Genomic DNA, 55,765 nt, shown 5'->3' with positions numbered 1-55,765 from the left:
CGGGGCCGATCCCGAGGCCGATGCCCAGCGCAGGGTGGCGTTGCGCCGGATGAAGATGGTGGCGCTGAGTTTTCTGATCGGTGCCACCGGCGTGTTCCTCGCCTGCCGGTGGGCCCAGGCGCACGCCAGCCTGGGTGCCTGGGTGGGATATGTCGGCGCGGCCGCCGAGGCCGGGATGGTGGGCGCCCTGGCGGACTGGTTCGCGGTGACCGCGCTCTTCCGCCACCCGCTGGGCATTCCCATCCCACACACCGCGATCATCAAGCGGAAGAAAGACCAGCTGGGCGAGGGTCTGGGCACGTTCGTCCGGGAGAACTTCCTGTCGCCAGAGGTCGTCGAAACCAAACTGCGCGACGCCCAGGTGTCCGGTCGGCTCGGCAAGTGGCTGTCGGAGGCCGTCCACGCCGAGCGGGTGGCGAGCGAGACGGCCACGGTGCTGCGGGTGCTGGTCGAACTCCTGCGCGACGAGGACGTCCAGCAGGTCATCGACCGGATGATCGTGCGCCGGATCGCCGAACCGCAGTGGGGACCGCCGGTCGGGCGGGTGCTGGCCACCCTGCTGGCCGAGCACCGGCAGGAGGCGCTGATCCAATTGCTGGCCGACCGGGCCTTTCAGTGGTCGCTGAAGGCCGGCGAGGTCATTCAGCGGGTGGTCGAGCGTGACTCACCGACCTGGTCCCCGCGCTTCGTCGACCATCTGGTCGGCGACCGTATCCACCGCGAGCTGATGGACTTCACCGACAAGGTCCGCCGCAATCCGGACCACGAACTGCGCCGCTCCGCCACCCGCTTCCTGTTCGACTTCGCCGACGACCTGCAGCACGACCCGGACACCATCGCGCGCGCCGACGCGATCAAGGAGCAGCTGATGGCGCGCGACGAGATCGCCAACGCCGCGGCCACGGCGTGGAAGACGCTGAAACGGCTGGTGCTCGAGGGCGTGGACGACCCGTCCAGCACCCTGCGCACCCGGATCGCCGACACCGTCGTCCGGATCGGGGAATCGCTGCGCGACGACGCCGACCTGCGGGACAAGGTGGACAACTGGCTGGTCCGGGCGGCCCAGCACCTGGTCTCGCAATATGGGGTGGAGATCACAGCGATCATCACCGACACGATCGAGCGCTGGGACGCCGAGGAGGCCAGCCGGCGCATCGAGCTGCACGTGGGCCGTGACCTGCAATTTATCCGGATCAACGGGACCGTGGTCGGTTCGCTGGCGGGTCTGGTGATCTACGCCGTCGCGCAGTTGCTGGTCTAGCGCATTTCTAGCAGTGCTAACAAGTGCTTGCAATAGCAAGCACTTGTAGTAGTCTGGGCGCGTCCAGATCTGCCGCCCGACCAGGAGCACGCCATGACGCCCGAGGAGAAGCTCTCCGCCAAGGTGTCCAACGCTGCCTCCGAAGTGGCCTCTGACATCGGCAGTTTCATCCGTAGCCAGCGTGAACTCGCGCAGGTGTCGGTGCGCCAGCTCGCCGAGAAGTCCGGGGTCAGCAATCCATATTTGAGCCAGGTGGAGCGTGGATTGCGTAAGCCCTCCGCCGATGTCTTGAACCAGATCGCGAAGGCCCTCCGGGTCTCCGCCGAGGTTCTCTATGTGCGCGCCGGAATTCTCGAACCCAGTGACAAGAGTCAGGTCCGGGACGCCATCGTCACCGACACTGCGATCACCGAGCGCCAAAAGCAAATCCTGCTCGACGTCTACTCATCGTTCACCCAGCAAAACGAATCGATCCAAGAGGAGTGTCCGACCGAATCCGACAGCGAGTGATCGGCCCGTTTTCGCCCGGCACCTAACCGTCTGTGCTGGGGGTTTGCACCACAAAGCGGGCTTCCCACCTCGCCGTAGCGAGTTGGTGATGTATAGACGACCGGCCGTCGCGGTTACCCAACGGGGAGGACCTACCGGTTCCAGCTGAAATTGCTGACCGAACCACCCCGGCATTGGCGGCCCCAGTTGCGAAGGAGACGTTTGCACCTAACTTCTCGACCAGACAGCTAATAACACCGAATAACACCGATAGCGAAAGCAATGAAAGGAAAGACCATGGCGGAAAACACGAACATCGAAGACTTGCGGGCCCCGCTGCTCGCGGCGCTCGGCGCGGCCGACCTGGCCCTGGCCACCGTCAACGACCTGATCGCCGGCCTGCGGGAGCGCGCCGAGGAGACCCGCGTCGAGACCCGCACCCGGGTCGAGGAGCGCCGCGCTCGCCTGACCAAGTTGCAGGAGGACCTGCCCGAGCAGTTCACCGAGCTGCGCGACAAGTTCACCACCGAGGAGCTGCGCAGGGCGGCCGAGGGCTACCTGGAGGCGGCGACCAGCCGGTACAACGAGCTCGTCGAGCGCGGCGAGGCGGCGCTGCAGCGGCTGCGTAACCAGACCGCGTTCGAGGACGCGTCCGCGCGTGCCGAGGGCTACGTCGACCAGGCCGTCGAGCTGACTCAGGAAGCTCTGGGCACCGTCGCGTCGCAGACCCGCGCGGTCGGTGAGCGCGCCGCCAAGCTGGTCGGCATCGAGCTGCCCGGCAAGACCGAAGCGACCACGAAGAAGGCCCAGAAGGCCGTCGCGAAGAAGGCCCCGGCCAAGAAGGCTCCGGCCAAGAAGGCTCCGGCCAAGAAGGCTCCGGCCAAGAAGGTCACCCAGAAGTAAGCACCACCCAGCACGACGTTCGGCTCCGAGTCGCCTTCGGGTGACTCGGAGTCGACGTTTTGGAGGGTGCCCGCATACCCTTAAGGCGTGTTCCATGCCGTGAATGTCGTGATGTGGGTCTTGCGGATCGCCGTTTTAGTGACGGCGATCTATGCCTTCGTGCATGCCGCGTTGCAACGACCCGACGCCTATACCGCCGCCGAGAAGCTGACCAAACCGGTGTGGTTGCTGATCCTGGGAGGCGCCGTCGCGCTGACGTCCATCTTGGCTTTCGTTTTCGGCGTGCTCGGAATGGCGATCGCGGCCTGTGCCGCCGGCGTGTATCTGGTCGACGTTCGGCCCAAACTGCTTGAGATTCAAGGTAAGTCGCGCTAGCGGAATGAAGGCACTGCTGACGGCGCCGGTCGCGGCGCTCGTCGCCTTGTCCTGCCCGGTACCGCACGCCGTCGCCGCCCCCGATCCGGGCAGCGGCGCCGCCGATCCGCCCGCCCCGGCCCCGCCGTACATCGACCACACCCGGTGGGCGCAGTGGCAGGGCCGGAGCAGCCTGCGGGTGTACCCGTCGCCGGCCGGCCGGGCCGCCTCGAGAATCCCCGCAACCACGGCCCTGTCCGACGAGGCCTGGGCCGAGGTGCTCGCCTTGTCCCCGGACGCCGACACGCCCGGCATGCGCGCGCAGTTCGTCTGCCACTGGCAGTTCGCCGAACTCGCCCAGCCCGGCAAGGTCAGCTGGAACCTGGAGCCCTGGCGGCCCGTCGTCGACGACGCCGACATGGTGGCCTCCGGCTGTAATCCCGGCGGTCCGGAAGAATCCTTCTGATGGCAACCCAACCCAGCCGAGCGCAGTTGGCGGCGTTCGTCGACCACACCCTGCTCAAACCCGAAGCGACCGATGCCGACGTGGCCGCCCTGGTCGCCGAAGCGGCCGAACTGGGCGTCTACGCGGTGTGCGTCTCGCCCTCGATGGTTCCCGTCGCCGTGCGGGCAGACGCCGGCGTGCGGGTGGCCGGCGTCGCGGGCTTCCCGTCCGGCAAGCACCTCCCGGCGGTGAAGGCACACGAGGCGGCCCTGGCCGTCGCGTCCGGTGCCGCCGAGATCGACATGGTCATCGATGTCGGGGCGGCGCTGGCCGGCGACCTCGACGCGGTGCGCGCCGACGTCCACGCCGTGCGCGACGCGATCGGCGGCGCCGTGCTCAAGGTGATCGTGGAGTCGGCCGCGCTGCTCGCGCTGGCCGGCGAGCCCACGCTGGCGCAGGTGTGCCGCGCCGCCGAGGACGCCGGCGCCGACTTCGTCAAGACGTCAACCGGTTTTCATCCGGCCGGCGGCGCATCCGTGCGTGCGGTCGCGCTGATGGCCGAGACCGTCGATGGGCGCCTCGGGGTGAAGGCCAGCGGCGGCATCCGCAGCGCCGAGGACGCGCTCGCGATGCTGGATGCCGGCGCCACCCGGCTGGGGTTGTCGGGCACCCGGGGAGTGCTCGACGGCCTCGGTTGACGGGCTGGGTGCTCGACGTCAGAGGTTGGCGAAGCAGGGGTCGTTGTCGTTGCCGTTCGGAATGGTGGCGTTCCGCGTCGAGAAGTGGCTTGTCACACCCTTATCCGTGACCTGCACGCTGTCGGCGTGGATACCCAGCGGGTAGTTCTTGGTCAGGTTCGAGGTGAAGTCGTCAAGTGTCGACTGCACGGACTCCTTGGGCATGGTGAAGCCGAGCGCGTTGAAGCTGACGATCTGCAGCTGCAAGCCGGTGCCCGACACCACCGGCTTGGCCGTGATGTTGTCCAACATGCCCTTCAACTCGATGGTGCCGTCGGCGGGATGCGTGGTCACTGTGTTGGTGACGAACGGTCCCAGCACCGGGATCGCGTTCTGCACCGACTGCTTGATGCCGTCACTGGTCCAGTCGATCGTGGCGTCCAGCGAGCCGAGGGTGCCCTTCGAGTTGCCCGTGTCCTTGAGCCGGACGTCGTTGATGTTGATCGAGAGCTTCATGCCCTTGGCGTCGCGGATGTTGTTGCCGGCCGTCTGTACGGAGATGTTGGTGTAGTGCTTGGTCGCCTGCTGCCACAGCATCAGGGGCGTCACCCCGAAGGATGCGGTGGCCTGGTCCTTGACCTCACACGCCACCGCCTGCGCGACCTTGCTGTCCGCGACGTGGCGCACGTACAGCTCGGCCCCGATGAGCCCGGCGATGATCAGCGCGATCACGATGATGAAGATCAGCAGGACGGACACCGGGTCGCGGCCGAAGCGGCGCTTCTTCTTCCCCGGCGTCGCGTCGTCGCCGGGGGGAGTGGCCAGGCGCTCGGTCGGACCCGCGGGCGGGGTCGGCGGCGGGGGGTAGCCGGGCTGCTGCATGTTCGGCTGGGGCGTCCCGAAGCGCTCGGTCTGCCCCGGTGGGGGACCCTGAGCGGGAGGCGGTGGCGGGGGGACGTGACCCGGGCCGCCGGTGCTTATCCGCTCGGTCGGCCGCTCGGTAGGCGGCTGGCCGAAGGGACCCTGGTTGGAGGGACGGCCCCACTGCGACGGGTCCGGGTTGGGTGGTCCTTGTGGGTTCGTCACCCGACCGATTCTGCCCTATCAACCTGAGCAAAGTCCGAGTGGTTGCTAAGGACCGCGATGCTCTTGCGGGCCTCCGCCACCCGGTCGACGTCGATATCGGCCACCACGAGCTGCGGTTGCGAGCCGGCCGACGCGACGACCTCGCCCAGCGGCGAGACCACCAGGCTGCCCCCGACCCCGGTCGGTGCCCCCGACGCGGATCCGTGCGCGTCACCGGGATCGGCCTGGCCGGCCGCAGCGACGTAGCTCATCGAATCGAGCGCGCGGGCGCGGGCCAGCAGCGTCCACTGATCGAGTTTGCCGGGACCCGAACCCCAGGATGCGCACACCGCGATCACCTGGGCGCCGCGACGGGCCAGCTCGGTGTAGAGGGCCGGAAAACGAATGTCATAGCAAACCGTCAGCCCCACCCGGACGCCGTCGACCGTGATCACCACCGGGTCGTGTCCCGGCGCGACGGTGCGCGATTCGGTGAAGCCGAATGCGTCGTAGAGGTGGATCTTGTCGTAGTGGGCGCGCGACTCGGCGGAGTCGGCCGGACCGGCTGCGATCAGCGTGTTCTTCACCCGCCCGTCACCCGAGGGGGTGAACATGCCGGCGACGACGGTGATGTTGGAATCGGCCGCGACGCGGCGCACCCCGTCGGCCCATGGCCCGTCGACCGGCTCGGCCACCGGACCCAGCGGCACACCGAACCGGCACATCGTCGCCTCGGGAAACACGACCAGCGTCGCGCCAGTCTCGGCGGCCTGGCGGCTGTAATCGCGCACCAGCTGCAGGTTTGCTGCCGGGTCGGTGCCGCTGAGGATCTGCGCCAAGGCGATTCGCATGAGCGCCAGCTTAGGCCCGAGCGAGACCTAGCCCCTTTTTGCGAGCCACTCCGTGGTGAAGCGCTGTTCGGCGGCGACCAATTCGGCCAGCCGGGTGCCGATGATGTTCTCCAACTTGCCGCCGATGATCGGGACCCGCACCTGGACGGTGGCGCGAAACGTCAACCGGGTACCGCCTTCGAACGGCTCCAGGACCGCGGTGCCGGCGAGGTTCACCGGAGCATCCACGATCGAGCCCGCGACCGACCCCGTCGCGGCCCCGTCGGTAACCGGGCCCCACGTCTCCTCACGCCGGATACACAGATCGCCGCTGTGCAACTGGGTGACCATGCCCGGAAGCTTGTCGCTGCGGATGACCTGCAGCGTGACCACCTCGACGGTGTCCTCGTCACCGGTCTCGCCGCCCACCCGCATCGACTCCAGCGTGGCGACATCGACACCGGACTCGTCCAGCCTGGCCCGCCAGTAATCCGCATCGGTGAAGGCCCGGTGCACGTCGTCAACACTGCCGTCGTAATCGGCCGACAAGTCGAATGAACGCGGCATAGCAGGTCAGGCTACCGTTACGGGCCATGAATTCCAGCGGAGCCGGTTCGGAATTCGCCGGCGCGCCGGTGGCCGACGCGGCGCCACTGGCGCCACTGACCACGCTGCGGGTCGGACCGACCGCGCGCCGCCTGATCACCTGCACCACCTCCGAGCAAGTGGTCGCCACGCTGCGCCAGCTGGACGCGGAAGAAAGCGGCCCGATCCTGATCTTCGCCGGTGGCTCCAACCTGGTGATCTCCGACGCCCTGACCGGCCTGACCGCGGTGCGGCTGGCCAATGCCGGCATCGCCGTCGACGGCAACCTGGTCCGCGCCCAGGCCGGCGCGGTGTGGGACGACGTCGTGGTGACCGCCATCGAGCGCGGCCTCGGCGGACTGGAATGCCTGTCCGGCATCCCCGGCTCGGCCGGGGCCACCCCGGTGCAGAACGTCGGGGCCTACGGCGCCGAAGTCTCCGACACCATCACCCGGGTGCGGGTGCTCGAGCGCGGCAGCGGCGAGGTGCGCTGGGTGCCAGGCAGCGAGCTGGGCTTCGGCTACCGCACCAGCGCGTTCAAACGCGGCGGCGACGGTGGACTCGAAATCCCTTCTGTCGTCCTGGAAGTGGAGTTCGCGCTGGACGCGTCCGGGCGAAGCGCGCCGTTGCGCTACGGCGAGCTGGCGGCCGCGCTGAACGTGGCCGTCGGCGAGCGCGCCGACCCGCAGGCCGTCCGCGACGCCGTGCTTGCCCTGCGGGCGCGCAAGGGCATGGTGCTCGACCCGGCCGACCACGACACCTGGAGCGTGGGCTCGTTCTTCACCAACCCGGTGGTCCCCCCGGACGTCTACGAGCGGCTGGCCGCATCCGTTGACGGGCCGGTCCCGAACTACCCGGCGCCGGACGGGGTCAAGCTGGCCGCCGGCTGGCTGGTGGAGCGGGCCGGCTTCGGCAAGGGGTATCCGGACGAGCCGACCGCCCGGTGCCGGTTGTCCACCAAGCACGCGCTGGCGCTGACCAACCGCGGCGGCGCCGGCTCCGACGACGTGATTGCGCTGGCCCGCGCCGTCCGCGACGGGGTGCGGGCTGTGTTTGGCATCACACTGGTCCCCGAGCCCGTTCTGCTCGGCTGCAGGCTGTAGCCGCAAAATTCGCCGACGCGCCCCCGACGCCGATTTGTGGTGGCCGGACTGCCCGATTTTCCCCGGTATCTTTGATTTTCGTGACCCCGTCCACCGCCCCGCGGCCGTTCAACCGGCGTGCGGCTTTGGCGACCCTCGGACTGGGTGTGTTCGCCCCCAACGTGCTGGCCGCCTGCGGCGGCACGACCGCGAAGCAGGCCGAGAAGAAAGAGCAGCCCGCACCGCAGCTCAAGTACCAGCCCGCCAATGCGACCGAGAACGTGGTGCCGATCGCCCCGGTCAGCGTTGAGGTGAACGACGGCTGGTTCCAGCACGTCGCGCTGTCGAACTCGTCGGGCAAGGCCGTCGCGGGCGCCTTCAACTCCGACCGCACCGTCTACACGACCTCCGAGCCGCTGGGCTACGACCAGACCTACACCTGGAACGGCTCGGCCGTCGGGCACGACGGCAAGGCGGTCCCGGTGAGCGGCAAGTTCACCACGGTGTCGCCCACCAAGAAGATCGGCGGGTCGTTCCAGCTCGGCGACGGCCAGACCGTCGGGGTCGCGGCGCCGATCATCATCCAGTTCGATGCGCCGATCAGCGACAAAGCCGCCGTCGAAAAGGCGCTCACCGTGACCACCAACCCGCCCGTCGAGGGCAGCTGGGCCTGGCTGCCCGACGAGGCGGCCGGCGCCCGCGCGCACTGGCGCACCCGCGAGTACTACCCGGCGGGCACCACGGTCAACGTCGACGCCAAGCTCTACGGCCTGCCGTTCGGCGACAGCGCCTACGGCGCCGACGACATTTCGCTCAACATCCAGATCGGCCGCAGGCAGGTGGTCAAGGCCGAGGTCTCGTCGCACCGCATCCAGGTGATCCGCGACGAGGGCGTCATCATGGACTTCCCGTGCAGCTACGGCGAGGCGGACAAGGCGCGCAACGTCACCCGCAACGGCATCCACGTGGTCAGCGAGAAGTACGCCGACTTCTACATGTCCAACCCGGCCGCCGGTTACAGCCACATCCACGAGCGCTGGGCGGTGCGGATCTCCAACAACGGCGAGTTCATCCACGCCAATCCGGCGAGCTCCGGCGCGCAGGGCAACACCAACGTGACCAACGGCTGCATCAACCTGTCCACGGCAGACGCCGAGCAGTACTACCAGTCGGCGATGTACGGCGACCCGGTCGAGGTGACCGGCAGCTCGATCCAGCTGTCCTACTCCGACGGCGACCTCTGGGACTGGGCCGTGGACTGGGACACGTGGGTGGCCATGTCGGCGCTGCCGCCGCCGACCGCACACCCGCCGGCCAGCCAGATTCCCGTCACCGCGCCGGTCACGCCGTCCAACGCGCCGACCCTGTCGGGCACCCCGACCACGACGACGTCGCCGGCCGGCACCGGCCCCGCTACCCCTGGCGGTTAAACCGGGAAGTCGTGGCCTGGTCGCGCGGCTTCATCACGATCAAGTCCAGATCGACGTGCGACGGCCGCGAGGCGACGAACCCGATCACCTCGGCCACGTCCTCGGCCACCAGCGGCGTGATGCCGGTGTAGACGGCGTCCGCGCGCTCTTGGTCGCCGTCGAAGCGCACCAACGAGAATTCCGTTTCGACCGCGCCCGGGGCGATCTCGGTCAGCCGGACCGGCTTGCCCAGTAGCTCGCCGCGCAGCGTGCGGTGCATCGCCCCCTGGGCGTGTTTGGCCGCCGTGTATCCGGCGCCGCCGTCGTAAACCTCAAGTGCCGCAACGGAAGTGACGGTGACGATCAGCCCGTCGCCGGAGTCGATCAGCTTCGGCAGCAACGCGCGGGTGACCCGCAGCGTGCCGATCACGTTGGTCTCCCACATCCACTGCCAATGCTCGAGCTCGGCCTCGGCGACCGGCGCCAGCCCCCGGGCTCCGCCGGCATTGTTGACCAGCACATCGACACGGTCCAATTTGCTCGCCAATGTTTCGACTGACGCACCATCTGTGACATCGGCCACAATGGCGGTACCCCCGATTTCACTGGCCAGGGCCTCAATCCGGTCCGCCCGGCGCGCCACCGCGACGACGTGAAAGCCCTGCGCAGCCAGGTTTCGGGCCGTTGCTGCGCCGATGCCCGAGCTGGCCCCGGTGATTACCGCGACTCGTTTATTCCTGCCAGTTTTAACCATCGAAACAACCTTAATGAACGTGCTAGATTTTGCGTGTGCTCCTTAGCGCCCTGTCCAACACCACCTCCACCGCGTGTCTGTGCGCGGCGGGTGCGTGTTGTTGCTGCGCACTTTGCCGCTCCTGACCCCAGCCAGGTGTGGCCAAGACGGCCAGCAAAAATCGGACAGAAGGACGCTCGTGCGCACGAATACCCTCACCCATACCCATCATTCGCCCAGCCGTGCCGTCGGGCACCTGCCTGGTCAAAAGGGCCACCGCTCGGTGCGCCGGCAGATCGTGCCGCCGGCGCTGAACATCCCCGACTCGGCGGCCGCCTCCGTCTTCCGGGCCGTGCGGTTGCGCGGCCCCGTCGGCCGTGACGTCATCGCCGGCGTCACCTCGCTGAGCATCGCCACGGTCAACCGCCAGGTCATCGCGCTGCTGGAAGCAGGCCTGCTGCGCGAGCGCGCCGACCTGGCCGTCTCCGGCGCCATCGGCCGCCCGCGCGTGCCGGTGGAGGTCAACCACGAGCCGTTCGTGACGCTCGGCATCCACATCGGTGCGCGAACCACCAGCATCGTGGCCACCGACCTGTTCGGCCGCACCCTCGACACGGTCGAAACCCCGACGCCGCGCAACCCGGCCGGCCCCGCGCTGGCGACGCTGGCCGACAGTGCCCGCCGCTACCTGCGGCGTTGGCACCGGCGGCGGCCGCTGTGGGTCGGGGTCGCCATCGGTGGCACCGTCGATGGCGCCACCGGCCAGGTGGACCACCCGCGGCTAGGCTGGCGGCAGGCGCCGGTCGGGCAGGTGCTGGCCGACGCGCTGGGCCTGCCGGTCTCGGTGGCCTCGCACGTCGACGCCATGGCCGGCGCCGAGCTGCTGCTGGGCATGCGGCGTTTTCTGCCCAGCTCGCCGACCAGTTTGTACGTCTACGCCCGCGAGACCGTGGGCTACGCGCTGGTGATCGGCGGGCGGGTGCACGTCCCGGCGAGCGGTCCGGGCACCATCGCGACCCTGCCGGCCCACTCCGAGCTGCTCGGCGGCACCGGTCAGCTGGAGTCGACCGTGAGTGACGAGGCCGTCGTGGCCGTAGCCCGCCAGCAACGCATCCTGCCGTTCGCCCCGGCGAACCGGGCCAACGGCTCGGCCACCGGCTTCTCCGAGCTGCTGCGGGTGGCGCGGGCCGGCAACCAGCAGGCCAAGGACCTGCTCGCGGAGCGGGGCCGCGTGCTCGGCGAGGCGGTCGCGTTGCTGCGCGACATGCTCAACCCCGACGAGCTCGTGGTCGGCGGCCAGGCTTTCACCGAGTACCCCGAGGCGATGGAGCAGGTGGAGGCGGCCTTCGCAGAACGCTCCGTGCTGGGGCCCCGCGACATCCGCCTGACCGCCTTCGGCAACCGGGTGCAGGAGGCCGGCGCGGGAACCGTCTCGCTGTCCGGGCTGTACGCCGATCCGCTGGGTGCGATGCGGCGCGCCGGGGCGCTGGACGCCCGGCTGCACGACGTGGCTCGCGACGAGTCGTCCGCCTGACGCGACTTCGTGTCCAGCGCGCTTGGGCTGGCCGGCGAACCATCCTGTAAAGATGACAGGGTGCGGCACGATGAGGTTTTCCGGCTGAATGAACCGCGCCGGGTCGCCGTGTTGGCGGTCCACACCTCACCACTGGCCCAGCCCGGCACCGGCGACGCGGGCGGCATGAACGTCTATGTGCTGCAGACCGCGCTGCACCTGGCGCGGCGGGGCATCGAAGTGGAGATCTTCACGCGCGCGACGGCCTCGGCCGACCCGCCGGTCGAGCGGGTGGCGCCCGGGGTGCTGGTCCGCAACGTCGTGGCAGGCCCGTTCGAAGGCCTGGACAAATACGACCTGCCCACCCAGCTGTGCGCGTTCGCCGCCGGGGTGCTGCGCGCCGAGGCATCGCACGAGCCCGGCTACTACGACATCGTGCACTCGCACTACTGGCTGTCCGGACAGGTCGGTTGGCTGGCGCGGGACCGCTGGGCGGTGCCGTTGGTGCACACCGCGCACACGCTGGCCGCGGTCAAGAACGCCGCGCTGGCCGCGGGGGATTCGCCCGAGCCGCCGCTGCGCACAGTCGGCGAGCAGCAGGTCGTCGACGAGGCGGACCGGCTGATCGTCAACACCGACGACGAAGCCGGGCAACTGATCTCGATTCACCATGCCGACCCGGCACGGATCGACGTCGTCCATCCCGGAGTGGATCTCGACGTGTTCGGCCCCGGCGACCGCGGGGCCGCGCGGGCCGCACTGGGGCTGCCGCCCGACGAAGACATCGTGGCGTTCGTCGGCCGGATCCAGCCGCTCAAGGCGCCCGACATCGTGCTGCGCGCCGCCGCGCAACTGCCCGGCGTGCGCATCGTGGTGGCCGGCGGGCCCTCGGGCAGCGGACTGGCCTCCCCGGACGGATTGGTGCGGCTGGCCGACGAACTCGGTATCGCCGAGCGCGTGACGTTCCTGCCCCCTCAGTCGCGCCCGAACCTGGCCACGCTGTTCCAGGCGGCCAATCTGGTTGCGGTGCCCAGCTATTCGGAGTCCTTCGGTCTGGTCGCCCTCGAGGCGCAGGCGTGCGGGACGCCGGTGGCCGCGGCCGCGGTCGGCGGGTTGCCGGTGGCCGTGCGGGACGGGGTGACCGGCACGCTGGTGACCGGCCACGACGTCGCGCAATGGGCGGATGCGCTGGGCCGGCTGCTGCGGTTGCCCGCGCCGCAAGCCGAGGAGATGGGCCGCGCGGCCGCCGCGCACGCCGCCACGTTCTCCTGGGACCACACCACCGACGCGCTGCTGGCCAGCTACCGGCGCGCGATTCGCGAATACACCGCCGACCGCCGGGGGGTGGGCGCATGACCGCCACGCTGGAACGCGTGATCGAGGATGCCCTGCAGGCCAGCGGGCTGAGCTACTCGAAACACGCTGGCGCACATGGTGGTCTGTCGGGACTGGTGGTGGAACTGCCCGGCGAGCGCAAGCTCAAGACCAACACCATCCTGAGCATCGGCGAGCATTCGGTGCGGGTCGAGGCGTTCGTATGCCGCAAGCCCGACGAGAACCATGAAGGTGTCTACCGCTTCCTGCTGAAGCGCAACCGCCGCCTCTACGGCGTGGCCTACACGCTGGACAACGTCGGGGACATCTACCTGGTGGGCCGGATGTCGCTTGCCTCGGTGGACGCCGACGAACTCGACCGGGTGCTCGGGCAGGTGCTCGAAGCGGTGGATTCGGACTTCAATACGTTGCTGGAGTTGGGTTTTCGTTCGTCGATCCAGAAAGAGTGGGAGTGGCGGGTGTCTCGCGGTGAGTCGCTGAAGAACCTGGAGGCCTTCGCCCACCTGATCGACGACGATGGCGACGATGACGCTGACAACCGCTGAATGAGTGCGTGAGAGACTAACCGGCATGGGTGACACCGCCACGCTGGTACTGCTTCGCCACGGCGAAAGCGAATGGAACTCGCTGAACCTCTTCACCGGTTGGGTCGACGTCGGCCTCACCGAGAAGGGCCGGACCGAGGCCGTGCGCAGCGGTGAGTTGCTGACGGAGAACAACCTACTGCCCGACATCCTCTACACCTCGCTGCTGCGCCGCGCCATCTCCACCGCGCACCTGGCGCTGGACGCCGCCGACCGGCTGTGGATTCCGGTGCGGCGCACCTGGCGGCTCAACGAGCGGCATTACGGGGCGCTGCAGGGGCTGGACAAGGCCGAGACGAAGGCCCGCTACGGCGAGGACCAGTTCATGGCCTGGCGGCGCAGCTACGACACGCCGCCCCCGCCCATCGAGAAGGGCAGCACCTACAGCCAGGACACCGATCCCCGGTACGCCGACATCGGCGGCGGCCCGCTGACCGAGTGCCTGGCCGACGTGGTCGTGCGCTTCCTGCCGTATTTCACCGACGTGATCGTTCCGGACCTGCGCAGCGGCAAGACGGTGCTGATCGTGGCGCACGGCAACTCGCTGCGGGCCCTGGTCAAGCACCTCGACCAGGTGTCCGACGACGAGATCGCCGGATTGAACATCCCGACCGGCATCCCGCTGCGCTACGACCTGGACGCTGACCTGCGGCCCGTGGTGGCCGGCGGCACCTATCTGGACCCGGAGGCGGCCGCCGCCGGCGCCGCCGCGGTTGCCAGCCAGGGACGCGGCTGACGCCGGCGCGCCCGCCCCGTTCGGCGAGATAAAGGCCATTTAGCCAAACATCGCGTGAACGGGAGCGGAATACCTGTGGCGCAAGGTGTGACTTGTCCGATTTTGGCCTCGTTCCGCTAGGGCAGCGTTCAGGAAGATTTGTAGGATTTGCTATGTGACTGTGTTCTCGGCGCTGTTGCTGGCCGGGGTTTTGTCCGCGTTGGCACTGGCCGCAGGTGTACTGGTCGGAATTCGGCTGTCACCGCGGGCGGTGCAGCGCCGCCAGCGTGTCGAGTGGACCGGGATCACCGTCGCGCAGATGCTGCAACGCATCGTGGCGCTGATGCCGCTGGGAGCGGCGGTGGTGGACGCCCATCGTGACGTCGTCTACCTCAATGACCGGGCCAAGGAGCTGGGCCTGGTGCGCGACCGCCAGCTCGACGACCAGGCCTGGCAGGCGGCGCAGCAGGCCCTGACCGGCGTGGACGTCGAATTCGACCTGCAGCCGACGAAACGGTCGGGCGGCCGGTCCGGGCTCTCGGTGCACGGGCAAGCCCGGTTGCTCAGCGAAGAAGACCGCCGGTTCGCCGTGGTCTTCGCCCACGATCAGTCGGACTACGCGCGGATGGAAGCGACCCGGCGCGATTTCGTGGCCAACGTCAGCCACGAACTCAAGACGCCGGTCGGCGCCATGGCGCTGCTCGCCGAGGCCCTGCTGGCCTCGTCCGACGACTCCGAAACCGTGCGGCGGTTCGCCGAGAAGGTGCTCGTCGAAGCCAACCGGCTGGGCGACATGGTCGCCGAGCTGATCGAGCTGTCCCGGCTGCAGGGCGCCGAACGCCTGCCCACCGTTATCGAGGTCGACGTCGATCAGGTTGTGGGCGAAGCGATTTCGCGTCACAAGGTGGCAGCCGACAACGCCGATATCGAGGTCCGGACGGACGCGCCCAGCGGTCTGCGGGTGCTGGGCGACGAGACGCTGCTGGTCACCGCCCTGGCCAACCTGGTGTCCAACGCCATCGCCTATTCGCCACCGGGTTCGCCGGTGTCGATCAGCCGTCGCCGCCGCGGCGAGAACATCGAGATCGCGGTGACCGACCGCGGCATCGGAATCGCCCTGGAAGACCAGGAGCGGGTTTTCGAGCGGTTCTTCCGGGGGGACAAGGCGCGCTCGCGCGCCACCGGAGGCAGTGGGCTGGGCCTGGCCATCGTCAAGCACGTCGCAGCCAACCACAACGGCAGCATCGGCGTGTGGAGCAAACCCGGAACCGGATCGACATTCACCCTTTCCATTCCGGCTGCCATGGCGTCTGATCAAGACCATGGCGAATCCGAGCAAGCGCCGGGTCGCGACGTGCGGCCCAACCGCTCACAACGAGAGGAAGAACTAAGTCGATGACCCGCGCGTATGACGATGCAGAGCGCAGCGATGAGGAGGAATCGCGCCGATGACCAGTGTGCTGATCGTGGAGGACGAGGAGTCGCTGGCCGACCCGCTGGCCTTCCTGCTCCGCAAGGAGGGTTTCGAGGCCACCGTGGTGACCGACGGTTCGGCCGCGCTGGCCGAGTTTGACCGGGGCGGGGCCGACATCGTGCTGCTCGACCTGATGCTGCCGGGAATGTCGGGCACCGACGTCTGCAAGCAGCTGCGTGCGCGTTCCAGCGTGCCGGTGATCATGGTCACCGCCCGGGACAGCGAGATCGACAAGGTCGTGGGCCTCGAACTCGGTGCCGACGACTATGTGACCAAGCCGTATTCGGCGCGCGAGTTGATCGCGCGGATCCGGGCGGTGTTGCGCCGCGGCGGTGACGACGATTCCGAGATCAGCGATGGCGTGCTCGAATCCGGTCCCGTGCGGATGGACGTGGAACGCCACGTCGTCTCGGTCAATGGCGACGCGATCACCTTGCCGCTCAAGGAGTTTGACCTTCTCGAGTATCTGATGCGCAACAGCGGCCGGGTGCTGACCCGCGGACAGTTGATCGACCGGGTGTGGGGTGCCGACTACGTCGGCGACACCAAGACACTCGACGTGCACGTCAAGCGGCTGCGGTCCAAGATCGAATCCGACCCGGCCAACCCGGTGCACCTGGTGACGGTGCGAGGGCTGGGCTACAAGCTCGAAGGCTAGCCTGACGGCTCCGCCGGCGGCGTGATGTCGACGACGTGATCCAGGTACTGGGCGCGATCACCCCGTCACGGCCGTCCACGCGCCGTTGTCGGATCGCGGAAGCTCAGCACGGCACTCTCTCGTTGATCCCGGGCGCTTCGGTCCCGCGCAGGCCCACCTCGGCGTGGCCGAGCACCGACCAACGCCGGTGACCGATGTCGATGCGGATGTCGGCCTGTTCGGTGTTGGTGCACACCGCGGTGCCGCCGTCGGGATCGGTGTACCCCAGGCTCACGCATCGGTCCGGCGGCTGGTCGACCCGGATGAGCACCCGGCGACCGCCGATGCGTCCCGCCAGCCGCCAGTGTCGCGGGTCGAGCCTGGTCCGCATCCGCAACGATGGGAGAGTGCTTGCGGGCCAATCCTTTCCGCCGAGCCGGAAGCGCACGAAAGCCAGCGGTGCGAGCCGGCGCAGCGCCGGCTTGTGTGATACGGTGGTGACCACCTCGAGGACGTCGCCGCCGCCGAGGTCGGCGTGGATCCACCCCCAGCGTCTGGCGTTGCCGTGTCCGTAGATGTGGGCGACGCCGCCGCGCCATCCCGCGATCGGTATGACGGTGCCTCCGTCGGTGAATGAGCCGGTGAAGTCGGCGGTGGGGGCCAGGGCGACCTGCGCGCCGGGCAACACCTCGCGCTCCCACACCAGGCGGGGGAATGTCCAGAGCGGGCGGGCGGTGTCCGTCCAGGACAAATCCCAGGCCGACGACCCGGCCCGCCCCGCCAGCCGCGCGTCGGCCACTCGAACCCCGGCGGCGTTGAACCAGTGCGCGCCCGCCGCGGGCCGAGTGGGCTCGGGGCCGAACCGTTCCGTGCGGGGCGACCCGTCGGGCGGAAACCGGGTGACCCAGCCGTGTGCGTACGGGGCGCCCTGCACGGGAGCCACCGTCTCGCAATGGATCCACAACGCCGCGCCCGTCCGCGGGTCGGACAGGGTGGCGTACCAGACTTCGAGGCGCCCTGCCGTGCCGCGCCACCGCGGGGCGGCGGCCGACCGCTTTTCGTCGTCCATCGCTTGCTCCCGTCGCCGTCCGCGGCTCACCGGGTATCAGCCTGAAGTGTGGGCCTACTCGGCGATGCGAGTGGCCGGGTGCACCGCGATAAGCCCTAACTTGCTGCGGCGCTTGCACATTGCGGCCAGCTCCGAATACGCCTTGGCGCCCAGCAGCTCGGTGAGTTCGTCGGCCAGGCTTTCCCACACCTGCTTGGCGCCGACATGGGCGGCCGGATCGCCGGTGCAGTACCAGTGCAGGTCGGCGCCGCCGGAACCCCAACCGCGGCGGTCGTATTCGGTGACCCAGGTCTTGAGGATCTCGGTGCCGTCGGGCCGCGTCACCCACTCCTGGCTGCGACGGATCGGCAACTGCCAGCAGACATCCGGCTTCATGGTCAGCGGCGGCACGCCCAGCTTGAGGGCCTTGCTGTGCAGCGCGCAGCCGACCCCGCCCGCGAAGCCCGGCCGGTTCAGGAAGATGCACGCGTCTTTGTGCTTGCGGGTGCGGTACTGCGGCTGGCCGTCATGCTCGTCGAGCTCCAGATAACCCTTGCGGCCCAACCCTTTTTCGCGAAATTGCCAGTCGGCATCCGTCAGCTTTTTCACCGCGTCGTCCAGGCGGGCGCGATCGTCGTCGTCGGACAGGAACGCACCGTGCGAGCAACACCCGTCGTCCGGGCGACCCGCCACGGTGCCCCGGCAGGCCGGGGTGCCGAACACACACGTCCACCGGGAGAGCAGCCAGGTCAGGTCCGCGGCGATCAGGTGCTCGGGGTTGTCGGGGTCGTAGAACTCCACCCATTCGCGGGCGAAATCCAGCTCGACCTCTTGGCCCGGTTCCGGGTGCGAATTCGCCACGCAGTCCACGTTAGACCACGGTTCGGACCATTTCAGCCGCTGACACTCGGGGTCCGTATGGCGGCGATCACGGCGGGTTAACCGGGTCGCGCAAAGCACCGCCCCCGAGGCTTCGTTAGTTTGTTTACGTGCGATTGGGCGTTCTCGACGTGGGCAGCAACACGGTGCATCTGCTGGTGGTGGATGCCCACCGCGGCGGTCATCCGACGCCGATGAGTTCGACGAAGGCCACCCTGCGGCTGGCCGAGGCCACCGACAGCGCCGGCAAGATCACCAAACGCGGTGCCGAGAAGCTGATCTCCACGATCGACGAATTCGCCAAGATCGCCGACAGTTCGGGCTGCGCGGAGCTGATGGCCTTCGCCACATCCGCGGTCCGCGACGCCGGCAACTCCGACGACGTGCTGAGCCGGGTCCGCAAGGAGACCGGCGTCGAGCTGCGGGTGCTGACCGGGGTCGACGAGTCGCGGCTGACCTTTCTGGCGGTGCGCCGGTGGTACGGGTGGAGCGCGGGCCGCATCATCAACCTGGACATCGGCGGCGGCTCGCTGGAGATGTCCAGCGGCGTGGACGAGGAGCCCGAGGTCGCGCTGTCACTGCCGCTGGGCGCCGGACGGCTCACCCGCGAGTGGCTGCCCGACGATCCGCCCGGCCGGCGCCGGGTGGCGATGCTGCGGGACTGGCTGGACGCCGAGCTCTCCGAAGCCAGCGTGAACATCCTGGAGGCGGGCAGTCCCGACCTGACCGTGGCGACGTCGAAGACTTTCCGCTCGCTGGCCCGGCTCACCGGTGCGGCGCCGTCGGGCGCTGGACCGCGGGTCAAGAGGACGCTTACAGCAAACGGCCTCAGGCAACTCATATCTTTCATCTCTAGGATGACGACCGCTGACCGGGCAGAACTGGAAGGAGTGAGCGCCGAGCGGGCACCGCAGATCGTTGCGGGTGCTCTGGTGGCGGAGGCAAGCATGCGAGCGCTGTCGATCGATTCGGTGGATATTTGCCCGTGGGCATTACGGGAAGGTCTCATCTTGCGCAAACTCGACAGCGAAGCCGACGGATCGGCCCTCATGGAGCCTTCGGTGCGCAATGCTGGAGGTCAGGTAGTTGATCGGAATCAGAACCGATCGAGAGGCGACAAACCATGACCGGACCGCACTCCGAGACCGAGAGCCCCGGCACTCGGCCCATCTCAGTTGCCGAATTGCTGGCAAGAAACGGAACCATCGGCGCTCCGGCGGTGACCCGGCGGCGTCGCCGCCGGCGCGGCGACAGCGACTCGGTGACCGTCGCCGAACTGACCGGCGACCTTCCGGTGATCCACGACGACGACGACGAACCCGCGCGCAACGCCAACGAAGCCACCGACACGATCGACGCGGTCGACGCGGCCCCGACCGCCGAGCCCGCCGCCCGGGAGGCCGCCGCCGAGCCGGTGACCAAGGCCCAGCCCAAGGCGCCCTACTGGTCCGAGCCCGAGCCGCGCTGGCCCAAGTCGCCGCCGCAGCCCAAGCGCGCGCCGGGGCCCGAGCGCAGCGAATACCCGCGGCCCTTGCCCGAAGCCGGCCCGGCCGGCTCGTCCGCCAATGGCACCGGCCAGGCCGGCTCGGGGGCCGAGGACATGAGCTTCGACCCGCTGGACCACTACGCCGACGTCCCGGTGGACGTCATGGACTCCGAAGTGCGCGAGGCCGAACCGGCGCTGGAGGACTCCGCCTACGTGCGCTCCTTCCTGCGATCCGGGGACGACGAGGACGACGAGGACGGCTCGGGGCCGCTGCCGGCCGGAGTGCTCCGCGACGACGAGCGCCTCGATCTCGAGGACCGGCACGCGGACGGCGCCGCGGAAGCCCACCCGGAGCCGGGCAGATTCGACGCGGTGTGGCGTGGCGGCGTGGTCGTGCTGCAGTCGATGCTGGCCGTCGCGTTCGGCGGCGGATTGTTCGTGGCCTTCGACCAGCTGTGGCGCTGGAACAGCCTGGTGGCGCTGGTGCTATCGGTGCTCGTCATCCTGGGCCTGGTGGCCGGGGTCCGGGTGGTCCGCAAGACCGAGGACATCGCCAGCACGTTGATCGCGGTCGCGGTGGGTGCGCTGATCACCCTGGGACCCTTGGCGCTGTCGTTGCAATCGGGCTAAGCGGCACCGTAGACAGTGCGCCCCGCCATCAAAGTCGGCCTTTCCACGGCTTCGGTGTACCCGTTGCGGGCCGAGGCGGCCTTCGAGTACGCGGCCCGGCTCGGCTACGACGGCGTCGAGCTGATGGTGTGGGCCGAGTCGGTAAGCCAGGACGTCGCCGCCGTCAAGAAGCTGTCGCGGCGCTACCGCGTCCCGGTGTTGTCCGTACACGCGCCCTGCCTGCTGATCTCGCAGCGGGTGTGGGGTGCCAACCCGATTCCCAAGCTGGATCGCAGCGTGCGCGCCGCCGAGCAGCTGGGCGCGCAGACCGTGGTCGTGCACCCGCCGTTCCGCTGGCAGCGGCGCTACGCCGAGGGTTTCTCCGAGCAGGTGGCGAAGCTGGAAGCGTCCAGCGACGTGTTGGTCGCGGTGGAGAACATGTTCCCCTTCCGGGCGGACCGGTTCTTCGGGGCGGGCCAGTCGCTGGAACGGATGCGCAAACGCGGCGGCGGGCCCGGCCCGGCGATCTCGGCGTTCGCGCCCTCCTACGACCCGCTCGACGGCAACCACGCGCACTACACGCTGGACCTGTCCCACACCGCGACCGCGGGCACCGACTCGCTCGACATGGCGCAGCGGATGGGGACGGGGCTGGTGCACCTGCACCTGTGCGACGGCAACGGCCTGCCCGCCGACGAGCACCTGGTGCCCGGGCGCGGCACGCAACCCACCGCCGAGGTGTGCCAGATGCTGGCCGCCAGCCACTTCGCCGGACACGTCATCCTGGAGGTCTCGACGTCCAGCGCGCGTTCCGCCAACGAGCGCGAGGCCATGCTCGCCGAATCGCTGCAGTTTGCCCGCACGCATCTGCTGCGCTGACCAAGCCGGGAGAAATCCAGACAACATGAGTGCGTTATTCACCACCGCGATGACGTTGCGGGAGGTCGGTTCCGGCGTTTTCGAGGGCGAGCTCGACAAGCGCTGGACCATCGGTCCCAAGGTGCACGGCGGCGCGATGCTGGCGCTGTGCGCCAACGCCGCCCGCACCGCCTGCGGTGGCCGGTCCGGCGGCGTCGAGCCGGTCCAGCAGCCGGTTGCCGTGTCGGCGAGCTTCCTGTGGGCGCCCGACCCCGGTCAGGTGCAGTTGGTGACCTCGATCCGCAAGCGGGGCCGCCGGATCAGCGTCGTCGACGTCGAGCTCAACCAGGGCGACCGCACCGCGGTGCACGCGGTGGTGAACCTCGGCGAGCCCGAGCACTGGCATCGGGACGGCTCGGTAGGCGTGGCAAAGCCGCTGCTGTCGGCCAACCCGGTGCTGGACCTGATGGCGCCCGAGCCGCCCGATGACATCGAGCCGATCGGGCCGGGTCATCCGCTGGCCGGCCTCGTGCACCTCGGGGAGGGCTGCGACGTGCGGCCGGTGCTGTCGACGATGGCTCCGCGCGGCGACGGGCGCCCGCCGGTGATCCAGATGTGGGCGCGCCCCCGCGGCGTGGCCCCGGACGCGCTGTTCGCGCTCATGTGCGGCGATCTGTCGGCGCCGGTGACCTTCGCCGTGGACCGCACCGGCTGGGCGCCCACAATCCAGCTCACGGCGTTTCTGCGGGGCCTTCCGGCCGACGGCTGGCTGCGCATCGTCGCGACCTGCACCGAGATCGGGCAGGACTGGTTCGACGAGGACCACACCGTCGTCGACAGCCTGGGCCGCCTGGTGGTGCAGGCCCGCCAATTGGCATTGGTCCCTGCCGCCCGCTAGGACGCGGTGTCTGCGATGCTGTCCGGCATGGCAAGAATCGCGATCATCGGTGGCGGCAGCATCGGGGAGGCACTGCTGTCGGGTCTGCTGCGGGCGGGCCGGCAGGTCAAGGACCTGGTGGTGGTCGAGCGGGTTCCCGAGCGCGCCAAGTACCTGGCGGACACGTATTCGGTGCTGATCAGCTCGGTGTCCGATGCGGTGGAGAACGCGTCGTTCGTCGTGGTCGCGGTCAAGCCGGCCGACGTCGAGTCGGTGATGGCGGAGATCGCCCGTGCCGCGGGCGCCGCCGAGAGCGACACCGCCGAGCAGGTCTTCGTCACGGTCGCGGCCGGGGTCACCATCACCTACTTCGAGTCGAAGCTTCCGGCCGGGACGCCGGTGGTGCGGGCCATGCCGAACGCGGCGGCCCTGGTCGGCGCCGGGGTGACGGCGCTGGCCAAGGGGAGGTTCGTCACCGCGCCGCAGCTCGAAGGCGTCTCGGCACTGTTCGACTCCGTCGGCGGCGTGCTGAGCGTCCCGGAGGGCCAGATGGACGCCGTCACCGCGCTGTCGGGCTCCGGGCCCGCGTATTTCTTTCTGCTGGTCGAGGCCCTCGTCGACGCCGGCGTCGCCGCGGGACTGAGCCGTGAGGTGGCCGCCGACCTGACCGCGCAGACCATGGCGGGCTCGGCCGCGATGCTGCTCGAGCGCATGGACGCCGACCGGCAGCTGGGTGAGGCCGAAGCCCCGGGGCTGCGGGTGGACGCCACGGCGACGCAGCTGAGGGCGACGGTGACCTCGCCCGGCGGTACCACCGCGGCGGGCCTGCGTGAGCTGGAACGGGGAGGCCTGCGCGCGGCGGTCGACGCGGCCGTTCAGGCCGCCAAAATGCGCTCTGAGCAGCTAAGAATTACATCAGAGTAATCCAAGTTTTTTGAACTGATTGTCCCCCACCAGTACCAGTAACCCCATTAGTCCCGCTATTCTCCTTGTGTAAGCACGTGTGGGTGCCAGCGGAGGGGAAGCCGCTGGCATGCGCGTGCCTGACACGATTGGGTTGCGATGACGTCTAGTAACGGGCCATCAGCGCGAGATGCTGCAGGTAAGCCACGGGACGCCGGTTCCGTTGACAGCCAGCAGGGCAGGACGCAGTTTCTCACCGTCGCCGAGGTAGCCGCGTTGATGCGGGTCTCCAAGATGACGGTGTACCGGCTGGTGCACAACGGCGAGCTGCCCGCGGTCCGGGTGGGCCGGTCCTTCCGGGTGCACGCCAAGGCCGTCCACGACATGCTGGAGACGTCCTACTTCGACGCCGGCTGACCTGAAACGGTGCCGCTCGCGGGCGGCACCCAGGCTCCGCGGTTGCGCGGCGATCGGGCGACGCCGGTTTGGTGTTCGGTGCGTTCCGCCGGGTAAAGTGTCCGGGTCCAATCTTTGAAGCAGGTCACGGTCAGATAGCGGAGTTCATGGGTTCAGTAATCAAGAAGCGGCGCAAGCGTATGTCGAAGAAGAAGCACCGCAAGCTGCTGCGTCGCACCCGGGTGCAGCGCAGAAAACTCGGTAAGTAACCCCTCCCGCGGCATAGTGCCGCCATCTCGCCTGGCCGCTAGGCTGTCCGGGTGGATCCGTCGAATGGGGACAACGCCGGGCCGGGTGACACCGCAGGCAACACGGTGCACTACCCCAAGATCGTGTTGGTCACTGGTGCCTGCCGGTTTCTGGGCGGCTACCTGACGGCTCGGCTCGCGCAGAACCCGATGATCAAAGGGGTCATCGCGGTCGATGCGATAGCACCGAGCAAGGACATGCTGCGCCGGATGGGGCGCGCCGAGTTCGTCCGGGCCGACATCCGTAATCCCTTCATAGCCAAGGTGATTCGCAACGGCGACGTCGACACGGTGGTGCATGCGGCGGCGGCGTCGTACGCGCCGCGATCCGGTGGCACCGCGGCGTTGAAAGAGATCAACGTGATGGGCGCGATGCAGTTGTTCGCGGCGTGCCAGAAGGCGCCCTCGGTGCGCCGGGTGGTGCTCAAATCGACGTCCGAGGTGTACGGCTCGAGCGCGCACGATCCGGTGATGTTCACCGAGGACAGCACCAGCCGCCGGCCGTTCCGCAACGGTTTCGCCAAGGACAGCCTCGACATCGAGGCCTACGCGCGCGGTTTGGGACGGCGCCGGCCGGACATCGCGGTGACGATCCTGCGGCTGGGCAACATGATCGGCCCGGCGATGGACACCACGCTGTCGCGTTATCTGGCAGGCCCTTTGGTGCCCACCATGTTAGGCCGCGACGCACGACTGCAACTGCTGCACGAGCAGGATGCGCTGGGTGCGCTGGAGCGCGCGGCGATGGCGGGCAAGGCGGGAACGTTCAACATCGGCGCCGAGGGCATCATCATGCTGTCGCAGGCGATCCGGCGGGCCGGCCGGATTCCTTTGCCGGTACCGGGTTTCGGCGTATGGGCCCTGGATTCGTTACGGCGCGCAAACCGTTACAACGAGATCAGTCGTGATCAGTTTGATTACTTGAGTTATGGCCGAGTCATGGATACCAGTCGGATGCGATCAGAACTCGGCTATCAGCCGAAATGGTCGACGGCGGAGGCGTTTGACGACTACGTCCGCGGCCGGAGCTTGACTCCCATAATCGACCCACATCGGGTACGCTCCTGGGAAGGTCGCGCCATATCCCTGGCTCAGCGCTGGGGTAGCCGAAATCCAATTCCGTGGGGTGGGGTCAGGTAGGTATCGTGGCGGGTGAAACCAGAGCCAATGTCATTCCACTGCACACTAATCGGGGTCGGGTAGCGGCTCGTCGGAGAGCCGATCAAAGAGCAGAGTCATCTCGCCAGCATCCTTCGTTATTGTCCGATCCGAACGCCCGTGCGTCGGCCGAGCAGATCGCCGCGGTGGTCCGCGAGATCGACGAGCATCGCCGCGCGGCGGGCTCATCGTCCGCCGACGCACCGCTGAACGACCTCGCACAGCGCGTCGCTTCGGTCGCCGGATTCCTCCGTCAGCGACTCACCGGCGACTACAGCGTCGACGAGTTCGGCTTCGACCCGCACTTCAACAGCGCGATCGTTCGGCCGTTGCTGCGGGTGTTCTTCCGGTCCTGGTTCCGGGTCGAGGTGAGCGGGATCGAGAACCTGCCGGACGACGGCGCCGCGCTGGTGGTCGCCAACCACGCCGGCGTGCTGCCGTTCGACGGGTTGATGCTGTCGGTGGCCGTTCACGACGAGCACCCCGCGCAGCGGGACATGCGGCTGCTGGCCGCCGACATGGTGTTCGATCTGCCCGTCGTGGGGGAGGCGGCCCGCAAGGCCGGCCACACCATGGCCTGCACGACGGACGCGCACCGGTTGCTCGCCGCCGGCGAGCTCACCGCCGTGTTCCCGGAGGGCTACAAGGGGCTGGGCAAGCGGTTCGAGGACCGCTACCGGCTGCAGCGGTTCGGCCGTGGCGGATTCGTCACCGCGGCGCTGCGGACCAAGGCGCCGATCATTCCGTGCTCGATCATCGGGTCCGAGGAGATCTACCCGATGCTGACCGACGTCAAGCTGCTGGCGCGGCTGTTCGGGCTGCCGTACTTCCCGATCACGCCGCTGTTCCCGCTGGCCGGGCCCGTGGGTCTGGTGCCGCTGCCGTCGAAATGGCACATCGCGTTCGGTGAGCCGATCCACACCGACGACTACGCGGCCTCCGACGCCGACGACCCGATGGTCACCTTCGAGCTGACCGACCAGGTGCGCGAGACCATCCAGCAGACGCTGTACCGGCTGCTCGCCGGCCGCCGCAACATCTTCTTCGGCTGATCCGGCCGCGCAAAAGGAAACGCCACCGCGGAAAGCCGCGGTGGCGTTGCCCTTTGCGGAAGGCGCCTACTTGACCATTGTGAACTGGCAGACGTTGGTGTAGCCGTCGCGGAACAGATCGGAGCAGCCCCGCAAGTACTTCAAGTAGATGTCGTAGGTCTCCTGGCCCTTCAGGGCGATCGCCTCGTCCTTGTGCGCCTCGAGGGCATCCCCCCAAGCGGTCAACGTCGGAACGTAGTTCTTGCCGATGAAGTGGTGGCGTTCGATCTTGAAACCCGCGTCGGTTGAGTACTTGTCGACCAGGTCGACCTGGGGCAACTTCCCGCCGGGGTAGATCTCCTTCAAGATGAAACTGATGAACCGCAGCAAGGTCATGTTCACCTGCAAGCCCATCGCTTTGCCCTCCTCGGCGCTGGGCACCACGATGCTGTGCAGCAGCATCCGGCCGTCGTCGGGCAGCAGGTCGTAGTACTTCTTGAAGAAGGTGGCGTAACGCTCGTATCCGGCGTCACCGGCGCCGTCGGCGAAGTGTTCGAAGGCGCCCAGGGACACGATGCGGTCGATCTGTTCGTCGCCGGGGAATTCCTCCCAGCCCTGGATCCGCACCTCCTTGCGGCGGGGGCTGTCCATCTTTTCGAATTCCGCCACGCAGTGGACGTGCTGGTTCTCGCTGAGCGTCAGGCCGATGACGTTGACGTCGTACTCGGCGACGGCATGCCGCATGGTCGAGCCCCAGCCGCTGCCGATGTCCAGCAGCGTCATGCCGGGCTCGAGGTTCAGCTTGTCCAGCGCGAGCTTGCGCTTGGCGTACTGCGCCTCTTCCAGCGTCTTGGTCAGATTCTGCGGGTCGGGGTTCTCGTCGAAGTAACCGCAGCTGTAGGTCATGGACGGGTCAAGCCAGAGCTTGAAGAACTCGTTCGATTTGTCGTAGTGCGACCGGACCTTCTCGACCGGCGGCTTCAGTTGCGTGCTTCCCGTGTCCCCGTGTGCAGACATTTACAACGCCCCTAACTTCCCTGCGGATATGGATGCCACTGCCGCGGCGGTAGCTTCGACGTCCTCTTGATTTGAAGACTCTCCCAGCATCGTGACGACACTCGTGACGATCGGCCTTCCATCGGCGTCGGTCACTTCGCTGCGGATCTCCGCCAGCACGGTGCCGTGCGACTCAATCACCGAGTCGAGATAGGTGTCGAAGTACAGCCTATCGTGGGCCAGGATCGGCCGGTGGAACTTGAATTTCTGGTCGCGGTGAATGACCCGGGCGATGTTGATCGGAATGCTGAACTTGGTGAAGATCTCCAGCTGAACGCGGCGCCCGGCAATCGCGAGGAACGTCAGCGGCGCCACCATGTCCGTGTACCCGGCATTTTCGGATTCACTCTCGTCGAAGTGGGCCGGGTGGTCGTCCTTGATCGCGAGCGCGAACTCACGGATCTTCTCGCGACCGACCTCGAAGTAGTCCGGTGCGCGGTAATGGCTGCCGATGAGTCCTTCGGCTTCCTTGGGGACCGTCATGGCGTATGCCCTCCGCTCGATTGTGTCTGCGCGGCGCAGCCTATCAGCGTGATTGCCGCCGAGAGGCCAGCGCAGCCAGGGCGCCACCGGCCGCGCCGAGCGCCAACGCCGAGGGCACCCCGATCCGCGCCGCTTTGCGAGCGGTGCGGAAATCGCGAATCTCCCAACCGCGCTCGCGGGCCAGGGCGCGCAGGCGGGCGTCGGGATTGATGGCGACCGCCGTGCCCACCAGCGACAGCATGGGCACGTCGTTGAAGCTGTCCGAGTATGCGGTGCAGCGTTTCAGGTTGAGCCCCTCGCGGATTGCCAGCGATCGCACCGCGTGCGCTTTGCCGGTGCCGTGCAAGATGTCGCCGACCAGCCTGCCGGTGAAGACGCCGTCGACCGATTCCGCGACCGTGCCCAGCGCGCCGGTCAGGCCGAGCCGCCGCGCGATGGTCGCGGCGAGCTCGTAGGGCGTGGCGGTGATCAGCCACACCTGCTGGCCCGCGTCCAGATGCATCTGCGTGAGCTCACGGGTGCCGGGCCAGATCTTGTCGGCGATGATCTCGTCGTAGATCTCCTCGCCCAGGGCCACCAGTTGTTCGACCGATCGGCCCTCGATGAAGGCGAGCGCCTTGCGCCGGCCGGCGGCGACGTCGTTGCTGTTTTCCGTCCCGAGAATCTGGAACTTGGCCTGCGCGTAGACGAATCCGACCACATCGCGATAGGTGAAGTAGTTGCGCGTGGCCAGTCCGCGCCCGAAGTGCACCGCCGACGAGCCCTGCACGAGCGTGTTGTCCACGTCGAAGAAGGCGGCCGCGGTCAGGTCGACGGGGGGCTGCGGGCGGTCGTCCGAGGCGGCGGCTTCCTGCATGCCCTCGATCGCGCGCGCGGCGCTGGCGTCCGCGGCCAGCGACTCCGGGTCGACGTAGCCGGATTGGTCCGCGTTGACCGGGTCAGAGGAAGTCATCGTCAAACCTCCTAGATCGCTGTGTTGCCTGGCGACCCAGCGGGTGCCCGATCTCCAACCCTATCGGGCAGATGGCGTGCGGGCGTTGACGTGTCCCCGAGCGGCCGATGGGCTCGGCGGGGTCGCACGCCGGCGGCGCGATGTGTTCACGACCACATACCGAGATTCGTCGACATCGCGCCGGTGTAGTTGCCGTGCGCGGTCGTGGCCACCTTCTCCAGACGCGCCAGCGCATCGCGCATCATCGCCTCGCCGCGAACCCAGTGCTGATGTGCCTCGGCATGCGCCGCCGCGGCGGCGCCCGTCCACGGTGTGTGCAAACGCGTTACGCGAGAATCGATTTCGGCGATCATGGCTTCGGCATAGCGTTGGAAAGCCGCCATCCGCTGCACCGCTTCGGCCAACGCATGCGGATCGACCCGAAACGCCTCAGCCACCGCGCACCGCCCGCTCCGCCCGGGCGGACCCCGCCTCGTTGCTCTGATACGCCCCGCCGGCCCGGCCCACCAGGTGCGCCAGCATCGACAAGCCGAGCTCCACCTCGCGGGCGCCCTTATGCCACAGCGCCCACGTGGATCCGTACGCGGTGCCCGCCGCGCCCTGCCAACCGCCCAACATCTGCCCCACCTGATCGTCGAGCTGGGACAGCTGGGCCGAAAGTTGCTCGGCCGCGGCGCCGAGCGCGACGGCTGCGCCCCGCATGACGGCGGGATCGACCCGCAGCGTTTCGTCGGCCATAGCCGGAACATAACGCCTGGTAGATGGCCTCACAAGTCACCGATGACACACTGGTGCCCATGACTGAGCCGACCGGCCGGCCGCAGGTGGAGCTGTTGACCCGCGACGGGTGCGCCATCTGCGAGCGCGTACATGCCCGGTTGGTCGAACTGGCTGGTGAATTGGGGTTCGAGTTGTCGATGACCGACGTCGACGCGGCTGCCGCAACGGGCAATACCGCGCTGCGGGCCGAGTTCGGCGACCGGTTGCCGGTGGTCCTGCTCGACGGGCGCGAACACAGCTACTGGGAGATCGATGAGCCCCGGCTGCGGGCGGACCTCGGCGGCTGACCCGTCGCGCGCCGCCCGGTCGGCCGGCGCGGGGCAATTATTTGGTAGCCCAGCTGATAAACGTTTACCGTGGACAGCAGTTCAGTTACTGGAGGAAGCAAGGGAGCTGGCCAGGTGATGCTGCCGTGAGCGTCTTGCTCTTCGGGGTTTCGCACCGTAGTGCGCCGGTCTCCGTCCTGGAACAACTCAGCATCGACGAGTCCGATCAGGGCAAGATCGTCGACCGGATGTTGCAGTCGCCACTGGTGACCGAGGCGATGGTGCTGTCGACATGCAACCGGGTCGAGGTCTACGCGGTGGTGGACGCGTTCCACGGCGGGTTGGCGGTGATCGGACAGGTGCTGTCGGAACAGTCCGGCATGTCGATGACCGACCTCACCAAGTACGCGTACGTCCGGTACAGCGAGGCCGCCGTCGAGCACCTGTTCGCGGTCGCCAGCGGGCTGGATTCCGCGGTGATCGGCGAGCAGCAGGTGCTGGGTCAGGTCCGTCGCGCGTATGCCAACGCCGAGACCAACCGCACCGTCGGCCGGATTCTGCACGAGCTGGCCCAGCGGGCCCTGTCGGTGGGCAAGCGGGTGCATTCGGAAACCGCCATCGACGCCGCCGGCGCCTCGGTGGTGTCCGTCGCCCTGAACATGGCCGAACGCCGCCTCGAGGGGCTGTCGGGCAAGACCGCCGTCCTGGTCGGCGCCGGAGCGATGGGCGCCCTGGCCGCGGCACACCTTTCTCGCGCCGGCATCGGGCAGGTCCACGTGGTCAACCGGTCGCTGTCCCGGGGCCAACGCCTGGTCCGCAAGATCCGCGACGCCGGCGTGCAGGCCGACGCCGTGCCCCTGGAGCGCCTGGCCGACACCTTGGCGGGCGCCGACGTCGTCGTCAGCTGTACCGGCGCGGTGACCCCGGTGATCTCGCTGGCCGACGTGCATCATGCGCTGGCCGCCGCGCCCCGCGACGAAGAGGCGAACCCGCTGGTGATCTGCGACCTGGGCATGCCGCGCGACGTCGACCCGGCGGTGGCAGGTCTGCCCGGCGTCTGGGTCGTCGACGTGGATCGCGTGCAGCACGAGCCCTCGGCCCACGCCACGGCCGCGGACGTCGACGCCGCCCGCACCATCGTCGCCACCGAAGTTGCTGCCTACCTTGCCGGACAGCGGATGGCCGAGGTCACCCCGACGGTCACCGCGCTGCGCCAGCGCGCCGCCGATGTGGTCGAAGCGGAGCTGCTGCGCCTCGACAACCGGCTGCCCGGGCTCGAGAGCGCCCAGCGCGAAGAGGTGGCCCGCACCGTGCGGCGGGTGGTGGACAAGCTGCTGCACGCGCCGACCGTGCGGATCAAACAGCTGGCCAGCGCGCCCGGCGGCGACAGCTACGCCGAGGCGTTGCGCGAACTGTTCGAACTCGATCAGACCGCCGTCGATGCCGTGGCCGCGGGCGAATTGCCAGTCATTGCAAACGGATTCGACGCGGGCACCCCGCAGCAAACCGCTGAGTAGGCGATTGGCGAACGTGATCCGGATAGGCACCCGGGGCAGCCTGCTGGCCACCACCCAGGCCGGGGTCGTCAGAGACGCTTTGATCGCGCTGGGACACCCGGCGGAACTGGTGACCATCAGCACGGAGGGGGACCGCTCGTCCGCGCCCATCGAGTCGCTCGGGGTGGGTGTCTTCACCACCGCGCTGCGCGACGCCATGGAGGAGGGCCGCGTCGACGCCGCCGTGCACTCCCACAAGGACCTGCCGACCGCCGACGACCCGAGGTTTGCTGTGGCGGCGATACCGCTGCGCAACGATCCGCGCGACGCGGTGGTCGCGCGCGATGGACTGGTGCTCGCGGAGTTGCCGGCCGGTTCGCTGGTGGGTACCTCGTCGCCGCGACGGGCCGCGCAGCTTAGAGCATTGGGTCTCGGTTTGGAAATCCGCCCCCTACGAGGCAACCTAGATACCAGGTTGAACAGGGTAAGCAGTGGTGATCTCGACGCGATCGTGGTAGCCCGGGCGGGACTCGCCCGGATCGGTCGCCTCGACGATGTCACCGAGACGCTAGAGCCGGTGCAGATGTTGCCAGCACCGGCTCAGGGCGCGCTCGCCGTCGAATGCCGTGCCGGTGACAGCCGGTTGGCGGCAGTGCTGGCGGAACTGGACGACGCCGACACGCGTGCGTCGGTCACCGCGGAGCGAGCCCTGCTGGCCGAACTGGAGGCCGGTTGCTCCGCACCGGTGGGCGCGATCGCCGAAGTGGTCGAGTCCATCGATGAGGAAGGCCGGATCTTCGAAGAGCTGTCGCTGCGCGGTTGCGTGGCGGCGCTGGACGGGTCCGACGTGATCCGCGCGTCCGGTATCGGCAGTCCCGGTCGGGCACGAGAGCTTGGGCTTTCGGTGGCCGCGGAGCTGTTCGAGCTGGGCGCCCGAGAACTGATGAGCGAAGCGCGGCAAGACCCGGCGCGAGGAAATTAAATGCGAGTTACGTGGGAGCGACAATGACGACGCGAGGGCGTAAGCCGACACCCGGCCGCATCACGTACGTGGGCTCCGGCCCGGGTGACCCGGGACTGCTGACGACCCGGGCCGCCGCGGTGCTGGCGAACGCGGCTTTGGTGTTCACCGACCCTGACGTGGGAGAGCCGGTGCTGGCCCTGATCGGCAAAGACCTGCCACCGGTGTCCGGCCCGGCCCCGGCCGAGCCGGCCGCCGCCAACGGCGACGGCGGTTCCGACCAGGGCAAGGCGCAGCCGGCGGTGATCTCCGGCGGTCCCGATATCCGCCCGGCGCTGGGTGACCCCGCCGAGGTGGCCAAGACACTGACCGCCGAGGCGCGGACGGGCGTCGACGTGGTGCGGCTGGTGGCCGGCGATCCGCTGACGGTCGACGCGGTCATCACCGAGGTCAACGCCATCGCGCGGAGCCACCTGCACATCGAGATCGTGCCGGGGCTGGCTCCCAGCGATGCCGTCCCGACGTATGCGGGGCTGCCGCTGGGCTCCTCGCACACGGTTGCCGACGTGCGCGGCGACGTCGACTGGGAGGCGCTGGCCGCGGCGCCCGGCCCGCTGATTCTGCAGGCCACGTCGTCGCATCTGGCCGACGCGGCGCGCACCCTGATCGAGCACGAGCTCGCCGAGAACACCCCGTGCGTGGTGACCGCGCAGGGCACCACCTGTCAGCAGCGTTCCATCGAAACCACGCTGCACGGCTTGACCGACTCGGCGGTGCTCGGCGGTACCGACCCCGCCGGCCCGTTGACCGGTCCGCTGGTGGTGACCATCGGCAAGACGGTGGCCAGCCGGGCGAAGCTGAACTGGTGGGAGAGCCGCGCGCTGTACGGCTGGACCGTGCTGGTGCCCCGCACCAAGGACCAGGCCGGCGAGATGAGCGAGCGGCTGACCTCCTACGGCGCGCTGCCGATCGAGGTGCCGACCATCGCGGTCGAGCCGCCGCGCAGCCCCGCCCAGATGGAAAGGGCCGTCAAGGGTTTGGTCGACGGCCGCTTCCAGTGGGTGGTGTTCACCTCCACCAACGCGGTACGCGCGGTGTGGGAGAAGTTCGGCGAGTTCGGCCTGGACGCGCGCGCGTTCTCCGGCGTGAAGATCGCGTGTGTGGGCGAGTCGACCGCCGACCGGGTCCGGGCCTTCGGGATCAGCCCCGAACTGGTGCCGGCCGGCGAGCAGTCCTCACTGGGCCTGCTCGACGACTTCCCGGACTACGACAGCGTTTTCGACCCGGTCAACCGGGTGCTGCTGCCGCGCGCCGACATCGCCACCGAGACGCTGGCCGAGGGCCTGCGCGAACGCGGTTGGGAGATCGAGGATGTCACCGCCTACCGGACGGTGCGGGCCGCCCCGCCGCCGGCCGAAACGCGGGAAATGATCAAGACCGGTGGGTTCGACGCGGTGTGCTTCACGTCCAGCTCCACGGTGCGAAACCTGGTCGGCATCGCCGGCAAGCCGCACGCCCGGACGATCATCGCCTGCATCGGTCCCAAGACCGCGGAGACCGCGGCCGAATTCGGTCTGCGGGTGGATGTCCAGCCCGAGACCGCCGCGGTTGGCCCGCTGGTCGACGCGCTGGCCGAACACGCCGCGCGGTTGCGCGCCGAGGGCGCGCTGCCGCCGCCGCGCAAAAAGAGCCGCAGGCGCTAGTGGTTGCGGCGATCGCAAGCGCGGCCGTGGCGATCGCCAGCGCGGCGGAGCCGGGCGCAGCGGGTCGCCACCAAGCGGCGCAGCCGGGCGCAGCGGGTCGCCGCTGATGAGCCCATTCCCGCGGCACCGTCCGCGCCGGCTCCGCACCACCCCGGCCTTACGCCGTTTGGTGGCCCAAACGTCCTTGGAGCCAAGGCATTTGGTGCTGCCGATGTTCGTCGCCGACGGCATCGACGAACCACGGCCCATCACGTCCATGCCGGGCGTGGTGCAGCACACCCGCGAGTCGTTGCGCAGCGCGGCCGCCAGTGCCGTGGCCGCGGGCGTGGGCGGACTGATGCTGTTCGGCGTGCCCCGTGACGAGGACAAGGACTCCATCGGGTCGGTCGGGACCGACCCCGATGGCATTCTCAATGTCGCGCTGCGGGACTTGGCCAAGGACCTCGGCGAGGCCACCGTGTTGATGGCCGACACCTGCCTGGACGAGTTCACCGACCACGGACACTGCGGCGTACTCGACGACCGGGGCCGGGTCGACAATGACGCCACCGTGGCCCGGTATGTGGATCTCGCTGTGGCGCAGGCTGACTCGGGCGCTCACGTGGTCGGGCCGAGCGGCATGATGGACGGACAGGTGGGCGCGATTCGCGACGGGTTGGACGCCGCGGGCTTCACCGACGTGGCGATTCTGGCGTACGCCGCCAAGTTCGCCTCGGTGTTCTACGGCCCGTTCCGTGAGGCGGTCGCTTCCAGCCTCTCCGGCGACCGGCGCACCTACCAGCAGGAGGCGGGCAACGCCCGCGAGGCCCTGCGCGAGATCGAGCTCGACCTTGACGAAGGCGCCGACATCGTGATGATCAAGCCGGCGATGAGTTACCTCGACGTGGTCGCGGCCGCGGCGGACGTCTCGCCCGTTCCGGTCGCCGCCTATCAAGTGTCGGGGGAGTACGCGATGATTTGCGCTGCAGCCGCGAACAACTGGATCGACGAGCGGGCCGCGGCGCTGGAGTCGCTGACCAGCATCCGGCGCGCCGGAGCCGATATCGTTCTCACCTATTGGGCCGCGGATGCGGCAGGGTGGCTCTCGTGAGATGGGGCCTGCGATGACTACCGACGGCGATACCGAACCCAAGCGGTTGTTCTACGAACCCGGCGCCAGCTGGTGGTGGCTGGCGTGTGGTCCGGCCGCGGCGGTGGCGATGGTGTTGATCGAGATCTGGAGCGGTGCCCCGGTATCGCTGGTGGTGCCCGCGATCTTCCTGGTGCTCGTATCGGCGTTCCTCGGGATACAGGTGAAGGCCGCACGCATCCACGTCTCGGTCGAGCTCACCGAGGACGCCCTGCGCGAGGGCACCGAAACGATCCTGGTCCGCGAAATCCTCAAGGTGTATCCCGAGCCCGAGAATCACGAAGCCTCCGGGCAAGAGCTGGCGCGGTGGCAGTCGTCGCGGGCGCTCGGCGAACTGGTCGGCGTGCCGCGTAAGCGCGTCGGCATCGGTCTCAAGCTCACCGGCGGGCGCACGGCCCAGGCATGGGCGCGTCGTCATCGTCAGCTGCGCGCCGCTCTGACCCCACTGGTCCAGGAGAGGGTGGAGCCCACCGGATCGATCGACGGGGACTGGGACGACGACACCGGGACGGCGCAATGAACACCCGCTTCCGCGCGCTGCTCGAGCTCGGCCTGGCCTGCCTTGCGCTGGTGTGCTCGGGGCTGACCTGGTGGCACTCGCATCACACGGTGATCGTGGCACCGATCGCCGACGGGCAGCCCTCAACCACCTCGCTGCTGTACGACCCGCAGCTGCTGCTGCTGACGCTGGTGCTGCTGACCAGCGCCGGGGTGTTGGCGGTCGTCGGGACTGCCAGGCTGCGGCGCGCGCGCTCGGGCGCTAACGCGTCTTCCTGACGAACGGTAGCGCCATCCGGCGGCGCAGGACGATGGCCTCGGCCCGGTCCTGCAGCGCCTCGTGAACCGAGCGCATGATCGGAAAACTGGCGTCATGACCGGCGTCATCCAGCACCTGGGTCACCGCCGAGCTGGCGACCAGGGTCCAATCCACCCCGGCGGCACGACAGTCGGCATCGAACGCGTAGAGCAGCGAGATGCCCGCCTCAGCAAATTCGACGACGTCGGCCACATCGAGCACCACGGGGTTTTCTCCGAGCGTGAAGCGCGCAATGTGGTCGCTGACGCGATCGACATTTTTCTCGTCGATTTCGCCGCGAATGTGCACCACCGTCGCCAGGTGGCGGTGGTGCGCCCGGACCTGTGCGCCGTCGCAGTCAAACACGCAGTTGTCGCGGCCGGCTCGGCTGCCTGCGACCGTCATGAGGACCCCTCACTCTCCGTGGCGCTCGCGCCGCCTCCCGCGGGCGCCACCACGCTCACCAAAAGGGCGTTTATGACGTTAGGCCGCAAGCCTAAGGAGACCGGAAGCCGTGTCTAACGCTTTGCTAAGAAGCCATTGAGGACCTATCGCAATGCGGCGGCTGAGCAAACGCCCAGCGGGCTAACGGGCCATTCGATTACCCCGGAAGTCGGTATGCCACACCACAACCGTCCACGCATGCCGCCGATTGCGCTGCTAGGCTGCCTAGGCTGCCGGTTGCTGGTCGGGGGGCTTGTGAGAAGGCGAGATTCCCCGCTCAGCCGAATTTGCAGCAGGACGAAACGGCAGGATTCGGACGGGAAGAGCAGCGTGCGGGGCGGAGAGATCAAGGGCGAGATCACCGCCCTGACGGGGCTCCGTATCGTCGCCGCGCTGTGGGTGGTGCTGTTTCACTTCCGGCCGATGCTCGGCGACGTGTCGCCCGACTTCCGGGACGCCCTCGCGCCGGTGCTCAACTGCGGGGCCCAAGGCGTCGACCTCTTCTTCATTCTCAGCGGATTCGTGCTGACGTACAACTATCTCGACCGCATGGGCCGGTCCTGGTCGACCCGCGCGACCCTGCACTTCCTGTGGCTGCGCCTGGCCCGGGTATGGCCTGTGTACCTGGTCACCCTGCACCTCGCCGCGCTGTGGGTGATCTTCACGCTGCACGTCGGTCATGTGCCGTCGCCGGACGCCGCTTCGCTCACCGCGATCAGCTACGTGCGCCAGATCCTGTTGGTGCAGTTGTGGTTTGTGCCGTTCTTCGACGACTCGAGTTGGGACGGGCCGGCCTGGTCGATCAGTGCGGAATGGCTGGCCTATGTGCTCTTCGCCGTCCTGGTGCTGGTGCTGTTACGGATGAAGCAGGCGACCAGGGCGCGCAGCCTGATGGTCCTGGCCTTCGCGGCATCGCTGCCGCCCGTGGTGATGCTGCTCGCCAGCGGCCACTTCTACACGCCGTGGAGCTGGCTGCCCCGCATTGTCACGCAATTCACTGCGGGCGCGCTGGCCTGTGCCGCGGTGCGCAGGCTGCGGCTGAGCGATCGTGGCCGCCGCATCGCCGGATACGTATCCCTGCTGCTCCTGGCCGCGATGGTCGGCGTGCTGTATTGGTTTGGCGCGCACCCGATATCGGGAGTGGTGGAGAACGACAGCGGCGGCGTCGTCGACGTGTTGTTCGTGCCGCTGGTGATATCGCTGGCCATCGGGCTGGGCAGCCTGCCGCGGGTGTTGTCGACGCGGGTGATGGTGTACGGCGGGAAGATCTCGTTCTGCCTGTACATGGTGCATGAGCTGGTGCACACCGCCTGGGGTTGGGCCGTGGAGCAATTCGAGCTGCCGACCCTGGACAACCCGTGGAAATGGAACGTCATCGGCCTGCTCGCGATTGCCCTGGTCTTGTCGGTGCTGCTGTATCACGGTGTCGAAGAGCCGGCCCGCCGTTGGATGCGCAAGATGGTCGACGTCAGGGCCGTCAGCGCGCGAAGCGATCCCGGCGATTCAAACAGTAAGCTGCATCCGATCGACCGTCCGCTGGAAGCGGTTTCGGCCCGCGCGGTGTGATGGCCGCCTCAGCGGCCGGCCGCGTCTTACGGGGAATACTCGATGAGGACGCGGCGGCACCCGATGATGCCGTTGACAGTGGAGGTGAGAGTGAGTCGTCTGGCCACCTTTCTCATTGGGGTGAGTTTTCTGGCGAGCGTAGGCATCGCGTACCCGCCGCAGGTGCGCACCTACGAGACACTGACACTCGACTTCCGGCTGAATCATGTTGCAGTGGTGGGGGATTCGTATACCACCGGAACCAATGAGGGCGGTCTGGGCTCGAGATCGTGGCCGCTGCGCGCCTGGCAGGTGCTCGGTTCGCGGGGTTCGCGGATCTCGGGCAGCGTGGCGGCCGAAGGCAGAGCCGGTTATGCCACGCCCGGTGACCACGGCAGTATCTTCGAGGACCTGACCGCCAGAGCGGTCCAGCCCGACGATGCGCTGGTGGTGTTCTTCGGCTCCCGCAATGACCAGGGTGTCGATCCCGCGACCCTGACAGTAAAGACCAACGCCGCTTTGGATGTGGCGCGCCAGCTCGCGCCGGCGGCGCGGTTGCTGGTGATCGGACCGCCGTGGCCGACCGCCGATGTGCCGCCGTCGATGTTCCTGATTCGCGACGTCCTCGCCGGCGCTGCCGGGGCGGCGGGGGCGACGTTCATCGACCCGATCGCCGAACACTGGTTCGTCGGCCGCCCCGACCTGATCGGTGCCGACGGGGTGCATCCGAACGACGCGGGGCATCAATACATGGCGGACAAGATCGCACCGCTCATTCGCACGCAGCTGTCGACCTGACTCAGGTGTGGCGGGCGGCCTCCTGGGCGAGCTGAACCCGTGATGACACAGCGAGTTTGGCGTAGACGCCGGTCTCAGTCGTTCGCGTGCCGTTCGTAGTCCCACCGCTCCAAGCGGTCTTGCACGTGGAGGAAGGCGATCCCGGCGAAGGGCGCGGCTACTGCGATGCAGACCAGCAACAGCGAAGACATGACCCTAAAACCTCCAAAAACCCTTCACTGATCTGACGTTGGTCAGGCATGAGAAGTTCATTCCCGCTCACCCGTTCGCCAGGGCGCGGTCCGCGAGCGCACCCATCAGCGGTGCCACCAACCGCGCGTATTCGGTTGTCACATGGTTGTCGTCGCGGAACACCAAGGTGTTGCCGACGATGACGGGGCAGCGGTCAGGGGTGCAGAACATATCGGTCAAATCGGCGTAGTGGCCGCCGCTGCGGGCCGTCACCGCCTGCTCGGCGACGATCCCGTCGCCGTCCACCGCCGCGGGTTTGGTTGGCGTACAAGCGTTCACGTCGTCGAGGTGGGCGGACAGGCATGCCGGCGCGGCCGAGTGCGGGTCCGGGGCGGGCCCCAGCACCAGGACCCTCGCGCCGGTGTCGCGCAGCTGCGCCACGGTGCGTCCCAGGGAGTCGATCCACGCCGGGTCGTAGGAGGTGAAGCCGAAGTCCCCGCCGTAGCGCCGGCTCATGTCCAGCACGATCAGCCGCGGATGTTCGGCGTTCATCCGGCCCATGATCTGGGTGCGCCACTGTTCGCACTCGGTGTATTCGCGGCCCAGATACGGGCTGGTGATGTGCAGGTCCTGCAGCGGGCAGGTCACTTTGGCCAGCGTCTCCAGCCGCCAGTGCCGCTGCTCGGCGAGCTGCTCGAAGGCCGGATTCCACATGGCGGCGTGCGAGTCGCCGATCAGGGCGACGGTGGTCGGCGAGGCGGTGTCGCCCGTCGCGCACTCGCTTTGTCCGACGTCGCGCCAGGAACGCACGCAGCCGTTGACGAACACGGCGGCCTTATCGGCGGGCGCCTTGGCCAGCGGCGGGTCCAGGTTCGACGGGACGGCTCGCAGGCCGACGGCCGCCGCGAGCGCAACGCGCGCCTGGTCGAACGCCTGACGCACCGCCGCCTCCTCGGGGCTGACGGCGGGGACGTTGGCCGGGGGCGTCGCAATGATGTTGGCCCGCGGGGCGGCCACCCCGTGGCCGACCGGGGCCGGGATCACGTTGAGCAGCAGCAGGCATGCGCACGCGGTGGCGGCACTGGCGCCCCCCGCCACGGCCAGGCTGACTTTCGCCGACCGGCGCAGCGCCGCGGCGAAGCGGCCTGGGTTCTCCACCAGGTGCAGGGTGATGACGGCGAGCCCGGCGGAGACGGCCGTGGCGCTGAGCCCGGCCGGCATCCCCGCGGGCTCGCCCAGCAGCGCGGGCATCAGCAGCAGCACCGGCCAGTGCCACAGGTACCACGAGTACGAGATCCGGCCGATGGCGCGCATCGCCGGCCGGCACAGCAGGCGACCGGGCCCGAGCCCGCCGGTGCCGGCGCCGCCGCCGATGATCAGCGCGGTGCCCAGCACCGGCAGCAGCGCCTCGGTGCCGGGATACGGGGTGTGGGAGTCGAGTTGGGTGCAGGTCAGCAGGATCAACGCCAGACCGCCCCAGCCGGCGATCGACGCGGTCCGCAGCGACAGCCGGCGCCACTGCTGCAGCGTCAAGGCCACCAGGCCACCGGCGGCCAGTTCCCAGGCGCGGGTGGGCAGCGAGAAGAACGCCCACGACGGTGATGTGCGGGTCCACAGCGCGCCCGCCGTCAACGACGCCGCGGCGACCACCGCGAGTACCACCGCATACGGGGTCGCGCGCATCGCAACCCCGCGAAGCAGGGGGATGCGCCGGACCGACCAGGCGACGGCGATGATCAGCATCGGCCACACCAGGTAGAACTGTTCTTCCACGCCCAGCGACCAGTAGTGCTGGAACGGCGACGGGGCGTCGGAGGCCAGGTAGTCGGTGCCCCGCTGCGCGAAGCGGTAGTTGCCGACGTACAGCGCGCTGGCGATGCCGTCGAGAAACACGCTGCGCGCCTGCAGCGGGGGTAGCACCGCGGCCGCGCCGATCGCGGTGACGGTGCCGACGATGGCCGCGGCCGGCAGCAGCCGCCGGGCGCGCGCACCGTAAAACCGGCCCAGCCGAACGGTATTCGTGGTGCTCGCCTCGCGAAAGAGCAGCCCGGTGATGAGGAAGCCGGAGATGACGAAGAAGACGTCCACGCCGATGTAGCCGCCGGTGATTCCCGGGATGCCCGCGTGGTAGAGCACGACGGCGATCACCGCGACGGCGCGCAGCCCCTCGATGTCGGGCCGGAATCCGCTTCGGGAAGTCCGCCGCGCAGGTGGGTGTGGGCTGCCGGCGACTGATTCCTCCCGAAGTGTCATCTGCGTCTGCTAGGTCGCCATCCAGGCCAGTTCACCGGGCAGTTGACTGCGCCAGTAGGCGATGTCGTGTCCGCCGAGGGAGAAGCTGCCCGCCGGTTGGGTCTTCAACTGGTAGACGAATTGCTTTGTGGCGAAATAGAAGCGGTCGAAGTTGCCGCAGTCCACGCGCAGCGGAATCGCATTCAGCGCCGGTAGGCCCAGCACGCTGTTCTGCACGAAGTCGTCGTTGCTGTCGAACGCCCCGGGCGCGCTCAGCGGATAGGAGGTGTACAACGCCGGGCTGATCGCGCAGATGCCTGCGGTCCGCGCCGGCCCCAGCTTGGCGCCCAGGCGAAGAGCCCCGTATCCGCCCATCGACCACCCCATGAAACCGACCCGGGAGGTGTCGAAGCCCATGGTGGACAGCATCGGCAGCAGCTCGTCGAGCACCATCGCACCGGAGTCCTCGCCGGAAGTCCTCTTGTGCCAGTAGGTGTTGCCGCCGTCGACGCCGACCACCGCGAACGGCGGCTTGCCCTCCTTGGCCAGTTGGGCCAGCCCGTCCGGGACGCCCATATCGAGCATCTGGTTGGCGTCGCCGTCCACGCCGTGCAGTGCGATCACCGGGCGCAGCGAACCGGTCTGGCCCGGCGGCATGGCGATCACGTAGTTGGTCTTGATCCCGCCGCGGGCCGCCGACACGAACGACCCGGTGAGCCGGGTCGGCAGCGCCTTGCCCGCCGTCGGCGGCTCGAACGGCGCGGGCGCCTGCGGCAGCGTCGCGGCGCGCGAGGCGGCAGGAGCCAGCAGGCTGCTGAACGAGAGCACGCCGGCGGCTCCGAGGCTGGCACCGGCGCCCATCCGGAGCACCGCTCGGCGTGTGAGGTCAGGCATGATCGCAATAATGCCGCGCTGAGCGGGGATTACCCGCCGAGCCACGCCGTATTGGAAGCATTGTGTGATCCGACGTGATCTTCCGGTGCCGAAGCGGTGATCTTTGCGGCAGTCCGACCCGTCGCCCGGCGCCCATGTAGGCGCCGAGTTGCGGCATCGCACGAGATCGTGATCATCGTAGCGCCGAATCCGCCGGTTACCCCCGCGCGAAACATTGCGATCGTATTGCCTTCTGGGACAGCGGGAGACGCGGTGACGCCGGCCGCCCGCCCGGCGCCTCGCCGTCGCGGCCCGGCGCGCGCGACCGGCGGCTGCCGCGCAGAAGGCGGTGTCCGGCCGGGGATGCAATCTCGCAGGTTTCAACCCTCCCTCGCCGGCGCGGACTTCAGAAGGATGGAGTCCGGCGTGCGCAGGGGCGAAAGCGGAACGAAAGAGGATTGTGAATTGAGTCTCGCGTTTCATTGGTTTCTGCCGACCTACGGCGATTCGCGGAATCTGGTCGCGGGCGGACACGGCACGGCGATGTCCGGCGACCGGCCGGCCACGCTGAAATATCTGCACCAGATCTGCACGGCCGCCGAGGACAACGGTTTCGAAGCGGTCCTCACGCCCACCGGATTGTGGTGTGAGGACGCGTGGTTGACGACGGCGATGCTGGTCGAATCGACCGAGACGCTGAAGTTCTTGGTTGCGTTCCGTCCCGGGATGCTGAGTCCGACGCTGGCCGCGCAGATGTCCGGCACGTTCCAGCGGCACTCGGAGGGGCGGCTGCTGCTCAATGTGGTCACCGGCGGCGAACCACACGAGCAACGGGCCTACGGGGACTTCCTGGACAAGGAGGCGCGCTACGCCCGCACCGCCGAGTTCTTGCACGTGGTGCGCCGGCTGTGGACCTCCAGGGAGCCGGTTAGCTTTGCGGGCGAACACATTCAGGTCGAGGGCGCCCAGCTGAACAACCCGCCAGACCCGATCCCGGCGGTGTTCTTCGGCGGGTCCTCGGCAGCGGCCGGACCGGTGGCGGCGCAGCACTCCGACGTGTATCTCACTTGGGGCGAGCCGCTGACCGCGGTCGCCAAGAAGCTCGACTGGGTCCGCGGTCTGGCCGTCGATGCAGGCCGGATCCTGCAGTACGGCTTGCGAATTCACGTGATCAGCCGCGACACGGCCGCCGAGGCGTGGGCCGAGGCCGAGCGGTTGCTGGCCGCGATCGACCCGGCGGACGTCGAGCGGGTGCAGGCCAGCCTGGCGCGCAGCGAATCCGAAGGCCAGCGCCGCATGCTGGACCTGCACGGCGGCAACAGCAGCAAACTGCTGGTCGCGCCCAACCTGTGGGCCGGGGTGGGCCTGGTTCGCGGGGGAGCGGGCACCGCCCTCGTCGGCTCGCACGCCGAGGTCGCCGAGCGGCTGGCCGAATACGCCAAATTGGGCATCAGCCACTTCATCCTGTCGGGATATCCGCATCTGGAAGAGGCCTATTGGTTCGGTGAGGGCGTCCTGCCGCTGCTCGAACGGATGGGCTTGTGGCGGCACCCCAACCGCCAGTCCCATCCCGCAGCGGCGACGCCGTTCGCGGTCGCCTCGGCGCACTGACGGCCGTGGCAGCAACCTTGCCCGCCCCCGCGCCCGGCGCCGGGGTTGCGGTGCCCGATGCGGTCGACGAATCCTCCGAGCAGCAGCGCCGGCGGTTGCGCATCGTCGTCGCGGCGAGCCTGCTGGGCACCACTGTCGAGTGGTACGACTTCTTCCTGTACGCCACCGCGGCCGGCCTGGTGTTCAACAAGGTGTTCTTCCCCAACGAGAGTTCTTTGGTGGGAACACTGTTGGCGTTCGCGACCTTCGCCGTCGGGTTCGTCATGCGTCCCATCGGCGGCCTGGTGTTCGGCCACATCGGCGACCGGATCGGCCGCAAGCGCAGCCTGGCGCTGACCATGCTCATCATGGGCGGCGCGACGGCGCTGATCGGGGTGTTGCCGACGGCCGCGCAGATCGGCGCGTGGGCGCCGGTGCTGCTGCTGGTTTTGCGGGTGCTGCAGGGTTTCGCGCTCGGCGGCGAGTGGGGCGGGGCGGTGCTGCTGGCCGTCGAACACAGCCCCGGCGACCGGCGCGGGCGCTTCGGGGCGATCCCGCAAATCGGTTTGGCGCTGGGCCTCGCCCTGGGCACCGGCATATTCGCTGTCCTGCAAGTCGTTTTGGGGCCGGCGCGGTTCCTCTCCTACGGCTGGCGCATCGGCTTCCTGCTGAGCCTGCTGTTGGTCGTGATCGGCATCGTGGTCCGGCTGCGGGTCGACGAGACACCGGCGTTCCGCGAACTGCAGGACCTGCAGGCCGCGTCCACCGTGCCGATCCGCGACATCGTCCGCGAGCCGCGGTCGCGGCGCAACACCGTGCTGGGCCTGCTGTCGCGGTGGGCGGAGGGCTCGGCGTTCAACACCTGGGGTGTTTTCGCCATCAGTTACGCCACCGGCGCCCTCGGACTGAATCGGGTGTCGGTGCTGGTGGTGGTGACCATCGCCGCGCTGGTGATGGCGGTGCTGCTGCCGGTGTCGGGCCGACTGACCGAGCGCTTCGGTGCGCGCCGGGTGTATCTGGCCGGCATCGCCTGCTACGGCCTGGCGGCTTTTCCGGCGTTCGCCCTGTTCGGCACCAAGGACCTGGCGTGGTTCGGGCTGGCCATGATCGTCGTGTTCGGCGCGGTGCACGCGCTGTTCTACGGCGCACAGGGCACGTTGTACTCCGCGCTGTATCCCACGAACACGCGCTACACGGGATTGTCGTTCGTCTACCAGGTCTCGGGCATCTACGCCTCCGGGGTGACCCCGATGATCCTGACCGCGCTGATCGCGGCGCTCGGCGGTGCGCCCTGGCTGGCGTGTGGATATCTGGTCGCCACGGCGGTGATCAGCGTGATCGCCACGGCGCTGATCCGCGATCGCGACCTGTACCTTTAGGCGACGCCGCTGGCATCTGGGTCACCGATGTGCTGTGGTAACAAGCGTGATCCGGAATGGCTAGCAATCCGCAACTGCGCCAAGGACTGTCGCAGCGGCAGCTCAGCATGATCGCCCTCGGTGGCGTGATCGGCGCCGGCCTGTTCGTCGGGTCCGGCGTGGTGATCAAGGACACCGGCCCGGCCGCGTTCCTCACCTATGCGCTGTGCGGCCTGCTCATCGTCCTGGTGATGCGGATGCTGGGTGAGATGGCGGCCGCCAACCCGTCGACCGGATCGTTCGCCGACTACGCGGCCAAGGCCCTGGGCGGCTGGGCGGGATTCTCGGTCGCCTGGCTGTATTGGTACTTCTGGGTGATCGTGGTGGGCTTCGAGGCGGTCGCCGGCGGCAAGGTGCTCAACTACTGGTTCCATGCGCCACTGTGGCTGCTGTCGCTGTGCCTGATGTTGTTGATGACCGCGACCAACCTGTTCTCGGTGTCGTCCTTCGGCGAATTCGAATTCTGGTTCGCCGGAATCAAAGTCGCGACCATCGTGATCTTTCTGGTGGTGGGGACGGTGTACGTCGCGGGATTGGTGCCGGGCCATCACGGCGGTCTGGCCAACTTGGAGGCGCACGGCGGATTCTTTCCGCACGGGGTCGGCGCGGTGTTCGCCGCCATCGTGGTGGTGATCTTTTCCATGGTGGGCGCCGAGATCGTCACCGTCGCCGCCGCCGAAAGCCGCGACCCCGAGCTCGCGGTCCAGAAGGCGACCCGATCGGTCGTGGCCCGCATCGGGATCTTCTTCGTCGGTTCGGTCTTCCTGCTCGTGGTGCTGTTGCCTTGGGACTCCGTCGAACTGGGCGCCTCGCCGTACGTGGCCGCACTCAAACACATGGGGCTTTCCGGTGCGGATCAGGTGATGAACGCCGTCGTCCTGACCGCGGTGCTGTCCTGCCTCAACTCCGGCCTCTACACCGCGTCACGCATGCTGTTCGTGCTCGCCGACCGCGGCGAGGCGCCGACGCGGTTGGTCAAACTGAGCGGGCGCGGCGTTCCCCACCTCGCGATCTTGTGTTCGTCGGCGGTCGGGTTCGGATGTGTCATCATGGCGCGGGTCGCGCCCAACACGGTGTTCCTCTTCCTGCTGAACTCGTCCGGCGCCATCATCCTGTTCGTCTATTGGCTGATCGCCGTGTCGCAGATCATCCTGCGCCGCCGCACCCCCGCGGAAGAGCTGACGGTCAAGATGTGGTTCTACCCGGTGCTGTCGATTCTCACGCTGACCGGAATCACCGCCGTGCTGGTGCAAATGGCGTTCGACCACACGGCGCGCAGCCAGCTCTGGCTCAGCCTGCTGTCCTGGGCGGTGGTGCTCGGGCTGTACTTCCTCGCGCGCTCGCGCGGCCGTGTCGGCGCGGTCTCCGGAGACTAGGTCTCTTCCGGCTTATCCCGCGTGCGCGCCGGTGCGCGTCCTCAGCAGGCCGAGCAGCTGCAGATCGGTGATGTATTTGTCGATCAGGGCCTCGGTCACGTGCGGAACGTCCTTGTCGCTGCCGATGCCCGCGGATTGCACCGCGGCACGGAACTTTTCGGCGGGCATCCCGGTACCGTGCGTCGGCTCACCGGGCTTCGCATACGCGTTCATCAGCGGCAGCAGGGAGCTCTTGCGCTGCTTCTCCGGCAGCGCCTTCATCGCCTCGGTGAATCTGGTCAGCCACTGCCGGTAGTCGTCGATGCGCTCGATTTTGTGCCCGTCGGCGATGAGCCAGTCGACGAAGGTGTCCAGGGAGACGCCGTCGTCGTGGGTGTTGAGCACGTTGTAGGTGTGGTAGCCCTCCCGGGCGCGGGCCCCGAGGGTGGTGATGGCCTCGGCGGTGAAATCGGCTGGCAGCCCGTCATAATGGGCGCGCTGCGGGTTGCCGGACGCATCGAGTTGGTAGAACGAGCGCGGTGCGATCCCGGTGGCCACCAGGCTCAGGATCAGGCGGGTGAACATGTCGGGCACGTTGAGCTGGCCGGCGAAGTCGCTGTGCGCCAGGATCATGTCGGACCGGAACACCGCCACCGGCACCCCGCACAGGTCGTGGGCCTGTCGCAGCAGCACCTCGCCCGCCCATTTACTCGTCGCATAGCCGCTGGCGTACGACTCGTCGAGGGGCCGCGAGGGGCTGGCCGACCGGACGTCGACGTCCTCGCCGATGAAGCTGCCGTCCGGCAGCGCGGTCACCGCGACGGTGGAGATGTAGTTGATCGGCTTGAGCCGCTTGGTGATTGCGAGTTTGATGATCTCGGCTGTGCCCACCACGTTGGGCCCGAACAGCTGGCTGTAGGGCAGCACGTGGTTGACCAGGGCGGCCGAATGCACGACGAGGTCGACCGATTCGGCGAGGCGCTGGTAGGTGGGGGTGTCCAGGCCGAGATTGGGCGCTCCCACGTCGCCGACGAGCACCCGCAGATTCTTGTCGGCCAATCGCCGGAAGCGCTCGGACAGTTCGGCGTCACCGCTGTCGATCGCGGCCTCGATGCGCTGACGCCCGGCGGTCGGGTCGGCGCCGCGGGCCAGGCAGATCACCGTGCCGCCGTCCGGGGCCAGGCGTTCCAGCCAGTCCAGGCACAGGAAGCGCCCGAGATAGCCGTTGGCCCCGGTCAGCAGCACGGTGCTGATCGTGCCGGTCGCAGCGGGCAGCCGGGGCGCGGCGGCCAGCGTCTCGGCATCAATGAAGCTGTCCAGCGTCAGGTCGGCGGCGCGGGCCACCGGGGCGCCGCGGCCGTGCACCGACGCGAATGTCGGCCGCGTCGACACCGAGGTGCGTTCGCCGTCAACGAAATTCGCGATGGTTGTCAGGTCCGCGGTCGGGCTGACAATGGTTTGGACCGGCACGTCGATGTGAAAGATCTCCGACAGCAGTGTGGCGAAGGAGAACGCGGACAGTGAATCACCGCCGAGCTCAATGAATTTCGCGTCGGCGCGTAGCGCGGTGTCCGCCGGGAGGCCCAGGGTGGCCGCGGCCGCCCGCCGGACCGTGTCGATGGTGGGCAGCTCGGTGCTGGCGGCGCGCAGCTCGTCGAGTTGGTTGCCGTGGCTGGCCTCGATGTCGTCGTACATGGCGTCGAGGCGGTCGCCGTAGTGGGCCTTGAGGGCCGGGCGCAGCAGCTTGCCGACCCCGGACAGCAGCCCGTTGTCCCGCGTGAAACGTTGTGACTCCAGCAGGAAGTCGCGCGGGATCTCGTACGGATGAAGGTGGTTGTCGGCGGCGATCCGCTGCAGTGAGTCGGCGATCAGGGCGCGCGCATCCCCGTCGCCCACCGCGTCGCTGTTCGGCACGATCACCGCGAGCAGGAACGGCTGCTCGCTGCTGCCATAGAGGAAGATCTGCCGGATGTAGGGGCTGGTCGAGAAGGTCGCCTCCAGCTGGGCCACCGCGACGAATTCACCCTGCGAGAGTTTGATCACGTTGTTGCTGCGGTCCAGATACACCAGGTGGTCGGGTTCCAGCTCGGCCATGATGTCGCCGGTCTTGTAGAACCCCTCGTCGTCGAAGATCTTCGCCGACAGCTCGGGGTGCTTGAAATAGCCGGGAATCACGTTGCTGGCCTTGAGGTGTAGCTCGCCGCGCGGGTAGGGCTTGTCGGTGGTGAGGTAGCCCAGCTCGGGGACGTCGACCAGCTTGTAGTCCATGACCGGTGGGCGCCTGATCCACCCGCTGCGCATGATGCCGCCCCCGGTCTCGGTGGCCCCGTAACCGTCGGCCACCGGGATGTCGAGCAGCGACTCCATGAAGGCGTGCATCTGCTTGGACAGCGGGGCGCTGCCGCACATCGCCGATATCACCCGTCCGCCGATGAAATCCTGCCGCAGTTCGGCTTTCACGGCTTCGTCGAGCTGCTCACCGGAGAGCTCATCGCCCGAGCGCTCGTCGAGCTCCTTACGGTAGCGCCGAAAGAACATGTCGCACACCCGGGGAACGAGGTTCAGGGCCGTGGGCCGGACCAGGCCGATGTCGTCGAACAGGGTGGACATGTCGCTCTTGGCGGCGAAGTAGCCGATGCCCCCGGAGGACAGCGTGGCGATCAGCCACTCCAGGCCGTACACGTGCGACAGCGGCATGTACTGCAGGTGGATCGCCGGGATCGGCCTGCCGATGTCCACCGAGGGACTGTGCGGTCGCTGCCAGATCCGGGTCATCATGTCCGCGGTGTACATGGCCCCCTTCGGAGCGCCGGTGCTCCCCGACGTGTAAATCAGTGTTGTCAAGGGGTTTTCACCATCCTCCGGAACGAACGCGGGAGTCGGTGGGAGCCGGCGGCCCGACTCGAGCTCGGTGGACAGCGACACCACCTCGGCGCGATGCCCGGCGTCGCGCAACCGCGCGCGGGCGGCGTCGTAGCGGCCCCGCTGTTCGTCGTCGTCGCTGGTGTAGTCGAATACCACCAGGCGCTCGACCGAGGGCGCGCCGGCGACGACATCGACTGCGGTGCGCAGTGACTCGACGCTCACGGCGAGAACGCGCGGCGCCGTCTCGGCGACGATCGGGCCGAGCTGGGCCGCCGTGGAACTGGTCTGCAGCGGCACGAACACCGCACCCAGCCGGATGCAGGCCAGGTAGTGCACGACGTAGTCGATGCTGGTGAAGCCCAGGACGCCGACGAAGTCGCCCGGGCTGAAGCCTCCGGGCAGACCGGACTGCCACGCGGCGGCCAGCGCCGCGACCCGCTCGCCCAGCTCGCGGTAGGTGATGGTTTCGAACCCGGACAGCAGTGTGGTCGCCGCCCGGCCGGTCGACGCATCGCGCACCACCTCGCAGGCGCGCTGCCCCAGCGCGGGGCGGTCGGCATAGCCGCTCAGATAGGTGTCGACGACCTCGGCCAGCCGCAGACCCGGGCGATGCGCGGCGTCGGTCACGTCCGGCAACGACGCGGCGGCCCGAAACTGCGGATCGTTGGCATACAGCTGCTCGACGCGCTCGGCTATTCGCTGCTCGCGGTCCGAGTCGGTGGCGGTCTCAGTCATCGGCGGCTTCCTCTCGTCGCGGCGTATGCCGGTGCCGTATACCCGTCCTGGTTGCGCCCAGTCAGGCCCATCGGCTTTCGATCGCTTTGATCAGCGCGGTCAGGGTCGCGTTCACCGGCGCCGCGACACCGACCCGGCTGCCCTGGCGCGGGACCGCGCCGTTGATGACGTCGATCTCGCTGACCCGGTGCGCCTCGTGATCCAGCAGCGCCGACGGTTTGGCATCGGGCATCTGCGCGCCGAAAGCGCGCACGTGTTCGACCGCATCGGTGACGACGACCGCGATGCCCGACGCCCGCGCGACCGTCCACGCCTCCGTCGCGGCCGCCTGGCTGACCGGTGCCATGTCCGGGTCGTCCATCACCTGGCCGACGGTCATGCCGGTCAGCGCGCACGGCGCGCTGTAGGCGGCGTTGCAGATCAGCTTCTCCCATTGCATGGCGGCGATGTCGGTGACCGCGGCCGCATCGAATCCGGCGTCGCTCCACACCCGCGCGATCGACTCGACCGTGGCGAGCGGCAGCGACGAGTAGGCGCCGAACCGCATCGCTTTCATGGCGTTGTGGCGGACATGCCCGGGGGCCACGGTCGCCGCGCCGAATCCGCTGGCGATTCCGACCGCGACCCGCTCCTCGCCGACGATGCCCGCGACGGTTTCCGCCGATCCCAGGCCGTTCTGTATGGTCAGCACCGGGGTGGCGGCATCGAGCATCGGAATCACCTGTCGCGCACCGGTTGTCACGTCGGCCGCCTTCACGGCGAGCACGATCAGATCCATCGCCTCGTCCGGCGCGGTGGTGCTCGCCCGCACGGGCACCACCCGGTCGTAGCCCGGACCGGTGACCCGCAGCCCGTGTCGGGCGATCTGATCGATGCCGGGCTGGTAGCGATCGACGGCCAGCACGTCGTTACCCGCGGCGGCCAGCCTGGCGGCATAGATGGAACCCATTGCACCGCAGCCGATTACCGCGATCTTCATCCCTGCGCTCTCCCGTCGGTCAGCTCCGCGATCAGTTCGGCCAGGCCGGCCTTCTGCTCGAGCCCGAAACCCGCGGCGTCGGTCGGCGAGAGCCGGCCCGCCGAGAGCGCACAGGCATCGGGGTAGCCGCCGAACGGGGCGAACACACCGGGGTAAGCCTCGCAGCCGCCCAGACCCAGCCCGGCCGCGACATGCAGGTTGATCAGATGACCGCCGTGCGGGAAGGCGAAGCGGCGATCGAAGCCGTGACACGCCGCGACGTCGAGCATCCGGATGTATTCGGTCAACCCGTAGCTCAGGCCCGGATCCATTTGAAACACATCATGATTGGGGCGCATGCCGCCGTACCGCAGCAGATTGGTCGCATCCGGTACCGAGAAGAGGTTCTCCCCGGTGGCCACCGCTCCCTCATAGCACTCCGTCACCGCCCGGTTCAGCGCGTAATCCAGCGGATCACCCGGCTCTTCGTACCAGCGCAGGCCGTAAGGGGCGAGCGCGCCCGCCCAGCGGGTGGCCTCGGCCCGGTCGAACCGGCCGTTCGCGTCGACCGCGACCCGTTTCGCGTCGCCGACGATGTCGACGACGGCCTCGATCCGCGCGAGGTCCTCGCTCAGCGCGGCACCGCCGATCTTCATCTTGACCGCGTCATAACCGGCGTCGAGGTATCCGCGCATTTCCGCGCGCAGCGAATCGATGCCGCCGTCGGCGTGATAGTAGCCGCCGGCGGCGTACACCGGCACCGACGCCGCGGGCTCTCGTCCGGCATGTCGGGCGATGGTCGCGCAGGCCGGCTCGTCGCGCAGTTTGGCGTTCAGGTCCCAGCAGGCCAGTTCGAGCGCGGCCGCGGCCGCCGCCCGGTCGCCGTGTCCGCCGGGCTTCTCATCGGTGAGCGCGCACGCCAAAACGGCGGCGGGATCGACGTATCCGGACGCATCCAGCAGGGCGTCGGGGGACGCGGCCAGCACGCGCGGGATCATCCGGTCGCGCAGGATCCCGCTCTGGGCGAACCGGCCGATCGAATCGAAAGCCACGCCCACCACGGGCTGTCCATGCCGGATCACGTCGGTGATCACCGCGACCAGAGAGACCGTGTGGTGCGCGAAACTGACTACCGCATTGGCCGGCCCGCCGCGTCGGCCGCCGGCCAGGCCGACCGCCCGCTCGACGATCGCCGTGATCCGCATCACCGCGTGGTCAGGAGGTCTTCGTGAGCAATACCGCTTGCTCGAAGGGCAGCCTCCCGAAAACCGGTCGCACCCTGCGGGTTACGTGCGCCGCGGCCTCGTCCCTGGTGACCACGCGCGGATCGGCGATGCCGAATTCCTTGCCCTTGCTGCGCAGCCGCCCGCCTCCCGCGGCCTTCAAGTTCTTCAGCCAGTCCCGGTCGGGCCCGTAGGTCAGCACTATGGCCACCCCGGGTTTGCCGTCGACATCGGTGCTGAACACGTTGACTGGTGTGCGGTACGGCTTGCCCGAGCGGCGCCCGACATGCTCGACGATCCCGAACGGCGGGAGCCAACCGGCCCACATCCGCTGAATCGGGTTGGTGACGTGACGGTTGAAGCGGGCAAGTCCTTGTGGGAGTTGCATACCGCTATCCAACTCGCATGCGCCGGGTGAGGACAACCCGATCTTTCTCGCGATCTTTTCCGGCGGAAGCGACTAATGTCTTGTCATGGCCGAATCCCCGGGCGAAGACGCGGCCCGGCGCGCGCAGGAGTTGTTGCGCCGGGAAGAGGAACTCGCGTCCGGCAAGGCCATCACCCCCGCGGACGTGAAGCGCGCCGCGGAGCGTGCCGAGACTTCCCGCGAGCGCGACGAGGCGGCGCACCGCCGCGAGGTGGATCGCCACTATCAAGCCGGCGTCGCCCACGAGCGTGCCGCCGAAGTCCATGAACGCGCGGTCGCCGAGGGCCTCGGTGACGTCGCCGCACACCGACGGGCGGCGGAAAAGGAACGCGAAGCCGCCCGCCGCAACTTCGTCGCGGCCCAGGAGGCCCGCCGGCAGGACGCCGATTAACCCGGACGCCGGGAGCGCGCCGCCCCCTTTTAGCACGTCCTGCTACACCCTGTAGTGGAATGGCCCGCGCGGGCTGGGACACTAGTCGTCATGGGAAGCAGTGATCAGGCGACCGCGCACGCCACCGGGGCCCCGCGGGCCACGGCGGCGTCGGCCCGCTTGTTCGAGGATGCCTGCGCCGTCATCCCCGGTGGGGTGAACTCGCCGGTCCGCGCGTTCAGTGCGGTGGGCGGGACGCCGCCGTTCATCACCGAGGCGCGCGGGTGCCGGCTGACCGATGCCGACGGCAACCGGTACGTGGACCTGGTCTGCTCGTGGGGGCCGATGATCCTGGGTCACGCGCACCCGGCCGTCGTTGAGGCCGTCGCCAAGGCCGCCGCCTCGGGCCTGTCGTTCGGGGCGCCCACGCCGGCCGAGAGCGAGCTGGCCGCCGAGATGATCGGGCGGGTGGCGCCGGTCGAGCGGATCCGGCTGGTCAACTCCGGCACGGAGGCGACCATGAGCGCGGTGCGGCTGGCCCGCGGCTTCACCGGCCGCACGAAGGTCATCAAGTTCTCCGGCTGCTACCACGGCCATGTCGACGCGTTGCTCGCCGACGCGGGCTCCGGGGTGGCGACGCTGGGCCTGCCGTCCTCGCCGGGAGTCACCGGCGCGACGGCGGCCGACACGATCGTGTTGCCCTACAACGACATCGACGCCGTAACACAGAGCTTCGCCCGGTTCGGCGACCAGATCGCGGCGGTGATCACCGAGGCCAGCCCGGGCAACATGGGCGTGGTTCCACCCGCGCCCGGCTACAACGCGGCGCTGCGCGCGATCACCGCCGAGCACGGCGCGCTGCTGATCATCGACGAAGTGATGACCGGCTTTCGGGTCAGCCGAAGTGGTTGGTACGGAATCGATCCCGTTGAGGCCGACCTGTTCACCTTCGGCAAGGTGATGAGCGGGGGCCTGCCGGCGGCCGCGTTCGGCGGGCGGGCCGAGGTGATGGAGCGGCTGGCGCCGCTGGGTCCGGTGTATCAGGCCGGCACGCTGTCGGGTAACCCGGTGGCGATGGCGGCCGGGCTGGCCACGTTGCGTAACGCCGACGCCGCCGCCTATGCCACGTTGGATGCCAATGCCGATCGCCTGGCCGGGCTGTTCTCCGAGGCGCTCACGAATGCCGGTGTGGCGCACCAGATTCCGCGGGCCGGCAACATGCTGAGCGTGTTCTTCTCCGACACGCCGGTGACGGACTTCGCGTCCGCGCGGGCCACCCAGACGTGGCGGTATCCGCCGTTCTTTCATGCACTGCTGGACGCGGGCGTCTACCCGCCGTGCAGCGCCTTCGAGGCGTGGTTCGTCTCCACCGCGCTCGACGACAGCGCGTTCGACCGGATCGCCGGCGCCCTGCCCGCGGCGGCCAGGGCCGCCGCGCAGGCCGGGGAGGGGAAGTCCTGATGGCCGAGCACACCCGGGTGCACGTCGTGCGGCACGGAGAGGTCTACAACCCGAGCGGCATCCTCTACGGGCGGCTGCCCGGCTTTCACCTCTCCGACAACGGCCGCGCCCAGGCGGCCGCGGTGGCCGACGCGCTGGCCGACCGCGACATCGTCGCGGTGATCGCCTCGCCACTGCAGCGGGCCCAGGAGACCGCCGCGCCCATCGCCGCCAAGCACGGCCTGGCCGTGGACACCGACCCGGAGCTGATCGAATCGGCCAACTTCTTCGAGGGCAAACGGGTCAGCCCGGGCGACGGCGCCTGGCGCGACCCGCGGGTGTGGTGGCAACTGCGCAACCCCTTCCGGCCGTCCTGGGGTGAGCCGTACGCCGAGATCGCGGCCCGGATGCAGACGGCCGTGGCCAAGGCCCGCGCCCGCGGCGCCGGCCACGAGGTGGTGTGCGTCAGCCACCAACTCCCGGTGTGGACGCTGCGGCTGCAGGTGACCGGCCGGCGACTGTGGCATGACCCGCGGCGGCGGGAGTGCGGGCTGGCGTCGGTGACGACCCTGGTCTACGACGGCGACCGGCTGGCCGGCGTCGAGTACAGCGAACCGGCGGCGCGTTGATCGGCTGGGGACGAAAGGCGATGGCCGGGGCCGTGCTGATGGCGCTGCTCCCCGGCCTGCTTGGCTGCTCCTCCGGGCACGACGCCGTCGCCCAGGGCGGCACCTTCGAATTCGTCTCGCCCGGCGGCAAGACCGACATCTACTACGACCCGCCGTCCAGCCGTGGCCGCCCCGGCCCGCTGGCCGGACCCGACCTGGCCGACCCCGCGCACACGCTGTCGATGGACGACCCGATCTTCGCCGGCCGGGTCGTCGTCATCAACATCTGGGGGCAGTGGTGCGGGCCGTGCCGGGCCGAGGTCACCCAGCTGCAGCAGGTGTACGACGCCACCCGCGGCGCCGGGGTGTCCTTTCTGGGCATCGACGTCCGGGACAACAACCGGCAGGCCGCGCTGGACTTCGTCAACGACCGCCAGGTGACGTTCCCGTCCATCTACGACCCGGCGATGCGCACGCTGATCGCGTTCGGCGGCAAATACCCCACCACCGTGATCCCGTCCACCCTCGTCCTGGACCGCCAGCATCGGGTCGCCGCGGTCTTTTTGCGCGAATTGCTGGCGACCGACCTCAAGCCGGTGGTGCAGCGGCTGGCCGGCGAGGCCTCGCCGACCCCGGTCGGCAGGGCGGCGCCGTGACGGGCTCGGAACCGCGATGACCGGATTCACCCAGATCGCCGCCGCCGGACCACTTCTGGTGGCGCTCGGCGCCTGCCTGCTGGCGGGGATGGTGTCGTTCGCCTCGCCGTGCGTGGTGCCGTTGGTGCCCGGCTACCTGTCTTACCTGGCCGCCGTCGTCGGCGTGGACGAACAGCCGCCGGAAGGCGCGACGAAGGCCCCGCCGGGCGCCCGCTGGCGCGTCGCGGGTTCCGCGGCGCTGTTCGTCGCGGGGTTCACCACCGTGTTCGTGCTCGGCACCGTCGCCGTCCTCGGCATGACGACCACGCTGATCACCAACCAACTGCTGCTGCAGCGGGCCGGGGGAGTGCTGACCATCGTGATGGGGCTGGTGTTCGTCGGCCTGATCCCGGCGCTGCAACGGCAGGCCCGATTCAGTCCGCGGCAGCTGAGCACGGTCGCCGGCGCGCCGGTGCTGGGCGCGGTGTTCGCGCTGGGCTGGACGCCGTGCCTGGGGCCGACGCTGGCCGGCGTGATCACCGTCGCCTCGGCCACCGACGGCGCCAGCGTGGCGCGCGGAATCGTGCTGGTGATCGCCTATTGCCTGGGCCTGGGCATCCCGTTCGTGCTGCTGGCGTTCGGCTCGGCGGGCGCGGTGGGGGGCCTGGGCTGGCTGCGCCGGCACACCCGGGCCATCCAGATCTTCGGCGGCGTCCTGCTGATCACCGTCGGGGCGCTGCTGGTCACCGGGGTGTGGAACGACTTCATCTCCTGGCTGCGCGACGCGTTCGTGTCCGACGTGAGGTTGCCGA

At 68.8% G+C, this 55,765-nt stretch carries 58 protein-coding genes (1 of these 58 cut by a window edge); 40 read left to right on the top strand and 18 right to left on the bottom strand.

The features are described from left to right. The 6 genes from A5708_RS08120 to deoC form a co-directional block, all read left to right on the top strand. A protein-coding gene (locus tag A5708_RS08120) for a DUF445 domain-containing protein (protein WP_110881794.1) crosses the window boundary here: on the top strand, positions 1-1,261 show its 3' portion. 122 nt of this gene lie to the left of the window's left edge; 1,261 of the gene's 1,383 nt are visible here — the last part of the coding sequence; its start codon lies beyond the left edge, outside the window; its stop codon occupies positions 1,259-1,261. A gap of 93 nt (positions 1,262-1,354) precedes the next feature. Further along, positions 1,355-1,771, top strand: coding sequence for a helix-turn-helix domain-containing protein (locus A5708_RS08115; protein ID WP_065028123.1), 417 nt, complete (start codon positions 1,355-1,357; stop codon positions 1,769-1,771). Positions 1,772-2,047: 276 nt separating this feature from the next. Beyond that, entirely contained in the window at positions 2,048-2,653 is a 606-nt protein-coding gene (hbhA, locus tag A5708_RS08110; RefSeq protein WP_065028132.1) for a heparin-binding hemagglutinin HbhA, read from the top strand. 111 nt (positions 2,654-2,764) lie between these two features. Then, positions 2,765-3,028, top strand: a complete 264-nt coding sequence (locus A5708_RS08105; RefSeq protein ID WP_065028131.1) for a DUF2516 family protein — start codon at positions 2,765-2,767, stop codon at positions 3,026-3,028. Positions 3,029-3,032: 4 nt separating this feature from the next. Then, on the top strand, positions 3,033-3,473 hold the full coding sequence (locus A5708_RS08100) for a DUF2599 domain-containing protein (protein WP_065028122.1): 441 nt from the start codon (positions 3,033-3,035) through the stop codon (positions 3,471-3,473). Continuing rightward, positions 3,473-4,150, top strand: coding sequence for a deoxyribose-phosphate aldolase (deoC, locus tag A5708_RS08095; RefSeq protein ID WP_065028121.1), 678 nt, complete (start codon positions 3,473-3,475; stop codon positions 4,148-4,150). Before A5708_RS08100 ends, deoC begins: the two co-directional genes overlap by 1 nt. An 18-nt stretch (positions 4,151-4,168) precedes the next feature. Here the strand turns inward: deoC and A5708_RS08090 are convergent, their stop codons facing one another. From A5708_RS08090 to A5708_RS08080, 3 genes are read right to left on the bottom strand one after another with little or no spacing between them, the layout of a single operon-like run. After that, positions 4,169-5,215, bottom strand: coding sequence for a DUF2993 domain-containing protein (locus tag A5708_RS08090; RefSeq protein ID WP_065028120.1), 1,047 nt, complete (start codon positions 5,213-5,215; stop codon positions 4,169-4,171). After that, positions 5,212-6,045: a carbon-nitrogen hydrolase family protein gene (locus tag A5708_RS08085; protein WP_065028119.1), complete on the bottom strand. Its 834-nt coding sequence runs from the start codon at positions 6,043-6,045 to the stop codon at positions 5,212-5,214. The genes A5708_RS08090 and A5708_RS08085 overlap by 4 nt, the downstream gene beginning before the upstream one ends. A 27-nt stretch (positions 6,046-6,072) precedes the next feature. Next, positions 6,073-6,591, bottom strand: coding sequence for a DUF2505 domain-containing protein (locus A5708_RS08080; RefSeq protein ID WP_065028118.1), 519 nt, complete (start codon positions 6,589-6,591; stop codon positions 6,073-6,075). Positions 6,592-6,617: 26 nt separating this feature from the next. Between A5708_RS08080 and A5708_RS08075 the strand changes: the two genes are divergently transcribed. Continuing rightward, positions 6,618-7,712: a UDP-N-acetylmuramate dehydrogenase gene (locus A5708_RS08075; RefSeq protein WP_065028117.1), complete on the top strand. Its 1,095-nt coding sequence runs from the start codon at positions 6,618-6,620 to the stop codon at positions 7,710-7,712. 32 nt (positions 7,713-7,744) lie between these two features. Next, the gene (locus tag A5708_RS08070) at positions 7,745-9,121 is read left to right on the top strand and encodes a L,D-transpeptidase (protein WP_196772568.1); all 1,377 of its coding nucleotides are present in this window, start codon (positions 7,745-7,747) and stop codon (positions 9,119-9,121) included. On the opposite strand, the gene A5708_RS08065 is transcribed toward A5708_RS08070, so the two are convergent. Next, the gene (locus A5708_RS08065; RefSeq protein WP_065028115.1) at positions 9,105-9,854 is read right to left on the bottom strand and encodes an SDR family NAD(P)-dependent oxidoreductase; all 750 of its coding nucleotides are present in this window, start codon (positions 9,852-9,854) and stop codon (positions 9,105-9,107) included. The two genes, A5708_RS08070 and A5708_RS08065, sit on opposite strands and share 17 nt — an antisense overlap. A gap of 235 nt (positions 9,855-10,089) precedes the next feature. Here A5708_RS08065 and A5708_RS08060 point away from each other — a divergent pair, with 235 nt between their 5' ends. The 6 genes from A5708_RS08060 (at position 10,090) to regX (ending at position 16,112) form a co-directional block, all read left to right on the top strand. After that, positions 10,090-11,367 (top strand): ROK family protein, encoded by a 1,278-nt coding sequence (locus tag A5708_RS08060; RefSeq protein WP_196772567.1) that lies wholly within the window; start codon positions 10,090-10,092, stop codon positions 11,365-11,367. A 60-nt stretch (positions 11,368-11,427) separates the two neighbouring features. Beyond that, complete coding sequence (gene mshA, locus A5708_RS08055) at positions 11,428-12,702, top strand: D-inositol-3-phosphate glycosyltransferase (protein WP_065028113.1); 1,275 nt, start codon at positions 11,428-11,430, stop codon at positions 12,700-12,702. Further along, positions 12,699-13,226, top strand: coding sequence for a YbjN domain-containing protein (locus A5708_RS08050; protein WP_065028112.1), 528 nt, complete (start codon positions 12,699-12,701; stop codon positions 13,224-13,226). The genes mshA and A5708_RS08050 overlap by 4 nt, the downstream gene beginning before the upstream one ends. Before the next feature lie 25 nt (positions 13,227-13,251). Continuing rightward, positions 13,252-14,001: a phosphoglyceromutase gene (locus tag A5708_RS08045; RefSeq protein ID WP_065028111.1), complete on the top strand. Its 750-nt coding sequence runs from the start codon at positions 13,252-13,254 to the stop codon at positions 13,999-14,001. A 154-nt stretch (positions 14,002-14,155) separates the two neighbouring features. After that, on the top strand, positions 14,156-15,379 hold the full coding sequence (locus A5708_RS08040; protein ID WP_155765928.1) for a sensor histidine kinase: 1,224 nt from the start codon (positions 14,156-14,158) through the stop codon (positions 15,377-15,379). A gap of 49 nt (positions 15,380-15,428) precedes the next feature. Beyond that, positions 15,429-16,112 (top strand): two-component sensory transduction protein RegX, encoded by a 684-nt coding sequence (gene regX, locus A5708_RS08035; RefSeq protein ID WP_065028109.1) that lies wholly within the window; start codon positions 15,429-15,431, stop codon positions 16,110-16,112. 103 nt (positions 16,113-16,215) lie between these two features. Here regX and A5708_RS08030 read toward each other — a convergent pair whose 3' ends face one another. Next, positions 16,216-17,160, bottom strand: a complete 945-nt coding sequence (locus A5708_RS08030; protein ID WP_065028108.1) for a hypothetical protein — start codon at positions 17,158-17,160, stop codon at positions 16,216-16,218. Positions 17,161-17,214: 54 nt separating this feature from the next. Continuing rightward, a complete protein-coding gene (locus A5708_RS08025) occupies positions 17,215-18,009 on the bottom strand; it encodes a hypothetical protein (protein ID WP_065028107.1) in 795 nt (264 codons plus the stop codon). A gap of 119 nt (positions 18,010-18,128) precedes the next feature. On the opposite strand from A5708_RS08025, the gene A5708_RS08020 reads away from it, so the two are divergent. From A5708_RS08020 to A5708_RS07985, 9 genes are all read left to right on the top strand, one after another. Continuing rightward, positions 18,129-19,145, top strand: a complete 1,017-nt coding sequence (locus A5708_RS08020; protein ID WP_065028106.1) for a Ppx/GppA phosphatase family protein — start codon at positions 18,129-18,131, stop codon at positions 19,143-19,145. Further along, positions 19,142-20,134, top strand: coding sequence for a hypothetical protein (locus tag A5708_RS08015; protein WP_065028105.1), 993 nt, complete (start codon positions 19,142-19,144; stop codon positions 20,132-20,134). Before A5708_RS08020 ends, A5708_RS08015 begins: the two co-directional genes overlap by 4 nt. A gap of 15 nt (positions 20,135-20,149) precedes the next feature. Continuing rightward, on the top strand, positions 20,150-20,992 hold the full coding sequence (locus tag A5708_RS08010; RefSeq protein WP_065028104.1) for a sugar phosphate isomerase/epimerase family protein: 843 nt from the start codon (positions 20,150-20,152) through the stop codon (positions 20,990-20,992). 25 nt (positions 20,993-21,017) lie between these two features. After that, positions 21,018-21,869, top strand: coding sequence for a thioesterase family protein (locus A5708_RS08005; RefSeq protein WP_065028103.1), 852 nt, complete (start codon positions 21,018-21,020; stop codon positions 21,867-21,869). Positions 21,870-21,896: 27 nt separating this feature from the next. Next, positions 21,897-22,772: a pyrroline-5-carboxylate reductase gene (proC, locus tag A5708_RS08000; protein ID WP_196772564.1), complete on the top strand. Its 876-nt coding sequence runs from the start codon at positions 21,897-21,899 to the stop codon at positions 22,770-22,772. A 138-nt stretch (positions 22,773-22,910) separates the two neighbouring features. After that, a complete protein-coding gene (locus A5708_RS07995) occupies positions 22,911-23,168 on the top strand; it encodes a cell division/environmental response transcriptional regulator (RefSeq protein ID WP_065028101.1) in 258 nt (85 codons plus the stop codon). Positions 23,169-23,314: 146 nt separating this feature from the next. Next, positions 23,315-23,416, top strand: a complete 102-nt coding sequence (locus A5708_RS26045) for a 30S ribosomal protein bS22 (protein ID WP_003402602.1) — start codon at positions 23,315-23,317, stop codon at positions 23,414-23,416. 51 nt (positions 23,417-23,467) lie between these two features. Continuing rightward, positions 23,468-24,595 (top strand): SDR family oxidoreductase, encoded by a 1,128-nt coding sequence (locus A5708_RS07990; RefSeq protein ID WP_065028100.1) that lies wholly within the window; start codon positions 23,468-23,470, stop codon positions 24,593-24,595. Beyond that, positions 24,577-25,665 (top strand): lysophospholipid acyltransferase family protein, encoded by a 1,089-nt coding sequence (locus A5708_RS07985; protein ID WP_196772563.1) that lies wholly within the window; start codon positions 24,577-24,579, stop codon positions 25,663-25,665. The genes A5708_RS07990 and A5708_RS07985 overlap by 19 nt, the downstream gene beginning before the upstream one ends. A 66-nt stretch (positions 25,666-25,731) precedes the next feature. Here A5708_RS07985 and A5708_RS07980 read toward each other — a convergent pair whose 3' ends face one another. From A5708_RS07980 to A5708_RS07960, 5 genes are all read right to left on the bottom strand, one after another. Next, positions 25,732-26,661, bottom strand: a complete 930-nt coding sequence (locus A5708_RS07980; RefSeq protein WP_065028099.1) for a cyclopropane mycolic acid synthase family methyltransferase — start codon at positions 26,659-26,661, stop codon at positions 25,732-25,734. Next, positions 26,662-27,183, bottom strand: a complete 522-nt coding sequence (locus tag A5708_RS07975; protein ID WP_065028098.1) for an FAS1-like dehydratase domain-containing protein — start codon at positions 27,181-27,183, stop codon at positions 26,662-26,664. A gap of 43 nt (positions 27,184-27,226) precedes the next feature. After that, positions 27,227-28,135, bottom strand: a complete 909-nt coding sequence (locus A5708_RS07970) for an HAD family hydrolase (RefSeq protein WP_065028097.1) — start codon at positions 28,133-28,135, stop codon at positions 27,227-27,229. A 146-nt stretch (positions 28,136-28,281) separates the two neighbouring features. Further along, positions 28,282-28,572, bottom strand: coding sequence for a WXG100 family type VII secretion target (locus A5708_RS07965; protein WP_065028096.1), 291 nt, complete (start codon positions 28,570-28,572; stop codon positions 28,282-28,284). After that, a complete protein-coding gene (locus tag A5708_RS07960) occupies positions 28,565-28,873 on the bottom strand; it encodes a WXG100 family type VII secretion target (protein WP_065028095.1) in 309 nt (102 codons plus the stop codon). Before A5708_RS07960 ends, A5708_RS07965 begins: the two co-directional genes overlap by 8 nt. 59 nt (positions 28,874-28,932) lie before the next feature. On the opposite strand from A5708_RS07960, the gene A5708_RS07955 reads away from it, so the two are divergent. The 7 genes from A5708_RS07955 (at position 28,933) to A5708_RS07925 (ending at position 35,247) form a co-directional block, all read left to right on the top strand. Beyond that, on the top strand, positions 28,933-29,202 hold the full coding sequence (locus tag A5708_RS07955) for a glutaredoxin family protein (RefSeq protein WP_065028129.1): 270 nt from the start codon (positions 28,933-28,935) through the stop codon (positions 29,200-29,202). Positions 29,203-29,327: 125 nt separating this feature from the next. Next, complete coding sequence (locus A5708_RS07950; RefSeq protein WP_065028094.1) at positions 29,328-30,698, top strand: glutamyl-tRNA reductase; 1,371 nt, start codon at positions 29,328-29,330, stop codon at positions 30,696-30,698. A gap of 13 nt (positions 30,699-30,711) precedes the next feature. Continuing rightward, positions 30,712-31,659 carry a hydroxymethylbilane synthase gene (hemC, locus tag A5708_RS07945; RefSeq protein WP_065028128.1) on the top strand — a complete coding sequence of 316 codons (948 nt, stop codon included), beginning with the start codon at positions 30,712-30,714 and terminating at the stop codon, positions 31,657-31,659. A gap of 23 nt (positions 31,660-31,682) precedes the next feature. After that, positions 31,683-33,341, top strand: a complete 1,659-nt coding sequence (locus A5708_RS07940; protein ID WP_065028093.1) for a uroporphyrinogen-III synthase — start codon at positions 31,683-31,685, stop codon at positions 33,339-33,341. A 106-nt stretch (positions 33,342-33,447) separates the two neighbouring features. Further along, the gene (gene hemB / locus A5708_RS07935; RefSeq protein WP_081292858.1) at positions 33,448-34,431 is read left to right on the top strand and encodes a porphobilinogen synthase; all 984 of its coding nucleotides are present in this window, start codon (positions 33,448-33,450) and stop codon (positions 34,429-34,431) included. A 13-nt stretch (positions 34,432-34,444) separates the two neighbouring features. Further along, on the top strand, positions 34,445-34,990 hold the full coding sequence (locus A5708_RS07930; protein WP_065028127.1) for a DUF3093 family protein: 546 nt from the start codon (positions 34,445-34,447) through the stop codon (positions 34,988-34,990). After that, complete coding sequence (locus tag A5708_RS07925; RefSeq protein ID WP_065028091.1) at positions 34,987-35,247, top strand: hypothetical protein; 261 nt, start codon at positions 34,987-34,989, stop codon at positions 35,245-35,247. The genes A5708_RS07930 and A5708_RS07925 overlap by 4 nt, the downstream gene beginning before the upstream one ends. Here the strand turns inward: A5708_RS07925 and A5708_RS07920 are convergent. Continuing rightward, complete coding sequence (locus A5708_RS07920) at positions 35,231-35,671, bottom strand: STAS domain-containing protein (RefSeq protein ID WP_065028090.1); 441 nt, start codon at positions 35,669-35,671, stop codon at positions 35,231-35,233. The genes A5708_RS07925 and A5708_RS07920 overlap by 17 nt on opposite strands. Before the next feature lie 369 nt (positions 35,672-36,040). Between A5708_RS07920 and A5708_RS07915 the strand changes: the two genes are divergently transcribed. Both A5708_RS07915 and A5708_RS07910 read left to right on the top strand, forming a co-directional pair. Continuing rightward, entirely contained in the window at positions 36,041-37,276 is a 1,236-nt protein-coding gene (locus tag A5708_RS07915; RefSeq protein WP_065028089.1) for an acyltransferase family protein, read from the top strand. 90 nt (positions 37,277-37,366) lie between these two features. After that, positions 37,367-38,053: an Rv0518 family GDSL lipase gene (locus A5708_RS07910; RefSeq protein ID WP_065028088.1), complete on the top strand. Its 687-nt coding sequence runs from the start codon at positions 37,367-37,369 to the stop codon at positions 38,051-38,053. Between the two features lie 258 nt (positions 38,054-38,311). On the opposite strand, the gene A5708_RS07905 is transcribed toward A5708_RS07910, so the two are convergent. Next, positions 38,312-40,477: an acyltransferase family protein gene (locus A5708_RS07905; RefSeq protein WP_065028087.1), complete on the bottom strand. Its 2,166-nt coding sequence runs from the start codon at positions 40,475-40,477 to the stop codon at positions 38,312-38,314. Between the two features lie 9 nt (positions 40,478-40,486). Next, complete coding sequence (locus A5708_RS07900; RefSeq protein ID WP_269199380.1) at positions 40,487-41,350, bottom strand: alpha/beta hydrolase; 864 nt, start codon at positions 41,348-41,350, stop codon at positions 40,487-40,489. Between the two features lie 444 nt (positions 41,351-41,794). Here A5708_RS07900 and A5708_RS07895 point away from each other — a divergent pair, with 444 nt between their 5' ends. Genes A5708_RS07895 through A5708_RS07885 form a run of 3 tightly spaced genes read left to right on the top strand, consistent with a single transcriptional unit; the run spans position 41,795 to position 45,713 of the window. After that, entirely contained in the window at positions 41,795-42,940 is a 1,146-nt protein-coding gene (locus tag A5708_RS07895) for an LLM class flavin-dependent oxidoreductase (protein WP_065028126.1), read from the top strand. Between the two features lie 5 nt (positions 42,941-42,945). Continuing rightward, entirely contained in the window at positions 42,946-44,298 is a 1,353-nt protein-coding gene (locus A5708_RS07890; RefSeq protein ID WP_065028085.1) for an MFS transporter, read from the top strand. Positions 44,299-44,354: 56 nt separating this feature from the next. Continuing rightward, entirely contained in the window at positions 44,355-45,713 is a 1,359-nt protein-coding gene (locus A5708_RS07885) for an amino acid permease (protein ID WP_065028084.1), read from the top strand. A gap of 12 nt (positions 45,714-45,725) precedes the next feature. On the opposite strand, the gene car is transcribed toward A5708_RS07885, so the two are convergent. The 4 genes from car to A5708_RS07865 form a co-directional block, all read right to left on the bottom strand. Then, positions 45,726-49,292 carry a carboxylic acid reductase gene (gene car / locus A5708_RS07880; protein ID WP_065028083.1) on the bottom strand — a complete coding sequence of 1,189 codons (3,567 nt, stop codon included), beginning with the start codon at positions 49,290-49,292 and terminating at the stop codon, positions 45,726-45,728. A gap of 61 nt (positions 49,293-49,353) precedes the next feature. Further along, positions 49,354-50,271 (bottom strand): ketopantoate reductase family protein, encoded by a 918-nt coding sequence (locus A5708_RS07875; protein ID WP_065028082.1) that lies wholly within the window; start codon positions 50,269-50,271, stop codon positions 49,354-49,356. After that, the gene (locus tag A5708_RS07870) at positions 50,268-51,455 is read right to left on the bottom strand and encodes an enolase C-terminal domain-like protein (protein ID WP_065028081.1); all 1,188 of its coding nucleotides are present in this window, start codon (positions 51,453-51,455) and stop codon (positions 50,268-50,270) included. Before A5708_RS07870 ends, A5708_RS07875 begins: the two co-directional genes overlap by 4 nt. Positions 51,456-51,465: 10 nt before the next feature. Continuing rightward, entirely contained in the window at positions 51,466-51,861 is a 396-nt protein-coding gene (locus tag A5708_RS07865; RefSeq protein WP_065028080.1) for a nitroreductase family deazaflavin-dependent oxidoreductase, read from the bottom strand. An 85-nt stretch (positions 51,862-51,946) separates the two neighbouring features. Between A5708_RS07865 and A5708_RS07860 the strand changes: the two genes are divergently transcribed. The 5 genes from A5708_RS07860 to A5708_RS07840 all read left to right on the top strand — a co-directional run. Continuing rightward, on the top strand, positions 51,947-52,291 hold the full coding sequence (locus tag A5708_RS07860; RefSeq protein ID WP_065028079.1) for a hypothetical protein: 345 nt from the start codon (positions 51,947-51,949) through the stop codon (positions 52,289-52,291). A 90-nt stretch (positions 52,292-52,381) separates the two neighbouring features. Further along, positions 52,382-53,731, top strand: coding sequence for a glutamate-1-semialdehyde 2,1-aminomutase (gene hemL, locus A5708_RS07855; protein ID WP_065028078.1), 1,350 nt, complete (start codon positions 52,382-52,384; stop codon positions 53,729-53,731). Continuing rightward, positions 53,731-54,339 (top strand): histidine phosphatase family protein, encoded by a 609-nt coding sequence (locus tag A5708_RS07850; RefSeq protein WP_065028077.1) that lies wholly within the window; start codon positions 53,731-53,733, stop codon positions 54,337-54,339. Before hemL ends, A5708_RS07850 begins: the two co-directional genes overlap by 1 nt. Before the next feature lie 20 nt (positions 54,340-54,359). After that, the gene (locus A5708_RS07845) at positions 54,360-54,974 is read left to right on the top strand and encodes a TlpA disulfide reductase family protein (RefSeq protein ID WP_065028076.1); all 615 of its coding nucleotides are present in this window, start codon (positions 54,360-54,362) and stop codon (positions 54,972-54,974) included. Between the two features lie 16 nt (positions 54,975-54,990). After that, a partial coding sequence (locus A5708_RS07840; RefSeq protein ID WP_065028075.1) for a cytochrome c biogenesis CcdA family protein occupies positions 54,991-55,765 on the top strand: 775 nt, incomplete at its 3' end.

It is taken from the genome of Mycobacterium colombiense, from assembly GCF_001672755.1.
Lineage (GTDB): Bacteria > Actinomycetota > Actinomycetes > Mycobacteriales > Mycobacteriaceae > Mycobacterium > Mycobacterium colombiense_C.
This window is presented reverse-complemented; position numbering and strand designations above follow the sequence as displayed.

Bases quoted from the DNA above. Each gene is read 5' to 3' on its own strand.
- A5708_RS07955 (WP_065028129.1), top strand. From the start codon at position 28,933: ATGACTGAGCCGACCGGCCGGCCGCAGGTGGAGCTGTTGACCCGCGAC.
- A5708_RS08015 (WP_065028105.1), top strand. From the start codon at position 19,142: ATGACCGGACCGCACTCCGAGACCGAGAGCCCCGGCACTCGGCCCATC.
- A5708_RS07970 (WP_065028097.1), bottom strand. From the start codon at position 28,135: ATGACTTCCTCTGACCCGGTCAACGCGGACCAATCCGGCTACGTCGAC.
- A5708_RS07960 (WP_065028095.1), bottom strand. From the start codon at position 28,873: ATGGCCGACGAAACGCTGCGGGTCGATCCCGCCGTCATGCGGGGCGCA.
- A5708_RS07925 (WP_065028091.1), top strand. From the start codon at position 34,987: ATGAACACCCGCTTCCGCGCGCTGCTCGAGCTCGGCCTGGCCTGCCTT.
- hbhA (WP_065028132.1), top strand. From the start codon at position 2,048: ATGGCGGAAAACACGAACATCGAAGACTTGCGGGCCCCGCTGCTCGCG.
- A5708_RS07860 (WP_065028079.1), top strand. From the start codon at position 51,947: ATGGCCGAATCCCCGGGCGAAGACGCGGCCCGGCGCGCGCAGGAGTTG.
- A5708_RS08030 (WP_065028108.1), bottom strand. From the start codon at position 17,160: ATGGACGACGAAAAGCGGTCGGCCGCCGCCCCGCGGTGGCGCGGCACG.
- A5708_RS08085 (WP_065028119.1), bottom strand. From the start codon at position 6,045: ATGCGAATCGCCTTGGCGCAGATCCTCAGCGGCACCGACCCGGCAGCA.
- A5708_RS07885 (WP_065028084.1), top strand. From the start codon at position 44,355: ATGGCTAGCAATCCGCAACTGCGCCAAGGACTGTCGCAGCGGCAGCTC.
- A5708_RS08075 (WP_065028117.1), top strand. From the start codon at position 6,618: ATGAATTCCAGCGGAGCCGGTTCGGAATTCGCCGGCGCGCCGGTGGCC.
- hemB (WP_081292858.1), top strand. From the start codon at position 33,448: ATGAGCCCATTCCCGCGGCACCGTCCGCGCCGGCTCCGCACCACCCCG.
- A5708_RS07865 (WP_065028080.1), bottom strand. From the start codon at position 51,861: ATGCAACTCCCACAAGGACTTGCCCGCTTCAACCGTCACGTCACCAAC.
- A5708_RS07845 (WP_065028076.1), top strand. From the start codon at position 54,360: ATGGCCGGGGCCGTGCTGATGGCGCTGCTCCCCGGCCTGCTTGGCTGC.
- A5708_RS07870 (WP_065028081.1), bottom strand. From the start codon at position 51,455: ATGCGGATCACGGCGATCGTCGAGCGGGCGGTCGGCCTGGCCGGCGGC.
- A5708_RS08080 (WP_065028118.1), bottom strand. From the start codon at position 6,591: ATGCCGCGTTCATTCGACTTGTCGGCCGATTACGACGGCAGTGTTGAC.
- A5708_RS07975 (WP_065028098.1), bottom strand. From the start codon at position 27,183: ATGACGGTCCCCAAGGAAGCCGAAGGACTCATCGGCAGCCATTACCGC.
- A5708_RS07875 (WP_065028082.1), bottom strand. From the start codon at position 50,271: ATGAAGATCGCGGTAATCGGCTGCGGTGCAATGGGTTCCATCTATGCC.
- A5708_RS07900 (WP_269199380.1), bottom strand. From the start codon at position 41,350: ATGCCTGACCTCACACGCCGAGCGGTGCTCCGGATGGGCGCCGGTGCC.
- car (WP_065028083.1), bottom strand. From the start codon at position 49,292: ATGACTGAGACCGCCACCGACTCGGACCGCGAGCAGCGAATAGCCGAG.
- A5708_RS08050 (WP_065028112.1), top strand. From the start codon at position 12,699: ATGACCGCCACGCTGGAACGCGTGATCGAGGATGCCCTGCAGGCCAGC.
- A5708_RS08105 (WP_065028131.1), top strand. From the start codon at position 2,765: ATGTGGGTCTTGCGGATCGCCGTTTTAGTGACGGCGATCTATGCCTTC.
- deoC (WP_065028121.1), top strand. From the start codon at position 3,473: ATGGCAACCCAACCCAGCCGAGCGCAGTTGGCGGCGTTCGTCGACCAC.
- A5708_RS08005 (WP_065028103.1), top strand. From the start codon at position 21,018: ATGAGTGCGTTATTCACCACCGCGATGACGTTGCGGGAGGTCGGTTCC.
- A5708_RS07980 (WP_065028099.1), bottom strand. From the start codon at position 26,661: ATGTCTGCACACGGGGACACGGGAAGCACGCAACTGAAGCCGCCGGTC.
- A5708_RS07920 (WP_065028090.1), bottom strand. From the start codon at position 35,671: ATGACGGTCGCAGGCAGCCGAGCCGGCCGCGACAACTGCGTGTTTGAC.
- A5708_RS08100 (WP_065028122.1), top strand. From the start codon at position 3,033: ATGAAGGCACTGCTGACGGCGCCGGTCGCGGCGCTCGTCGCCTTGTCC.
- A5708_RS08045 (WP_065028111.1), top strand. From the start codon at position 13,252: ATGGGTGACACCGCCACGCTGGTACTGCTTCGCCACGGCGAAAGCGAA.
- proC (WP_196772564.1), top strand. From the start codon at position 21,897: ATGGCAAGAATCGCGATCATCGGTGGCGGCAGCATCGGGGAGGCACTG.
- A5708_RS07905 (WP_065028087.1), bottom strand. From the start codon at position 40,477: ATGACACTTCGGGAGGAATCAGTCGCCGGCAGCCCACACCCACCTGCG.
- A5708_RS07930 (WP_065028127.1), top strand. From the start codon at position 34,445: ATGACTACCGACGGCGATACCGAACCCAAGCGGTTGTTCTACGAACCC.
- A5708_RS26045 (WP_003402602.1), top strand. From the start codon at position 23,315: ATGGGTTCAGTAATCAAGAAGCGGCGCAAGCGTATGTCGAAGAAGAAG.
- A5708_RS07995 (WP_065028101.1), top strand. From the start codon at position 22,911: ATGACGTCTAGTAACGGGCCATCAGCGCGAGATGCTGCAGGTAAGCCA.
- hemL (WP_065028078.1), top strand. From the start codon at position 52,382: ATGGGAAGCAGTGATCAGGCGACCGCGCACGCCACCGGGGCCCCGCGG.
- A5708_RS08115 (WP_065028123.1), top strand. From the start codon at position 1,355: ATGACGCCCGAGGAGAAGCTCTCCGCCAAGGTGTCCAACGCTGCCTCC.
- A5708_RS07940 (WP_065028093.1), top strand. From the start codon at position 31,683: ATGACGACGCGAGGGCGTAAGCCGACACCCGGCCGCATCACGTACGTG.
- A5708_RS07850 (WP_065028077.1), top strand. From the start codon at position 53,731: ATGGCCGAGCACACCCGGGTGCACGTCGTGCGGCACGGAGAGGTCTAC.
- A5708_RS08065 (WP_065028115.1), bottom strand. From the start codon at position 9,854: ATGGTTAAAACTGGCAGGAATAAACGAGTCGCGGTAATCACCGGGGCC.
- regX (WP_065028109.1), top strand. From the start codon at position 15,429: ATGACCAGTGTGCTGATCGTGGAGGACGAGGAGTCGCTGGCCGACCCG.